Consider the following 57671-nt stretch of genomic DNA (forward strand, 5'->3'; position numbering starts at 1 on the left):
TTCGATGGCAATTATATGGCTGTGGACAGTGAACGGCATCAGGCCGACCACGTGGGATATATTGGGTTCTATCGTCGCGCTGCTAGGCATGGCAATTATTATGTTTGCGCCGCGCAGTACTTAGCATAAAAACAGTAGTTAGTATGAAAATAATAGCTACTATAAAAACAGTATCTAGCATAAAAAATGCCAATCAAACCGTGAGGTTCAATTGGCATAGCTTTAATTAGTATGGTTTAGATTAATATAGTTTCAGTTAGCATACTGATGCACTAAATATTAATGTTTACCTAAGATACTGCCGTTGTCATCTTTTTTAGATTGCTTAGCGGCTTTTTTCTCTTTTGCCGTTAATAGCGGTTTCTTTTTTACGTTCTTTTTACTGTCTTGACCTTTACTCATGGTATTTTCCTCTTGAGATAAGCCGTAATCCCTTTAAAACCAGTGTAAACAAGCTTAAAGGTTAGGTTATATGCTGATGACGCAAATTTTGCGTACTGCAATGAGTATAGGCTTAAGGTGTCGCAATAGATAGCGTCAGCACAATTCACCTACGATTGGATTTAGACATCTCTTTTTAATCCTGCTCCTCAAATTATTTTTGATAAATAGATTTGATAAAGGGGTGTTTAGTGTTATGGATTTATTTAGTCAATATGGCTATTAATAAGTGCTTACTTACGGAGTCATCGTGATTTGCTATAATGAGCCACAAGCCGATGAGTCGTCGCGGCAAGCTTTTGTAATACTCATATTTAGCACAACGATGCTTACTGTTTTGGTTGATTATTATGCGTATCCGTAAACTGTTCAAATTTGAAAATGCGCATATTGTGCGTAATTGTAGCTCAGAGCGCTGCAAGCATTCTATCCATGGTCATAGTTATCAAATCGAATTGATTCTTGAGGCTAAGCGCTTAGACCATGGGCAGATGGTCTATGATTTCGGTTTATTAAAATCGTCTATAAAAGATATTATCGACAGCTTCGATCATGCGATTTGCTTTTGGAACAAAGACGACCCTGAGTATATCGCCGCCTGCAAAAAATTCAGTGCACGCTGGATAAGCTTGCCGGTATCGCCATCAGCAGAGCAGTTCTCACGTGTGATATTCTTTTGGGCGCAAGAAATTCTAAAACAAACCCAAATGCAAAACGGTGAATCTGATGTCAGCGTTTACTCGGTGATTGCACACGAAACTGCAACCGGTTATGCGCAGTGTTTTGCTGACGATGTGGCCAATGAACAAATGGGCAAGCTTAATTTAGAAGCGTTTGAGTTTAGCGATCAGGTCAGCAGTGAATGGTATGACCCTGAGTTATATGCCAAGCTGATTCGCGGTGAGAATTTTGTTAACCCGTCAGTCACGATGCAAGTACAGACGCAAGTACAGGCAGGTAACTCTGATGTCTAATAGTATAAAAGAAGAAAAGAACGTTAAAGCGTTTACACTGTACTCTGAAGCCGATACCCAGAGTTTGGCAGCGCAATTGGCAACTTTACCAATATCCGGTAGCGTTTGGCTGGCGGGGGATTTGGGTGCAGGTAAAACCACGCTGACTCGTTATTGGTTGCAAGCGCTCGGACATACCGGTGCCGTTAAAAGCCCGACTTATACCTTAGTTGAACCTTATAGTATCGAGCAAAATGATGGGTCAATTAAGCCAGTTTATCATACTGACTTATATCGTTTGCAAGATCCAGAAGAGCTGTCTTTTATTGGCTTTGATGAGTATTTAGATGAGCCAAATGCCTTGGTTATTATCGAATGGGCCAGCCGTGCGGACAGCTATTTACCGCCGCCGACTTTATTTATTGATATGGTTCAAAGTGACAGCGTAGACAATAATAAAAAAGAAGCCCGTCAAGTTGAGCTACGACTATCAAAGTCAGGTCAAGCGCAAGGCTTAGATTTATCTTCTCTTAAGATTTAGTTTGCATCTAATATCTGTAGCCAATGTAAATCACCAATAGCCGACAGTATCATTTATCACCACGCAAAATAACGATACCTCTTAATGCCACAAATGCCAGACAACCATTCTCATACTCGCATCAAAAAACTATCGCCGCTGCTGATTAATCAATTGGCAGCAGGTGAGGTAGTAACGCGTCCAGCAGCCGTGGTTAAAGAGTTGCTTGAGAATGCGATTGATGCTGGTGCGACCAATATTGCGATTCATATTACCCAAGGTGGCATGGGGATGATTGAAGTGGTCGATAATGGCATGGGTATCCATCCTGATGATATGGTTATGGCGATTACCCGGCATGCGACCAGTAAAGTCGCGGATGTCGCTAATTTGCATGGTATTACGACCTTAGGCTTTCGCGGCGAAGCATTGGCAGCAACGGCAGCGGTTTCTCGTTTGACCTTAACCAGTAGTCATGATGACAGTGGTGTTGGTCGCCAGTTGCAAGTCGCCGGTGTATTGGATGATGTGCCAAAGTTGCTGCCAGTTGTGCATAGTCGTGGTACGACCATTACCGTTAAAGATTTATACTTTAACGTACCAGCCCGTCGCGGCAACTTAAAATCTATTGCCACCGAGTTTGGTCATATCGAAACGATAGTGCGAGAAGTGGCTTTAGCGCGCGCAGATGTGGCGCTGACGCTGTTTCATGATAATAAAAAGCGGCTGTCTCTTTCTTCAAGTGCAAGCTCTTCAAGAGTCATGTCTGCAAATGATAACAGCAACAATAATGCTGATCGTCTGCCCTTATCGCGTCTCGAGCAAGCGACTGGGCTACCATTAACGGATAACGCCTTAGAAATATCCATAGACCTCACCAGTTTAATGCAGTCGCCTAAAGCCTACATTAATAGTAGCTTTAGCGCTCAAGCAAGCATTAATGGGTGGTTATGGCCAATCACTGATTCGCAGGATGCTTTACCAAAGTTAATCTATGTGAATGGACGACTGGTTAAAGAAGCATTGATTAGCAATCAGCTACGCCAACTTGCTCAAAGCGCAAAGTTAGCAGGTATTGGCTATGCGCTTTATTTTGATCTGCCAACTGAGTGGCTTAATATTAATGTACACCCATCTAAACAGCGTATCAAAATCAGTCCATTGAACAACATCATGGCGCATCTCAGTCATGCGATTCGGACAAAGCTTAAAAATGTAATTAGCAAAAAGACCATTAATTCCGTTAATGATGATAGTCAGGTATTAAATAATAGTCTGTCTATAAATAATACCTTCGCTGCTCAAATGGAACAGACATCATCGACTACTCATTCAACCAAAAGCCAGCAAGTCCAAGCACCCAAACAGCCCTATCAGTTATCAGAAAATACGCCTACTTCTCAAACCGTAGACACATTATTTGTTTCTGAAAACATCAGTCAAAATACCCGTAATATCTCTAACGATGTAGCAATAAATTCGACATCTTTGCCTTATTGTCTGGACGTGATTGACGATTTAAATAGGGTGTTAACTGAATCTGCTAGTACGACATACATCGAAGATAAAGCGCTGCCGCTGTTATTGTTTTATTACCAAAGCCAACATTTACTGATTAGTGCAGCAGATTGGCAGGCAAAGCTCAGGTCATTATTTGAGTCACATGTATTTCGCGATAGGGCATTTAAAAATGAAAAGATGTTGAACAGCGCAGCGGCCATTAATCAGCAACTTGCTACCGTGAGCATGCAAATGTCACCGCAAGACTTAATGATTTTCATAGCAGATATGGAAAGCGTACTTGTTAAACATGCGATCAAATCTATGGATAGCCATCGATTGGTTTCATTGATGCTGTCATCTGCCCCTGAGTAAGTGTGTATCTAACGGCATAAAAAATATAATAAGCAAATTTTAGCAGTGACAAGTCGCAAATTTCCTTAGTGCTAATCATATAATTAATAAAGGCAATTCTATGCAAATTTCGTCTGACAGCTTATCTTATCGCCTCAATTCCAAGCTAACGGATAATAGCGTGGTGTGTTTGATGGCACCAACCGCGAGTGGCAAGACTGCACTGGCTTATGAGTTATTTGATACGGGGCGTTACGAGCTGATTTCGGTCGATTCAGCATTGATATATCGTGATATGAATATCGGTACGGCGAAACCAACGGCTGTTGAGCTGGCGCGCTATCCGCATCATTTAGTCGATATCATTGACCCGATGCAGAGCTATAGCGTCGCTGAGTTTGTGCATGATGTTGCCCGTTTGATTGATAGCTGTCATGAGAATGGCAAAATTCCCTTGCTCGTCGGTGGTACCATGATGTATTACATGGCGCTCATTGATGGGCTATCGCCAGTCCCAGACAGTGATGATAACGTGCGCGCACGCGTGGAGCAGTGGCGGCAAGAGGAGGGTATTAGTGCGCTGTATGACTATCTTGGTAAGATAGATCCAATAAGCCATGAGCGTCTTAATGCAACGGATACTCAGCGTATTACTCGAGCGCTTGAAGTCTATCTACAAACCAACATACCCATCAGTGATTGGCAAAAAAAGCCTAAAAAAGCCTTGGCTCATAATCCCAATCAAAATTGGCATGCGTTGGCAGTGATGCCTGATCGCCCATGGTTGCATAAGCGTATTGAGCAACGTTTGGATATCATGTGGAATGAAGGATTGGTCGCTGAAGTGATAGGATTGCTTGAGCAGTATCCACTGACGCCCAATTTGCCATCGATGCGCTGTGTTGGCTATCGGCAAGTATTGGAGTATCTCTTGCATATTAATCACCCAGTATTTGAGCAAGCACATTTAGATAAAGCACAGTTTTATGATGCTTTTGGTCAATTAGATGCTTCAATAAGTGGGCAGATAAGATCCGAGCGCACAGCTCAGCTAGCCATTCAAGCGCCCGAGCACACTAGCCGGACTGAGGCGCTTGCTTGTCAGCAAATGCAAAATAAGGCATTATATGCGACAAGACAGCTAGCAAAGCGCCAATACACTTGGCTGCGTAAACTTACTCAATTGTCTGATTTATCTGGTGATGTGTCTAACAATGATAAGCAAATAGACAATGCTATAACGATAAAAACGTTTGATACCATGGCACAGGTGCGAGATTATTTATATTGATGCCTATTTATATCGATGCCTGCTTACATTGCTGACGGATTAAACCGATAGCGGAATTAGCAAGACGTAAAAAATAATGACAATTAGTTTCAAAGTATAATGTAGATAGCTGCTATAATTTAAACCCAGTAGCACAGTGGGAATTATATTTATATAACCGCTTGTTTAATGGTCATTAATTAACGTTTGTTGATAAAATGGCTTTTGAAACAAGTGGTTACTTAATAATTTACAATAATAACGTATTCACGATAAAGTGGAATCACTTAACAACAATGAGCGCTTATTTAGATACGTTTTATAAATAAAACTTATTATTGTATCTGCCCTTAGCCATTATAATTAAAGCGACACTTAAAATAATTGGCATTAAAAATAATTATACAATATTTAGGAGAGATTTCATGTCAAAAGGACAAACCTTACAAGATCCGTTCTTGAATTCGCTGCGCAAAGATCGCATCCCCGTTTCTATCTTTTTGGTAAATGGTATTAAACTACAAGGTCAAATCGAGTCATTTGACCAATATGTGGTATTGCTAAAAAATACCGTTAGCCAAATGGTTTATAAACATGCCATCTCAACAGTAGTGCCAGCGCGCAATCCTAGAAGTAGCACAGCAACTGGCACCAGTACAGCCACGCCAAGTGCCGCACCCGTTGGTTATCAAGGTGGTGGTATGAGTAGTGGCTTTGAGCGCGGTAGTAACCTTGCGAGCACAGGTGGTTTTGAAGAGCGCGGTTTTGCCAATCGTAGTGGCTTTAATCGTGGCGGTTTTAGCCAAGGTCAAGAGCGCGGTTTTGAGCGTGGCAGCTTTGGTCAAAGTCAAGAACGCGGTTTTGAGCGCGGTGGTTTTGGTCAAGACCGTGGTTTTGAGGCGCCGTCAGATAATGCGGGCTTCGAAAATAAACCAAATGACGATACTGACGACAGTAATAACTAAAATCTACGTTGAAAGTACTGTGTTTAAGTTTTATGCCTAAAATATCGTACTCAAGAGGTTGTGCTTGCAATAATGGGCTAGAAACATATTGCTCAAATCTAAAGTAACGCTTAATTAAAAAGTATGTTATTAAGATGTTCTATATCTGATTAAGACCTACTATATTATAGTGGGTTTTTTTTGTATAAATAGACGTATAATTGCATCTATCAATGCCAATGTTAGTGCTAAAATGATGGCATATCATCATGCGCGATACTATTAAGCTAGAGCGTTATTAATCGAGAGCATAGTATAGTAAAATATTCTATTGATTCATCGCATATTCCAATTTGAAGAATTTAAAGTCATTAAATTTTAAGTTATATAATTAAAAATTACTAAATTGAAAGTCGCTGAATGTAAAGTCACTAAATATCGAGCTGCTGTATGAGTAATCCCCAACGCAATTTAACCCATCAACAATTTATTAGTACTGCTATCGAAGCGATTCATACTGAGATGGCGGCACTAGAATTGTTAACTGAGCAAATCGATGATAGATTTGCCCAAGCCTGCGATATTATCTTAGCTTGTCAAGGGCGAGTGGTGGTGACGGGAATGGGTAAGTCGGGACTCATTGGGCGCAAAATAGCAGCGACCTTTGCTTCTACGGGTACGCCAGCATTTTTTATGCACCCAGGTGAAGCAGGGCATGGTGATTTAGGGATGTTAGTACAGGGCGACGTCTTACTTGCCATCTCAAACTCGGGTGAATCGGACGAGATTAGAATGCTGCTACCCGTAGTTAAGCGCTTGAATATTCCGCTGATTAGTATCAGCCGAGACAAACGCGGCATGCTACCACGTGCAGCGGACATCGTTCTGACGCTTGGTAAATCACAGGAAGCTTGCCCGCTTAATCTTGCCCCGACTTCTAGTACCACGGCGACTTTGGCATTAGGCGATGCGTTGGCAGTAGCTTTGGTTCATGCCCGTAACTTTACTTCAGAAGATTTTGCATTATCGCATCCCGCTGGCGCGCTAGGACGACAGCTACTGACGCGCGTTGAAGATTTGATGCATACCAATTCAGAAAACTTACCGCTGATTAATCAACAAGCGCCACTACAAGACGCTTTATTTACTATGTCGGCTGGGCGTTTGGGTATGACAGTGGTCACTGATGACGAACAAAAAGTGGTCGGTGTATTTACCGATGGTGATTTGCGCCGCGGCTTAGAGAAAGGCATTGATTTGCAAACTCCGATGCGTGATTTGATGGTAAGCAATCCACGTCGCGTCAGTAAAAGCATGCGCGCATCAGATGCGCTAAGTGTGATGAATGAAAATGGGATTAGCCAGCTGCTGATTATTGATGAGGCAGAGCGCTTGGAAGCCGTCATTACGGTGCATGATTTATTACAAGCCGGTGTGAAGTAAGTACCGCATTAACAATGATGGCATTCATGACTATTGTATTAATAAGTACTATATTAATAACAACCATATTAAAAAAGCCTTTAACAAGAGAGCACTGATGCAAGACTTAATAAAAAAAGCCGGACAGGTAAAGTTATTGGTCATGGATGTTGACGGTATTTTGTCAAACGGTCAAATTATTTATGATGCCAATGGTATTGAAACCAAGGCCTTTTCAGTACAAGATGGCGTGGGCGTTAAGTCGTTGGCACGTTATGGTATTTTAACCGCTATTATTACCGGTCGTAGCAGCCCTATGGTAGACAAGCGCGCTGCTGAGATAGGTGTCAATCACATTGTCCAAGGTCGTGATGATAAGCTGATAGCTCTAAACGAGCTATTAGCCACGCTTGATCCTGCGCTCAATATCACCGCTGCCGATTGTGCCTATATGGGTGATGATTTACCCGATATTAAAGCCATGCAAACCGTTGGTTTTGCTGCAACTGTTCCAAATGCGCATGCAGAAGTCATAAAACGCAGCCATATGGTGACCACGCGCGCAGGCGGCACCGGCGCTGTACGTGAAATATGTGATCTGATTTTAAAGGGTCATGGCCACTATCAAGACTTTATTGCGTCTTATACGCTTGATGAAGCCAAAACTCAGGATAACTTGTCGTGAATACTCGTGTTTTAATCGTTCTTGCGTTGATTCTCGCTGTGATTGCTGGCTGGTTTTTTAAGCAGCAAGGAGAGATTACGCCACCGGTCAGTATCGAAGCGACGGATGTTGATTATGAAGCCACCGATATCAAGGCGGTGCAGACCAATGAGAAAGGTGAAACTGAGTACGAGCTGAGTGCTGAATCATTGACCCACAATCCTGTGACCAATAAGGATGAGATGAAAGGCATTACGATGAATTGGGAGCCTTCAGATGAGCAGCGCTATCGTATTGAAGCGGGCAGTGCCGCTATCAGTCAGCAGACGGGTGAAATGAGCTTATCAGGCGGTTTCTCCTTGGTCAGCGAAGGTAAAGCCGGTGCGTCCGATGTTGAACCTATTAAAGTGACGGGTACTACATTAAAAGGCAATACCAAGTCAGGTCAAGTTTATAGTGATGAGCCAGTCAAAGTCGAGCAAGGTATGAATCGCTTTGAGGCCTCTAGCATGACTGCCAATCTTGAAACTGGTGATTATGAATTTGGCAAGGTTGCGGTTGCCTTTACGCCAGCGAAACGCCAAGACAAAGCCTTGTTTTAATAGCGACTTAAGCTTCAAATTAATATCAGCTGCCGCTTTAATATTGTCCTAATCACCCAATTATTTTAGCCTCTATACTGATATTAGATGCATATTAACAGCAGCACCTAGCAGGAAGTTTGCAAACTCTACTACCCATAATGACACGAGTAACTTTTATGAAATCCACTTTTTTGCCTACTTTACGCTTGCTATCGACGCACTCTATTCAAGTATCAAACGGATTACGTGCGCTGCCGATGGTGATGCTGTTAGCCTTGCCGTTATATAGCCATGCCTTGCCATCAGATGCCAATCAAGAAATCAAATTATTGGCCGATAAAGCCACTTATAGCGAACGCACAGGAATTACCAGCTATTCGGGTACGGTAGTGATTACGCAAGGGACGTTCAAGATGACCGCTGATAATATTACGGTCAATTTATCACAGGGTCGCAGTATCAATTCGGCCGTCGCAACCGGTCGTCCAGCCACCATGCAGCAGGTGGTTACACAAGAAAAAGGCTTGGCAAAAGGTCAGGCCAATAAAATCGACTATAACGCGGTCACAGGTATCGTTACGCTTACGGGTAATGCAAAACTGGTACAAAATGGCGCAAGCTTTGCCGGTAATGTCATTCGTTATAGCTTAAAAGCGGGCGATGTAGAAGCAACCGCTGGTGGCAATCAACGCGTAGAGTTGGTTTTCCCGCCTAATAACAGCACCAATCAAAGCAGCATACGCTAAGTAATTAAACCGATTAACATGTTAAATGACAATTGATTAGATGGCTAATATTGCTCAATGAATTAAAATCTTTAAACCTATAAGCCGTCCATATTTAAGCTATCCATATTAGTGCTTGAGTGTTGCAACTTTACAAGTAAGTGATGAGTAAGTTATGAGTGATATTAAAAATAATGTTGTTAATAGCAATGAGCTTAATAGTGACTCTGTAGCGTCAGCTAATAGCTCTGAACCTGTCGCTCGTTTAACGATGCAAAATTTAGGTAAGCGCTATGGTAAACGCTGGGTGGTGAAAGATGTGTCATTCTCTGTTGAACAAGGGCAAGTCGTTGGACTACTAGGTCCAAACGGCGCGGGCAAAACCACCAGCTTTTATATGGTGGTAGGACTGGTCAACATGGACAAGGGCCGTGTGACCTTAGGAAAAATGGATTTATCCAAATATGCCATGCATGAGCGTGCGCGCGCCGGTATCGGCTATTTGCCGCAAGAAGCGTCTATTTTCCGTAAATTATCTATTGAAGACAATATCTTAGCTATTCTGCAAACTCGTAAAGAGTTGAGCGCCTCTGAGCAGCGCCAAGAGCTTGAAAAATTGATCGGTGAGTTCCATTTAGAACATGTACGCAAATCACTGGGCATGAGTGTCTCAGGTGGTGAGCGCCGTCGCTGTGAGATTGCGCGCGCTTTGGCTGCTGACCCCAAATTTATCTTATTAGATGAGCCTTTTGCAGGTGTTGACCCTATCTCTGTAGGGGATATTAAAGACGTTATTTTAACCCTAAAAAATCGTGGTATTGGAGTTTTAATTACTGACCATAATGTACGTGATACTTTAGCAATTTGTGAAAAAGCCTATATCGTTTCAGAAGGCGCTATTATTGCTGAAGGGACGTCGAGCGAAGTATTAGAAAATGAATTAGTAAAATCTGTTTACCTTGGTAAGGATTTTCAGGTATAAAAAATCTCATGTCTTAATTAATATAATTTTCTAAAACCTCATCTGTATTTTTAGCCAAATATTTCGTTATTAGGCAGACCTTCAACGGATATTTGGTGATTGCTTTTTTATAAGAGCAGTTTTTGTCAGTACATTCTTTGCAAGCACAGTCCTCTATAAATTACCGCCTGACTCTACAGGCTGATATATCATCTCCACTGCTCTTATATTAAAGCTCCTATAGAGCTTCATAAATTCTATTTATTATTCTTTATTTATTACTTTCGATTGACCAGCTGAATAAGGTTCATACGTTATGGCAAAAAATAAAAGTAGCTATGTCTGCCAAGGCTGCGGTGCACATTTTGGTAAATGGTCGGGACAGTGCTCTGATTGCGGCGAATGGAACAGCTTAGTTGAAGCCCCAAATGTCAGCATGCCTCATCATAACAAAAGCACTGCTAAACCAGCAGCAAATCGTGCAACACCTCGCTCGTCGGGTGGAGCACCAACCGGGAACTATTCCGGCACACATAGTGCAGTCATGCCACTCAATGCCGTAAGCGTAGGTTTAGATACGCGTTTACCAACCGGTATCAGTGAGTTTGATCGGGTATTAGGTGGCGGATTGGTGGCCGGTTCTGTCGTTTTGATAGGTGGTGACCCAGGTATCGGTAAATCGACGATTTTGCTGCAAACAGCGACCAATATGGCAAAGGCTGATTCATTGGCGGGTAGTGCTCTGTATGTGACGGGTGAGGAATCATTGGCGCAGGTGGCTATGCGTGCTAAACGTTTAGATTTGCCTGCTGATAGGTTGCGCGTGCTCGCTGAAACCAATGTAGAGACTATTTGTGCCGCATTAACCCAAGAGCAGCCTGCGATTGCTATTATTGACTCGATTCAGACCATTTATACCGATGCCATCAATTCGGCACCGGGCGGTGTCAGTCAGATTCGCGAGTCGGCGGCTATTTTGACCCGTTATGCCAAGCAAACCGGTACGGCATTATTTTTAGTGGGGCATGTGACCAAAGAAGGAACGCTGGCAGGGCCGCGTGTGCTTGAGCATATGGTTGATACGGTTTTATATTTTGAAGGTCAGTCTGACTCGCGTTTTCGTATGATACGCGCGGTGAAAAACCGTTTTGGCGCGGTCAATGAGTTAGGAATTTTTGGCATGACTGATATGGGGCTTAAAGAGGTCGCCAATCCGTCAGCGATATTTTTAAGCCGTTATGACAAACCCGTGGCAGGCTCTGTGGTCATGGTGAGCCGTGAAGGTACCAGACCGCTACTGGTGGAAGTACAAGCCTTGGTTGATGATTCACAAGGCTCACCGAGGCGCATGGCATTGGGACTAGATTTTCAGCGGTTATCAATGTTACTTGCGGTCATGCATCGCCATGGCGGTATCCATACCAGTGGACAAGACGTCTATGTCAACGTCGTCGGCGGCGTGAAAGTAATAGAAACAGGGTCTGATTTGGCAGTGCTCTTAGCTTGTGCCTCTAGTATCAAAGAAAAACCTTTACCGTCATCACTGGCTGTCTTTGGTGAAGTCGGTTTGTCCGGTGAAATTCGCCCTGTACCTAATGGTCAAGAACGCTTAAAAGAAGCAATGAAGCACGGCTTTAAAAATGCGATTATTCCTAAAGCCAATGCGCCTGCTAAAGACGCGCCGCAGTTCAAAGGTATCAATGTGATTGCAGTAGAACGCTTAGATGATGCGATTGAAAGGGCGTTTGAGCTATAAGGTTTTAATAGCAAACCCTTTTATATTCATAATTAAAATTTACACAACAAAAAAGCGCCTAACTTTGAATGAGTTAGGCGCTTTTTTATTTGAAGCTAAAAGTATGGTTTTTCTATAACACGAAACCGTTAAGGGCTTAAAACGCTATTGTTCTAAGACGTTAATGGTTTAAGAGGATGGGCCTGAAACACGTTCAATAGCCACGTTACCCACACCTTTACCAGTAATACCAAGTTGTTTGGCCGCACCATAAGACAAATCTAACACACGGTTACCATGGAACGGACCACGATCATTTACTTTTACCACAACGCTTTTACCATTGTTTTTATTGGTCACTTTAACGTAGCAGTTCAGTGGTAGTGAACGGTGCGCAGCGGTTAGGCCATTCATATCAAAAGTCTCACCGCTAGCGGTTTTGCGACCATGAAACTGACGACCATACCAAGAGGCTAAGCCGGTTTGTTTAAATTTGCTCACAGAGTTAGAGGCGACTGCTGTTAGACGTTCTAGCACGTCTTCGTCTTTAGATACTTGTGCGGTGTCACTGGCCAACAGTGAGCTGCTCAGTGCCAATGAAGTAGGTTGGCGGGCAGACTTAACTAAGCTTGATGCGCCGTCGTGCTGACGACTAAGTTCACCGAGTACACGGTCAATATGGGAGGCGTTATCTTGCGAGATCATTGCAAGGGAGGTTTTTGATTCTACCGCATTTGCATTAGAAGCGACTGCAGAGCCAGCAAATAAAACGGCTGACATTGTAAGTAAACCAGATAAACGCTTATTCATAAATACCTCTATAACTTATACATCAAAACTTAACACTAAAAACCTCTTAGATGGAGCGAGGCAGCGTTAGACCAATCTAACCCAGCCGCAAACCCTAAAACCGAGATCAATCACCTTTCTCATAATGACTGACGTTACTGCCCGGCTTCAATAAATTTTAATATATGGTAATTTTTATTTCATCATCATAAGTGAGTAGGCGTTTATGATTTAGGGACAAATCACCAAACTTAACTTATGACACGCTCAAATGATAGTTAACAATATGAATTAAATAACGCATCAACCACTAAAATGGGATACTGCTATTCGATAACCAAACTTTCACACAATGCTAAATTAATAAAGAGTTTAAAGTGTATTACGTATTACTTTGTTATTAAACCGTTAATTAAGTAGTAACTTTGAAAGTCTGAAATCTACAAGTTGCTAACTATACGGAGGAGCTACAACGACAATATAATTGAATGATAAGTTTGTTAGTAGCTATGTACGGGTTATGTATCATATCTACCATAAAACGAGGTTAACGCAATTATTTGTAAAAAACAAGGAATAAAACCTCTCAGTATGAGTGGACTAATAGTGGGTTTTTATAGGGTTGTAGTTGGTAGGTTATTGGTATAAATTGTAATAATAACAATGACTTATGATTATTAATAAGTGCGTGATGTTAGGGTTTTTATGACAATCTATGTAGAATTGATTACAAATAAAATTAGGTTAAACCAGCAAATATCCGCCTAATTTTGCAAATTCTGTGTTGATATGGAATAAAGGCTGAATGAATGCTGATGGCAAATTCTTCCTAAATTTGCCCACCGGTTTGCTGCCTAATGACTTTTTAAATGACTAAATTGGATGCTTAATAGCGTGTTTGTGTCGTTATTTTAACCAATGCTAAAACGGCCATTAAGCATAAAAATTGCTATACATAATTCACTTTGCAAGTTGCTTCATTTGCAAGTTGCTTAAAAAAGCATTAATCAGATTTATGAGTATGGATTGACATCAATAAGCCGAAACCTGCCATTAAGGTAACGATAGCTGTACCACCATAACTAATAAAAGGCAAAGGCACACCGACAACCGGCAAAATGCCGCCGACCATACCGACATTGACGAAAACATAGACAAAAAAGGACATAGCAATCGCGCCTGCCAATAATCGACTATAGGTATCAGGATGGGTGAACGCAATATATAAGGCACGAGTCAGCACACAGGCATAAATAGACATGAGTAATATCACGCCAAGCAGGCCAAATTCTTCAGAAAAGGCGGCAATGATAAAGTCAGTATGACCTTCTGGTAAAAAATGTAGATGAGACTGCGTGCCTTCTAGATAGCCTTTGCCAGTGAGGCCGCCTGCACCAATAGCGGTCTTGGATTGAATGATGTTCCAGCCAGCTCCTTGGACGTCAGCCTCAGGATTAAATAGGGTTAAGACGCGCGTACGTTGGTAATCATGTAATAAGAAATTCCAAGCGAAGGCGACCAAAGGCACTGCCAAAGCCGCTGCACTCGCAATCAATCGCCACGAAAGCCCTGCCAAAAACAACACAAAAATGCCACTGGCCGCGACCAGTAATGAAGTACCAAGGTCAGGTTCTTTAGCGATTAACAATACCGGCACTACGATTAACGCCAAAGTGATGGCAATGCTGGATAGTGAGGGCGGCAAGTCACGTTTGGATAAAAACCACGCACACATCATCGGCATGCCAAGTTTCATAAACTCTGAAGGCTGCACACTGCCAAATCCCGGTAAGTTAATCCAGCGCTGCGCACCCATGCGCACCTCGCCAATGATATCAACCAGTACCAATAATATCAGCCCTAACACATAAAATATGGGGGTAAAGGTGCGATAGAGGCTAGGCGGTATCTGCGCCATGATAAACATCACCGTAAAGGCAACGCCATAGCTGACCATTTGGCGTATGACCATGTCGCTATCTTGGCCGGATGCGCTGTATAAAATTGTCAAACCAATACAGCAAACCGTTAATAGCAGTAGGGTTAGCCACGGGTCAATATGAGTACGTTGCCATAGTGTCGGCGCATGACCTTGACCTAGATGATGGCTCTGACGTGAAAAACGGTATTGCGGGTTAGAAGACATAGGCAAAATGTGACTGGCAGTTGGTGTGAAAGAAAAGTCAGGTTTGACGGATAAAGATAATAGATCAGCAATTAAGCAACTAATCACTAAGCAAGCGGCGATTATAAGGCGTTCATTTAACCAGATAATAGCGAATAAAGTAACTTGCTGGTAATAAAGTAACGTCAATATGAACATTATAAGGATAAGTGTTAATAACGAATAGGTGACCGCTGATTCGCTGCGATAGTTTAGCCTGCTTGCTTAAAATTTGATAGTATCGATAAAACGTTTTTAGCGGTAGTTTCTAATAATGATAAAGACAAAAAAATCTGTTTATAGGCAAATATATAAGCCTGTTATTGCCCTATGTATTTGTGCCAGCAGTGTCTCGGCTTCTGCCGCTATTATAAGTGATAATAGTGAGCGCCGTATCCAAATCCGCCATGGCAGTAGCGCTACTGATAGCACTTCTAACGCCTATATCACGCCTGCTAGAAATTATGACAGTCAAAGCAATAGTTATAGTGGCGGCGCGACAATATTAAGCGAGGGCAGAAGTGGGTCAAATAGCTTAGGCGGCGATAGTATGCAAGGGCTCATTCAACAAAAACAGCGTGAATTTAATTTTGATAGTGGTTTGTCGATAGAAGAGAGCAAACGCGTCATTACCAATAAAGTTACGCCACGTTATAACACCACTTATAACACTGGTAATAATAACTTCGGAAATAGTAATTATAACGATTTTACCAGTATGGATTTTAATACGTGGTTAAATAGTAATAGCTACCGCGCCGGACAAGTGGCCAATTATCAGCGCTATTTAAGCTCAAGAGTGGGGGCACAAAACGTCCCGCCCTTATCACAGCTGCTAACGACTGCCCGTAGTTGGGATAAATGCGGCTATGAGCCTTATCAGCTACCGCCGCAGGAGCTATGGGCGAATATTGTGCCGACCTTGCAGCTTTATAGTCAGCTCAAAAACCAAGGTATCTTGCCTGCCAATACCGAGATACGTTCAGTCTATCGCAGTCCTGGGTTAAATGGCTGTGCAGGCGGGGCAAACGCCAGTAAGCACATGACCGCCGGCGCGATGGATATTTGGGTGCCAGAATATGAAAGTAGTCCATGGCAATTGAGTCGCATGCAAGACAGCTTATGTGAGTTTTGGCAATATCAGGGTCAATCGCACAACTTTGGCCTAGGATTATACTCTACCGGTGCGATTCATTTAGATACTGATGGTTATCGTAAATGGGGCTTTAATCATGCCAGTAGCAGCTCTGCTTGCCGCTATTAAATAGTATATTTTTAAAAACTATATCGTGAATTAAAGAAGCTCAGCCAGTAAATATTACTGGCTGAGCTTTTTTATCGAGTTTAATTTTTATAGATAATTGATTATCAATAAAGGTATATCAACGCTCAATCGATATTCTTAAATGCCTATAAAGAACACGCTATCAGGCTTATTATTTTTTCTTAGACGTCTTCTCATCCCAAGGGTTAACCTCACCAACGGTAACGATTAAAAAGTCGTCAGGTTTTAAGGTGTCGCGCAGGGTTTGGTTGACCTCTGACAGTTTAACCTGTTCGATACGACTGACATAATTGGTCAGATAACTGTTAGGTAGCTGATAAAAATTCATCATGCCAAGTAGACTATTGATTCCTGCGTTACTGGCGAAACCCATCGGGAAGCTGTTTTTTAAATTATCCGTGGTCAATCTCATCTCATCGCTGGTGATACCTTTATCTAACGTCTCATTAATCACCGCCAAGCTGGCATCAATCGCCGCGCGCGCTTTATCATTACGAGTCGAAAAACCAATCTGATAAGGTCCGCGCGCCAGCATCGGGTTCATAGAGCCTGAAATGCCATAGGTATAACCAAGGTTTTGCCTGACTTCGGTCATCAAGCGCGCGTTAAAATCGCCTCCTGCTAATACTTCATTACCGACGGCAAAGTTGGTTTGCTTTTGCTGCGCTTGGGGGTCAGTGGCGCGCTTATCGCCCAATTGCCCCATTAATACCGTGGTTTGACTACTAGGAAACGGAATATGAATGTGCTGAGATTGGGTTAATGGTTTTGGTTCGGGTAGGGTAGTCGCCGCTTGGCCCGCTGGCAAGTCAGCCGTTATTTCTTCAGCCAAATTTTTTGCTTGTGCCAAAGTCAAATTACCAGTCATGGCAAGCGACGCATTGGCGGCGACTAGATAGCGGTTTTTAAAGTCGATTAACTGTTGTCTTTTAATATTAGGAACCGTTTCAAGCGTGCCAACCGATGGATGGGCGTAAGGATGGTCGCCATAGAGTGCCTTGCTAAAGGCAATGCTAGCAAGACTGCCTGGGTCTTGTTTTTGCTGTTGTAAACCGACCAGTAAGCGTGCTTTATTACGGGCTAATATTTGCTCGTCAAAGCTGGGTTCAGTAAGCATTTGCGTCATTAAGTCAACGGCAGGCAGTAAATGCTTATCATCAGATAAGCTACGCAACGAGACAATAAACATGTCTTTATAAGCGCCACTGCTTAGATTGATACCCAAGGTTTCGACCGCCCGCGTGAACTCATTTTCATCTAAGCGTTTAGAGCCTTGTTCAAGCATCGTCGCGGTCATATTGGCGATACCAAAGCCTGATTTACTGATACTACCATCACGTGCGCTACCGGCGTTAAAGCGCAAATCAATATCGACAATGGGTAAGGTAGTCGTCGGTACAAAAAGCACAGGAATACCGGCTTTGGTCTTAAAGGTTTGAATCTTTGGAACAGTGACTTCTAAAGGTTTGGCATTATCAAGGCTACTAAGCTTAGCTAAAGCGGCAATAGGCGCGCTAGTATCGACTGCGGCAGCCGGCGTGCGAGCATCTTCGCCGCCCGCCATATCTGCCTGAGCGATAGTAGTCAAGGTCATCATCCCAAAGAATGCACAAGCACTCAAATAAGGAAGCTGCTTAACATTAGATGAGAATTTGGTTTTCTTAAGAAAAGGTATTTGAGTCATGTCTTTCTTCTTATTCATAAGGTCATAAGTATCGGGTTTTTGCCAAGGTAACTAGAGAGCATGTTGATGTTATTTAGCTTTACTTACCGCTTCTTTAGTAGCATCATTTTTATTAACGGTGTCTTCGCTCATCTTATCTTGGCTAGCTTTATCTTTATCGGCAGTCTCTTTAGGCGGGATGATATGCATCACCGTTAAATTGTCTTTGACCAAATACTTTTTACTTGCCGCTTGGATATCCGCAATCGTTACGCTATCAAGCTTGGTTGGCAATTTGGCCAGTAACCTATCATCAAGACCGATAGATTGCAGTGAGCCAATCATACGCGCCTGACCTTCCATGCTGTCCTGTGCATACACCAAACCGGTGACAGTATTGGTTTTGGCGCGCTCGATTTCATCGGCAGCAATCGGGTCGGTCGATAGTTTATTAATCTCATTAATGATGGCTTGTTGTGCTTGCGCTAAGCTGACGCCTTCGCGCGGGGTTGCTTGTATCAAAAACAGTCCATCGCCGCGATCAAGCAAATCGTAAGACGTACCAACTGTGGTGAGTAGACCTTGCTCGCGTACCAGTCTGCTCTCTAAACGTGCTGATAAACCGCCGTCTAGCACATCTTGCGCAAGTGATAGCGCATAGGCTTGTTTTTCATTATTAGCACCAGCGCTCACCAGACTGGGCACGTTATAACCCATTAATAAAACTGGCACTTGCACCGCTTGCTCAGATTCTACTTGCTGATAACCGCGAAAGCCCTTTTGAGTGACCGCAGGACGCTTGGGTAGCGCGCTTGGTTTTAGCGCCCCAAAGTAGCGTTTAACCTGCGCCAATACTTCGGTTGGTTCCACATCACCGACGATAACCAACGTCGCATTATTGGGCGCGTACCATATTTTATACCAGTCTTTTAAATCGTTAAGAGTAATCGATTCAAGCTCGCTCATGGGTCCAATGACCGATTCACCTTTCGGGCTGTTCGGCAATGCCAGCAAGCGAAAGGACTCATAAGCTTTGGCAAGGGGGTTGTCATCCGTACGCTGACGACGCTCTTCCATCACCACTTGATGCTCTTTGGCAAACGCTTTGTCATCAAATATTAAGTTTTTCATGCGATCCGCTTCTAGCTCTAAAGCTAACGGCAAACGATTGGCAGGGAATAGCTCGTAATAGCCAGTATAGTCGTAACTGGTAAAGGCATTATTAACGCCGCCAAATTTAGCAATCAAACGCTCATAATCGTCGCTTGACACATCAGTGGTGCCTTTAAACATCATATGCTCTAGCACATGGGAGATGCCACCTTTATCAAGTGGCTCATCTGCTGACCCGACGCGATACCAAATTTGAGTCATAACCACAGGCGCGCGGTGGTCTTCTTTGACCACTATCTTTAGACCGTTTGCGAGCTTGTATTCATGGCGACCAGACATATCCATGGTCAACGCTGAAGATTGCTCAGCATCTTTAAGCGTTTGGTTTTTATTTACCACATCTGTAGTCGTAGTATTTTGATTTGTAGTAACTTCACTTGCCGAAGAAATCGCGCTGGTTTGGCAAGCCGCAAGGGTAGTGGCCATAGCCAAAGCGCAGGCAAGGCGTAGAGAGTGAGCAGATGATGGTAAAGACAGTAATGAAGGCAGTGACAATGACATGATAGGTTCTACTTATATAAAAAGGCAGCTGATAAGTAACTGATTTATAGAATGAGAAGAGCGTATGTTAATGCGTCTAGTAATATACGTATTTATAATGAGCATAAAGCCGTTATAACGACTTATGCGCCCCAACCATGACGCTAGCGGTCGGCTTAAATTCTTGAGTGGTGCTACAGCCTGTTGACGATAATGCAATGGTAGCGAGAAGCACGGCGGCGCCCATTTGGGTCATTTTTTTATAGTTATTCGATAGTGATAACATAGGTCATTTCCAATATAAGTGGTTGAGTAAATTAAAAAATACAACGGTTTAGCGCTCGCTAAGAGTAGGCGAAGTTTGGCCTATCAAAGGTCAGATTTTTGTGTCCAAACCTTAAGCGAAACTTGCTTAGACCAGCGTATGGTTTACAGTATGATTGCTAGCATAATTTTTAGTCTTGTTTAAAGCAGTCTGTTTGGCACGGTTTTTGGCATGGCTGTTTGTTATGGATTGCCACGTTTTTACAATTTGACAGCGCTCTACAATGCTAAAGGCTAAGCACCACTTGAATTATGCTAAACTAGACTAAAAATAATCGCCCGTTAAGTAATAAAAAGCGGGCGGCATAGTCATTTTAAAACAGCCATTTTAAAAACAATCACTTTAAAGACAGTTACTTTAAAAAAATCACTTTAAAACAAATTACTGATAATGATAACTTTTAGGGCAAGCTTATGAATAATCCCAATAATAGCAATCGTGTGGTCATCAACCTTGACGGCGGTCTTGATGATTTGGATGACGATGATATTACCTTACCCAGTCTGCCAGCGCAAACGGTGCCCATCGTCGATGCGTCTGACAGCGTTGCAAGCAGTAATACAGAAAAGAGTGATGCAGAAAAGAGTGATGCAGAAAAGAGTGATGCAGCGGATATGGCATTAGGTACGCCCATCGTTGAGATAGAAAAACAAAGTCCATCTGAAAACACTTTAGAAGCTACTGCGAATACCAATACAAATGCTGTTCCATCGCAGTCTACAACTACCATTCCTACCATGCCTTTGCAGGATCATCTGGGCGATAGACCAAGCGCTACATCTGCCACTAGTGATACTAGTGCTATAAATAAAGCACAAACCGAAATACAGCAGCTATCAGCCGCGCCAGAAGAGTCACAAGAGTCAAAACAGACTGAGGAAAATAAGAAAAAAGGCAGCTGGTTTAATCGTATGAAAACGGGGCTGAGTAAGTCGCGTAAAAACCTTGCCGAAGGTATGGTCAGTATCCTTATCGGTGGTAAAGAGATTGATGATGAGCTATTAGAAGAGGTTGAAGACCAGCTGTTGGTGGCTGATATCGGTGTCAATGCAACCAATCGTATTATCAAAAGTCTCACTGAGCAAACCGCTCGTGGTGATTTGATTTATGCCCATTCATTATATAAAGCCTTGCAAACTGAGCTGGTCGATATCTTAACGCCAAAAGTTGCGCCACTCGTTATCGATACCAGTAAAAAGCCTTTTGTTATCTTGGTAGTGGGCGTGAATGGTGTTGGTAAAACGACGACTATTGGTAAACTTGCTAAGCGTCTACAAGGTGAAGGTAAATCAGTGATGTTGGCAGCGGGCGATACGTTCCGTGCTGCGGCAACTGAACAGCTGCAAATTTGGGGTGAACGCAATAACATTCCAGTCGTCGCCCAAGGTCATGGCTCTGACAGCGCCTCTGTTATCTTTGATGCTATGCAGTCTGCCAAAGCAAAAAATATCGACGTATTAATTGCTGATACGGCAGGGCGCTTGCAAAATAAAACCCACCTGATGGCGGAGCTTGAAAAAGTCGTGCGCGTCATGCGTAAAGCCGATCTAAGTGCACCGCACGAAGGTATGATTGTCCTCGACGCTGGCACGGGTCAAAATGCGATTAACCAAGTGGAATTGTTTAATAAAGTCGTACCATTAACCGGCATTACTATTACTAAATTAGACGGTACTGCAAAAGGGGGTGTGGTCTTTAATATCGCTGAAACCTCCGATGTGCCGATTCGTTATATTGGGGTCGGTGAGTCGATTGATGATTTGCGTGCCTTTAGTCCAAAACAGTTTGTCGCCGCGCTATTTGAGACTGACGATAAAGAGTAGTACTTGGTAGTTTTTTCAATGAATAACTAAGCGTTAAAAATATGAGTGTTTAGAGGGAAAAATCATGATAGTCACCATCGCAGCTGTTGAGTCGCACCAGTTAGCACTGATTGCTAGTGCGCATAGCAGCAGCCCTAAGCTGGTCGAAGTCAATTGGCTGCAGGTGGGCGATTCTTGGCACAGCTCAAAATCCATTCCTAAACTTAAAAAGCATTATGGGCTTGTCGATCAAGATTTTACCTTTATCGCTCAAAATAGCCTAAGCAAAGACGTGCCTGCTCAAGCGCTACTTATAGAAGCGATAGCGCAATTAATCACGTATTTTGAGGGTAAGCGTCAAGTATTTGATTTGCCATTAGATATAAGCTTAGGAACTGAGTTTCAACAACAGGTATGGCGGGCGTTACAAGGCATCAAGCATGGTGAAACGATTAGCTATGCCACACTGGCGCAGCGCGTAGGTAATCCTAAAGGCTTTCGTGCGGTTGCTAATGCCAATGGTAAAAACCCCTTTAGTATCATCATTCCTTGTCACCGAGTAATTGCCAGCGATGGTAAGCTGGGTGGTTATACAGGCGGCTTAGACAAGAAAGCGTATTTGTTAGCGCTGGAAGGAGTGAGCTACAAAACTTAGCATGGAAAAAGTGCTCATCACCCGCGCTTAAACACTAAAAAAGGCGAAACATTAAATATGTTTCGCCTTTTTATTAATAATCAATAAGGTGTTGATAAATGGTTATATTGCTTAGAAACTATTGCTCGAACTACTGCTCAAGCTGCGCCATAACCTCATCTGAAAAAGTCACATTACTATAGACTTCTTGCACATCGTCGATATCTTCTAACATATCAATCATCTTGATGACTTTTTCGGCATCTTCAACGTTGTCTATCTCAGCGCTGGTAGATGGCGACATAGTCACTTCAGCATTGTCAGAGACCAGACCTGCCGCATTGAGCGCATCTTTGACTTGACCGAAACTTTCCCATTCAGTGATGACCAGTAGTGACTCGCCGTCGTTTTCGATATCAAGTGCCCCAGCGTCTAAGGCCGTCAGCATAACTTCTTCTTCTAAGCTGATATCGTTAAAGGTGATTTCGCCGCGCTTGGTAAATAGATAAGCCACTGAGCCTGAGGTGCCAAGGTTGCCTTCGTTTTTGGTAAAAGCATGACGCACTTCACTGACCGTACGGTTCAGGTTATCAGTCAAGGTTTCGACCAATACTGCGACGCCGCCGACACCATAGCCTTCGTAGCTGACCTCATCCATATTATCATTGTCATCGCCGCCTGTACCACGAGCAACCGCGCGATTAATGGTATCTCGTGTCATATTGACTGACAGTGCTTTTTCGATAACGGCACGCAAGCGCGGGTTTTTATCAGGGTCGGGGTCACCTTGCTTGGCAGCAGAAACAATTTCACGAATAATTTTGGTAAAGACTTTACCTTTTACCGCATCCTGACGGGCTTTACGGTGTTTGATATTTGCCCATTTTGAATGGCCTGCCATATGACATCCTTAAGTTTTACGTGTTATTTATAGTGCGGATAAAAAAGTTGTTAGGACTATACATCAGTAACAACTTTTTATACCTGATGAGGTATTCTTATTATATGATTGTGCTGTTAATGCAGTGTAATAGACCTATCAGCCAGTTAACGATTTGTATGTCGTTTGGTGCGCTTTTTTGCTACACTGCTATTTTCTATATTTTGACCCATCATCAATTCTGACGATGACGGTCGAGAGCAACAATATTTGCAATATTATAAACCACTTTAGCGCATTTTGACCAACCTTAGCTTGTCCATGCCAGCCTAAAACGTTCGGTTCTATATAACCATTGATCTTGTGACTTTATTGACTCTATGAAGCAACCAACTGCCGAAGCCATTACTCATTTGCGTAACCGCATTCATATTATTATCGAAGGCACGGATACCCGTTTGGGTAAGCTGTTTGATATCGTATTGCTGATTGCGATTTTGGCCAGTGTCGGCGTAGTGATGCTAGATAGTGTGCTGTACATGCGTTTGCAATATGGCACCATATTTCGCTATGCAGAATGGTTTTTTACCATTTTGTTTACCATTGAATATATCTTAAGGCTATTTTCAGCGCCCAATCGCTTTCGTTATACCTTTAGCTTCTTTGGGATAGTGGATTTATTGTCGGTATTGCCAAGCTATTTAAGCTTAATATTTGGTGGTGTACAGTATTTACTCGTGATTCGCATACTACGCATCTTGCGTATATTTCGCGTGCTCAAGCTCAACACTTATATGCAGCAAGCGGGTTTTCTTGCCTCAGCACTTAAAACCAGCCAGCAGAAAATCACGGTATTTTTCTTATCCTTGGTATTGCTGGTGACTATTTTTGGCTCGGTCGTCTATGTGGTAGAAGGGCCAGAAAATGGTTTTACCAGTATCCCAATCTCTATTTATTGGGCGGTGGTAACGGTTACTACCACTGGCTATGGTGATATGTCACCAAAAACGCCCATCGGGCAAGCAATTGCATCTATGGTCATGATTACCGGTTATGCGATTATTGCCGTACCGACGGGTATCTTTACCGCTGAGCTGGCACGTAATATGCGTCCACAGCTCAATCCTATTGCCTGTCCAAACTGTGGAAAATTCGGCCACGCCGTAGGAGCGGATTTCTGCGATCGCTGCGGTCATGCTCTGCATGTTTAGTGTTTATTAACGCGAATTATATGGTTTTTTAAAATTATCGGGCTTCTAAGTTTTAATAGTCTATATATTCAGCAACCAGTGGTGACAAATCTATCACCACACCCAGATTGACCAAATTCCAATACTGACCCGAAATCGTACGGTCAAGCATCATCGTCGTCGCTGATGGCTGAAACTGACCAAAATACTTTAAAGAAGTACGCATTTGGGCGATGGCTTCGTGATGGGTCTGGCTGCTACCGAAATCAAATGCACCTTCTTGATAAGGCTTTACGGATAAAGGCTTAAGGCCAATCTCTAGCCATTTCTGATAAAACTCACCCGGCACAACTTTCTCGTCATCACGGCGAATGTCTAGGGCGATTAAATCTTGCTCAAGCGCGGTCACGTCACCCTTTAAAGCATGCTTGGCAAAACGGCGAAATAATTGTACTTCGCTATGGCTATAACTGCGAATTCCGCCAAAATCATAAGCGACCACACTGCCATCGGTGCGAAAAGCAAAGTTGCCAGGATGTGGGTCACAGTGCATGCGGTATAAACCAAATAGTTGCCCTGCGCTAAAATGGAACAGGCGCTCAGCAATTTTTTGCTTAATAGCATTATCCCACGTCGCGGCGACCGTGAGCGTTTCACCCATCTCTTCGGTTAAGGTCAAAATCCGTCTAGATGAATGACTACCAATCACTTTAGGAATAATAAGACCGTCGTCTTCTGCATGAAACGCACCAAATACTTGGAGGTTGTGCGCCTCTTTAATATAGTCGAGCTCATCATGCAAGCTTTGGCGAATCTCGTTAAATAACTGCTCTTGTAATTGTTTACTCATATTGAGCACGCCGGCGATTTTTAGCGCCATGCGTACTTGCTTCAGGTCGCTATCACAGTTCTCATCGACATCAGGGTATTGAACCTTTACCACCACCCTTTGTCCAGATGGCAAAACGGCTCTATGCACTTGCCCGATTGAGGCGGCGGCAAAGGGTGCTTCTTCAAATTCAGTAAATAACTCAGCAACTGGTGCGTTAAGCTCACGTTCAACTTGGGCACGTATCTGCGCATACGGCATCGGCGGTGCATCTTTTTGCAGCTTCTCTAAAGCGGTGGCAACTTCCGGCGGAAACACGTCTTTATATTGCGAGGCGATTTGACCCACTTTCATGACTGCGCCTTTCATTTCGCCAAGCGTTTCAGCTATCTGAACACCGACATCTTGCATCAGCTCTGAGCGCGCTTGTAGACGTTTTTCTTCGTCACTTGAGAGATGCTTTAATGAGTTTTTTGCAGCTTTTCCGGCAATACTGGCGGTCATGCCAGCGAGTTTCATAAAGCGTTTTCCGGACGATTTTGCCATTCATGTCACCATATAGTGGGTTTATTTACTAAGCCCCAATGTTATTATTTTAAGCAAAGGATTGCTGTTTAACTAGTGTGCCAAAAAATGTGCCAAAAGCAACAGTATGCGTATCTTAATGCTGCTTATAAGTTATAGATTGTCGCTTATAACTTAACAGTATGACGGTTTTTTATTGGCTGATAAATAGGGTTTCAATAACAAGCATCAAGTGATAAATCATTAGCTGTCTAACTTCAAATCATAAGTATGAGTCAGCCAATAATCTAATGCCATCTGATAGCCTAAATGCCCTAAGCCGCAGATAACGCCGACCGCTATATCACTAAAATAAGAATGCTGCCGGAACGATTCACGGGCGTGAACATTGGACAAATGCACTTCTATAAAGGGTTTTTGTGTCGCCGATAATGCATCCCGTATCGCAACCGAAGTATGAGTAAAGGCAGCAGGATTGATAATAATCGCATCTACTTGCGCTGCTGACTCTGCTAACAGACCATAATGTTGAATCTCATCGACAAGCTTGCCTTCATGGTTTGATTGAATGCAAATCAGCTCAATGCCATATTTGGCTGCACGTGCGACCAAATTTTTTTCAATATCAGCAAGGGTTGTATGACCGTAAATTTCAGGTTCACGTTTACCCAATAAATTTAAATTAACGCCATTGATAAGTAACAGCTTATGCGTTTTAGCGTTTGCACTTATATTGTTTGAACTTATGTCATTTGAACTTATAAGAGTTTCTTGATTAGAGGTTTTGTCGGTTACTGTTGACTGAGAAGGTGTGGTCATAATAGTCTCTATCTTTATAAAGTGGTATTTTATTTATAAGTATTGTTATCGTTATCGCTATGGGTCAATAGTAGGGCCGTATAAGATAACTTTGCTGTAAGGTTTTAAGAGTAAAGTTATCCGAAGAGTAAAACTAGCCGAATAGTAAGACTAGTCGAATAGATAAGCGCTTATCCTTTTATCATAACAGCTTGGCAGCCATGTAATAAAAAATAACATGAAAAATTATCCTAGGGGCTAAAAATCGTGTTAAAAGTCTTTATGTTGCTAAAAACCCGTGCTATGATATTTTTTACGCAACAAATATTACCTATTTGTTGCTAATGTCAGTTAGGTTAATTATTAAAGTGCATAAAGCAATTTTGATATGAACCTATACCGACCATAGTAATTTTACTATAGGCTGCATCATAAAGAGGGTAATAACACGCTTTATGTGCAGATGATGGTATGTAGAGTAGTACTCTTACATTTTGATTTCATAATCTTAAACCCCGTTTATATGCAATCTCGCAAAGGAATTTGGGGTTAAGTGACTTTTTAGGAAGTAATATTATGTCAGCTCGTGAGCAAGGTATCGTTAAGTGGTTTAATGACTCAAAAGGCTTTGGTTTCATTCAACGTGATAGCGGCGAAGATATTTTTGTCCATTTCCGCGCAATCCAAGGTGATGGTTATCGCTCTCTAAAAGATGGCGAAAAGGTTGAGTTCAGTGTGGTAGAAGGCGATAAAGGCCTGCAAGCTGAAGAAGTCAGAAAAGTAGAAGAGTAATCGCTACAGTCATTAGCGCCGTTCAGCTATAATGTCTGACCAAACTACTGATATACTACTGAGTCAAGCCCGTCTTGTCTTACCTATGTTGAGTTGAACGCAGCATATTTGGTAAGTTTAGGCGTTGGGCTTGGCTTTTTTATGCTTATGAGTTTTATAGATTGCCTGATTAGAGATTACGGACTGGGCTTTTTTAAGTAGTAGCTTCTAATCACAATGTTTCCTATTCACAACAGACAGTCGTATTATAAAACCAACGCTTATCATGAGCTTTTCTTCATTTAAGCTTTTATTTATTAATAATAGACAAGCGATTCACACACAAGGATATTTTTTTGAGTACTTTTAAGACGTTTACGGATTTGCCGTTATCAAACCCTACCTTACGTGCCGTAAGTGATTTAGGTTTTACTGAATTGACGCCCATTCAAGCACAGATATTACCGCATACATTGGCAAATCAAGACGCCATCGGACAGGCGCAAACGGGTACTGGCAAGACGGCAACGTTTTTACTGACCATTATGGAGGCGTTACTGAAACGTCCTTTTGCTGCCGATGAAGAACGTTATTTAGGTGAGCCACGTGCCGTTGTTATGGCGCCAACCCGTGAGCTTGCCCAGCAGATATTTGACGACTGTATTGCTTTGACCAAATATACCTCGCTACACAGCGTGTGTATCATGGGTGGCACCAATTATGAAACCCAGCAGCATGAGCTTGAGCGCCAATATGTGGATATCTTAATTGCCACTCCAGGTCGTTTGATTGACCTAATGCACAAAGGCATGGTCTATCTAGATCGCGTCGAAGTGTTGGTGTTAGATGAAGCCGATCGTATGCTCGATATGGGTTTTATCCCAGATATCAAGCGCTTGGTTGGTCGTATGCCGCCAAATACTGATCGTCAAAGCTTGTTATTTTCTGCCACCTTTAACCAAGATGTGATGAATCTCGCTTACCGCTGGTTGCATGAGCCAGAGTTTGTAGAGATTGAGCCTGAGCATAAGACCAGTGAATTGGTCGATCAGCATTTTTACTTATTAACCGAAGATCAAAAACTAGCAGCGGTCGAACGTATCATCACTGATAGCACAGTCGAGAAGGTGATTATTTTTGCCAACCGTAAAGATCAGGTTAAGCGCTTGTATCATAAGCTGCGTCAGGGACATAGAATCGTCATGTTATCAGGCGATGTGATTCAGCAAAAGCGCGAAAAATATCTGCAACGCTTTAAAGATGGTCATGCTTCTGTGTTGGTCGCAACCGATGTGGCAGGACGCGGTATTCATGTTGATGATGTCAGCCATGTGATTAATTATACCTTGCCAGATCAGCCGGATGATTACGTACACCGTATCGGACGTACTGGACGCGCGGGACAAACCGGTATCAGTATTAGCTTCGTCAGTGAAGATGATGCCTTTAATATCCCAGCATTAGAGAAGCATTTAGATACCAAGTTTAGCCTTGAGCAGTGGCAGGAATAATAGTACAACCAATCTTGCTTTGATAATTATTATTGAGCAAACAGTTTTACTAACCTTGCTGCATAAAAAAGCCCTTAACGTCATGGTGATGTTAAGGGCTTTTCTTATAAGTCAATAATGACTTTTATGCTGTTATTGAGAAGATTCTATTATAGCTTCACGATGATGGCTATTCATGTCTTGCTCATCTGGCATATTGTCCATGTTGTGATTCATGCTGTTATCTGCACTATGTTCCATATTTTGCATACTATGATCCATCGTGCTATCCGTAGCGGGTGCCATCTCGTGCTGCATGTTGCTCATATCATGATGGACAGTTGTAGTTGCCGTTACCGTAGAATCATTGCTATCAGTCATCATAGCAGAGTGGTTGCCATGACTCATTTGTGCATTTCCATGCCCCGCGCCGCCGTGTCCACCATGCATGCTAGCCATTATCATAGGGATAAATACCACCGCTAACCCCGATAAAACCATGATAGCGCCATTAATTTGCCTTAAACGTAGGCGTCCAATTTTCTCACGTAGCCAACCAACCGTTTCATGGGTGGCAACCAACATCGGCACTGTCCCCAAACCGAAGACAAACATCAATGCCGCACCGCCCAATGGGTTATGAGCAACGACGGCAATCAGTAGCGCACCGTAAACCAAACCACAAGGTAAGAACCCCCATAATAACCCTGCCGCTAAAGCACGCGGGAAGGTATTAAGTGGAAATACTTTTTGGCGTAGCGGACTCAGATACTGCCAAAAACGCATGCCGACACGTTCAAGCTTGGTTAAAAATGGCGCGCCAAGCATCGTGACACCAACAAATACCAATACCAAGCCCAATAAGATACGAGGCGTACTATTGCCTTTCATTAATGGCTCTAAAACAGTGGTACCCACAAGTCCGGCGACCAAGCCTAAAAATGCGTAACTGCTTAAACGCCCGAAGTGGTAGGTGGCTATCAAAGCGCGGCGCTTAGCAGGGCTCACGTCTTTCATCGATAGACTAAATGCTGCTACTAGCCCGCCACACATGCCTAAGCAATGCGGTGAACCAAAAAATCCCATTAGTAATGCCGCAACAAGTAAAGCTGTGGTCATGGGGAGTCTCTCCTAAAAATAGTAAAGCGTGAGCCTATTTTTATCATTTATCTAAAAAAATGATAAAAGCAGTCACGTATAAATGAGATATGGAAGGCTATATGTTTGAATTTTATTGATAGCTATTTGCTTTATTAAGACGATATCGGTAAAAGGTGAATCGGTAGCACTCAATCGTCGGCTTTGTTGGAGTCTGCCGTGTCATCAGCTTGCGGTATATCGTCACTAGGCGTATGAGCTTGAATCGTTTGCCGACGTTCTTGACGGTCATCCAAGATAATACGCTGTGACGCATTATCTAAGTCCTCAAACTGGTTTGATTTGACCGCATAGCGTATTGCCCAGATGGCGACCACGAACAGCATTAAACTTAAAGGAATTAATAAAAATATACTGAGCATGGCAAACCTCTTCAATAGCAGTTTCTTATATTATACACTTATTGCAAGTGTTATAAATGTTCTATAAATACTAAAAGTGAGACAGTGGATAATGGGGCAATAATAGTCGTCTGATGATACTAATCTAATGATGCTAATTTAATAATACTAGGTCAGAAAATGCCAGCTAAGCGTTATTCAGTAGGCGTTTTTACGGCATTGCCTCTAGGGGTTAAGAGTTGCTGCGAGGTCACATCCTTAGCATGCCGACAGTTTGCTTGCGGGCGTATCACATCACGTAAGTAGGCGGCGACTTCATAAACTGCCCGCCGCGAATGACTCAAGTTCTGTGCTGGTTCCATCCAATCGCGTTTGACCGGTAAAGGCGCATTGATTGGGGTACTATTGATGCCGTTTAGGGCAAACTGTCTCCTTGCCCGCGCCATATGATAGCTATCGGTAATCAGGTACACATGATATAGAGGAATACGCTTAGCAGTAAAACGCGCATTTTCACAGGTATTCATACTGGCATTTTCGCTGATGAGCCCATCAATACCGTGTTCAATAAGCCACTGACCAAGCCAAGGCGCCTCAGCGCCACTCAGTACAATAGGTAGTGGCAAATCATGATAGGCGGTTGCCGCCGTACGGGCGCGGTTGAGGCTATAACTGTTTAGGATGGTTTGATTGTTATTATCATTGGTCAGACCGCCGCCCAATACCACATAGGCGGTCGGTGGAGAGCTCATGGCGGCAGGCGGCATCTTTGGTAAAGGTAAATGGGCTAAGAGATAAATCACTGCTTGTGAAAATAGCGGGGTAAATAAACTGATGATAACGAGAATAACCGCCGTTGAACCCAGTAAAAAGGTGGCATTAATAATACGAAACAGCTTTATCATACGCTCAGCTGAACGTAAGTAAGAGCGCCATAAGCGCTTAGACCATGATCGTTTAGACCACATGCTCATCAAATCCAATAGAGCCGTCAGCATTTACCCAAACTGGCTCGCGTGATAATTCAATCGCAAATATCTCAGAGACAATATTGGCAATATGATTTTGAGCCTTTGCCACATCTGCTTGCGTCGCTTGATAAGGGCTGTGATTGGTCAACACCAAGGCTTGCTGCTGATGGGTCATAATCGGCGCTAAACCGCCACCTTTTAAACCAGATTGTTCAATCAACCAGCCAGCCGCAACCTTAACCATGGCATCCGGCATTGGATAGCCAACGATGGTAGGGTGAGCGGATTGTAGCGCTATAAATTGCGCTTGAGGAATAATAGGATTCTGAAAAAAACTGCCGCAATTAGGGAGCTGTTTAGGATCGGGCAGTTTTTGTTGGCGAATATCTATAATCGCCTGCATGACATCAGCAGGTACGGGCTGCACGCGCCCTTGCTGCTCTGCATAGCGCTGCGCGACCGTCTGCACATCGCCATAGCTAGCAAGGATTGTATTGGCATCGGTATGTAAGCGAAAACCCACGCGAGTGATAAGCCAAGTATTAGGCGCACGCTTAAAGAGGCTGTCACGGTAGCCAAACTGGCAGTCTGCTGCTGTGAGATGATGCCAAGTTTGGGTTGGCAGATGATAAGCACGCACGTACTCTAAGCAATCTTCTAATTGCACACCGTAAGCACCGATGTTTTGTACAGGCGCCGCTCCCGTCAGACCCGGTATCAATGCCAAGTTTTCAAGTCCATACCAACCTTGAGCCACGGTATACATCACCAAGTCATGCCAGTTTTCACCGGCCATCACTTCGATATCGACATGACTGTCTGTTTGCGCCGTCATAGTGATACCGTGCATTTGGGGACGTAAGACAATCGCATCTAGATGCGCTGGCAATAAAACATTGCTACCGCCAGAAAGTACGAATAAGGGCTTAGTAAGCTCTGCATCTTTTCCGTAATTTGCCATAAAGGCATCAAGTTGCGCCTCATCGGTGAGCGTCACGACCACATCCGCCACACATGCCAATGCCATGGTATTGCTATGGGACAAATCGACCGACTTAGCCTGTGGTACATTTACCGCAAGATTAGTCGATGTCGTAGGTTGAGCATTCGAATCATGGCGTAAAGCTGAGGTCATAACATAGCCTATCTGGCAAATAAACAAGAAATCATGCGGAGTTTATTATAAAGGATGCACGGCATAAAAGTAGCAGAAATATGGCGCTTTATTGCTAAGCAGTTTTCCAACTTTCAATCCACGCTTGGGCACTTGATTCGATACGTTCGATGACTTCTTCAAAAGCGTCGCCATCACCTTGATAAGGGTCTGGTACATCGTCGCCGCCGTAGGTTGGATCTTCTTCACTAAATAGCGCCAGTTTGGCAAGTTTGCCATCTGTGTCGCTGATGCTATCTTTAATGGCTTGCAGGTCGGCTAAGTTTTGCGCATCCATTGCCAAAATCAAATCAAATTTGCGAAAGTCGTCAGCGCTTACTTGACGCGCGACCAGCTTATTAATGTTATAACCATGAGCTTTAGCATGGCGCTGTGCCCGTACATCAGGCGCATGACCAATATGCCAGTCGCCAGTCCCTGCCGAATCCACTTTCATCGCCAGCCCTGCAATGGCTGCTTGCTGACGAAAAATCTCTTCGGCGGTCGGTGAACGGCAAATGTTTCCCAAACAAACCAATAGAACAGAGGAGGGAGTAGACGCTTTAATTGGCATATAATGACCTTTTATCACAACAAAAAAACATGCTATCAAGACCAGCATGGTTAATGCGGTTTATTAGCATGTTATCGAGTAAATTAATTGGCTATCAGCGTAACGGTTAATACGTTGAATGGCAAGGGTAGAGGTAAAACAATAGGGTCACATTAGGCTATGAATAATAGCAAGCTGCCGACCCCAATAGCCTATATAAATGTTAAGAATCGATTTAGTCTTGATTGTGTTTGAAGCGTTGTAAATCACGCCGCTCTTTTTTATTGGGTTTATTATCTGGACGGGCAAGATTGGCAAGTTTGCGCTGCTCGGCATAAAAAGCGCGGCGCTCCTCGCTTTCCTCAGTTTCAGAATATAACGCTTGGGCAGCAATCGCATTACCACGTTGTGCGCTTAGTGCTTCAACCAACACAGTTTTCTCAGTCATGGCGGTTGCTGAGCCTTGGCGAATACTGAGCTCATCCCCGACGGCAATCTCTTTGCTGGTTTTGACGCGGCTCCCTGCATAGTGGACGCGTCCGCTTTCGATGGCTTCTTTGGCAAGGGTGCGGGTGCGATAGAATCTAGCGGCCCATAACCATTTATCAAGACGCATGCGCACGGCATCTGGTTGGCTATGTGCGGGCTGATTATGGTTCTTATTGTGTTTACTCATCAAAACCTCATAGATATCAATAACGTAAGATAATAATGGTGCTGTTTTTACTGATTAAAAGAGCGTTAAGCGATTAAAGTATTTCAAAATAGGTTTTTATGGTGAATAAGGACAACTGAAATTAGCCATTGTTCTGATTGGTAGCTTTAGCAGCCATTGCTACAGCACTGTTAGTATTTAACTGCTCTAAACCGTTTATCACACCATTCATGTTTTTGACGTTTTTATTTTGGCTCAATTTAAACTGAGCTTGTATCGAATCGATAGACAGTCTAAAGCTAATAATACCGCGACACATGATGTTCTCAATTTATGCTTGATATAAAACTATTTACACCACTGCTGCTCACAAGGGATGCCGTCATAGTTACCATCCATTTTTGTATTAGGACAGTGTTGTAGGAAGTAGGTTGCTTCTGCGCATGAGGTCATCTGAGAGCAATGTTGCCTGCCATCACAAGAAAAGCTTGGTGCTGTTGGTTTAGGCGTTAATACTGGTTGTGACGTTAATACGGGGTTTACTGCCTGAATTGATGTTGCATCTGAAGCTGTGCCTAAATCGACGTACGTTGGCGGTATGTCATCCAAGTCAGTCGAGGTGAAAGCAGCGGCAGCTGAAGTATCAGCTGCAACATCAGTGGTAGGATTGCTAGTCATGGTTTTAGGTTGCAACATCTTATAACCTACTAGTGCTAAAACCAGTAATAATACAAATATCACTATCTTTTGAATCACGGCTTACCACCTAGTAATAATCACTACAAATGAATCAATGCTATAAGTGAATAGTCATTATTGATGCACCAGAGGCGGTTTTCTAATTGCTAAAAAACCGCATTGATAAATGAAAGTTTACTTCTGCTTTGATTATTTTAAAAACAACTGATAGCCAATATTGTCATTGAGCATAGTGCAGTCGTAGCCGATATCAAGAAGCGCATCTTGTAGTTGGCGAGAGTTGCCCTCAGAGGCTTGCACACCGACCAGCACGCGACCTTCAGCAGCGCCATGATTGCGATAATGAAATAAGGTGATATTAAAGTCGTCGCCAAGTTTCTCTAAGAAAGTCAGCAATGCGCCCGGACGTTCAGGGAAAACTACGTTGAATAATTGCTCGTTTTCGACATGCGCATGACCACCGATCAGATAACGGATATGTGATTTGGCGATATCATCATCGGTTAAGTCGTGTGCTTCATAGCCATCGGCTGCCAATTGACTGCTAATCGTTTGACGCTCTTTGTCGCCTTCTTTTAGGGCGATACCGACAAAGATTGCTGCAGGTTCCATCGAATCTGGTGATTTTTTGCTATCGGCACGGTAGTTAAACTCGGTGATATTACGGCCATGTAAGCTACGGCAGAAGTTTAAGAAAGCGCCGGTTTGCTCAGGAATCGTCACGCCAAAGATGGCTTCTTTTTTCTCACCAATCTCAGTACGCTCGGCGATATAACGCAAGCGGTCAAAGTTCATATTGGCACCGCAAATGATACCGACGCAGTTTTTACCTTGTAAGTTATGGGCTTCGATATATTTTTTCATGCCTGCAACGGACAAAGCGCCAGCAGGTTCAACGATACTGCGGTTTTCTTCAAAAACATCTTTCACCGCCGCGCAGACTTCGTCGTTGGTACAAGTGACCACTTCAGGCTCGACGACAGGACCTGATTTATCACTTTTTTGCATACGCACAATATCAAAAGGTAGCTCGCCAATTTGAGCGACTGCAACACCATCGACAAACAGACCGACTTGCTTAAGCGTGACTCGCTCATTTGCTTCAAGTGCCGCTTTTAATGAAGCTGATTGGTCTGCTTCTACAGCGATGACTTTGACGTGCGGCGCGACCTCACCCAAGAATGCTGCGACGCCAGAAATCAAACCGCCACCACCCACAGCAACGAATACATAATCCATGTTGCGCCATTGCTGGGTTAATTCCAGACCAATGGTGCCTTGTCCTGCAATGACCAATTCATCATCATAAGGCGGAATAAAGGTTAAACCCTCAGTCTCAGCGCGATTGATTGCATAACGGTTGGCTTCATCAAAGCTATCGCCATACAAATCAACATTACCGCCGAGTGCTCTAACGGCATCTACTTTAATATCAGGGGTGGTGGTTGGCATGACGATGATGTTATTTAGGGCAAGCTTACGCGCTGAATAAGCAACGCCTTGGGCGTGGTTGCCCGCTGAGGCGCAAATGACGCCGCGCGCTTTTTGCTCATCGCTCAATTGGCTAATACGGTTATAAGCACCGCGTAATTTAAAAGATTTTACTGGTTGCAGGTCTTCGCGCTTAAATCGAATATCATTAGCAAAACGTTGGGTCAGCTTGGGTGCAGCTTCAAGTGGTGTTTGAATGGCAACGTCATAGACGGTGGCTTGCAAGATGGCTCGTACCCAATGTGACAGCATAATAATTCCTAAACAGAGTGAAGATGAATAAAAGAAGTGCAAATGGCTATAAAGTCAGTGTTTATAAATTAGCCGCTATAAATAACTATAAACCAGTATAGATCAGCACAAAAACGAAATAGATTAGCCTATGCTGATTTTCACTATCTTGCAAGACACAATTGCAAATTTTATAGGGAGTTTTTTTGAAGGTTAAAGGTCAAGCCATCAATACATTAAAGTAAGTATGGGCTCTGAGAAGGGGCAATGAGTATTTAGAATGGGTTTTACGCTAACATCGCCTAAAGCCATCGGTTATAATAAGCGCGCATTTTACCTCTTTTATCATTTTAGCTCTTTTAGAGTGAGACGTTTATTTTTCCAAGGATTTATGATGAGTGATCAGCAAGCACAAAAGCAAGCTGCAGCCAAAGCTGCCCTAAGCTATATTGAAGATGACATGATACTTGGAGTGGGGACGGGCAGTACGGTTAACTGTTTGATTGAGTTGTTGCCGACATTAAGGCTTGCTGGCGCGGTTGCAAGCTCACAGGTCACCGAAGATAAACTTCGTGCCCTTGGTATCGAAATTGTCGATTTAAACTTTGCCGGTCAGCTTGATGTCTATATCGATGGTGCTGATGAGGTAAATGAGCATTTGCAATTGATTAAAGGTGGCGGCGGCGCGCTCACACGTGAAAAAATTGTCGCTGCAGCATCCAATAAGTTTATCTGTATGGTTGATGAAAGCAAAAGCGTTGAATGGTTGGGACGCGAATTTCCAGTACCGATAGAGGTGCTGCCACAAGCGCGCTCGTATGTGGCAAGGCAATTAGCCCGTTTGGGCGCTGAGCCAGTATATCGTGAAGATTTCGTTACCGATTATGGCAATGTGATTTTAGATACTTATGACTTAGATGTCAGTAACCCACTAGAGCTTGAGCAGCAATTAAACAATATCGTTGGGGTAGTCTGTAATGGTATCTTTGCTGCCAATCAAGCCGATGTCTTATTAAAAGCGGGCAGTAATGGAGTGATGACTTTAACGCGCTAATGTATTATTGACAGAATTTAATGCTATAACTTATCGCTAAATAAAGCCGTAAACAATAAAAAGGCAGAGCACTATAAATATGCTCTGCCTTTTTTTGTACGTGTTATTTTTAGACGTGCTGGTTTATCAATATTTCACGTTATGCTCTTTACCAGCCTGTTTTTAGGCAGGCAGCTTAATTTTGTCTTTTAATAAAAATTCCATCAAAGCTTTTTGCGCATGTAAGCGGTTTTCGGCTTCATGCCATACCACAGAGCGCGGATCATCTAGCATATCATGAGATATTTCCTCGCCGCGATGGGCTGGCAAGCAATGCATAAACACCACTTCAGGGTCGGCTTTATCGAGTAGTGATGGCGTCACTTGATAAGAAGCAAAGCGGCGCGCACGGGTATTTTGTTCAGACTCTTGCCCCATACTGGCCCAGACGTCGGTGACAATTAAGTTTGAATCTTTCGCCGCTTCTTGGACGTTTTCAACGATACTGACACAATGCGAGAAGCGTTTCATCAGCTCAGGGTCAGGCTCAAAACCATAAGGGGCTGCTACACGTAGCTCAAAGCCAAACTGATTGGCCGCTTGCATGTAGGAGGCACACATATTGTTGCCATCACCAACCCAAGTGACGATTTTATTTTCGATACTACCGCGATGCTCATAATACGTCTGCATATCAGCAAGCAGCTGGCAGGGATGGAATTCGTCAGTGAGCGCGTTGATAATCGGTACACTGGAATATTTCGCAAAGGTCTCAACTTTTTCGTGCCCAAAGGTGCGAATCATGATGATATCGACCATGCTCGAGATGACGCGAGCGGAATCTTCTAGAGGCTCACCACGGCCAAGTTGGGTGTCATTTGGCGATAAAAAGATAGCATTACCGCCAAACTGACCCATGCCAGTCTCGAAGGAGATACGCGTACGGGTGGATGATTTCTCAAATATCATACCAAGCGTCCGACCAACAAAGGGCTGATATATCTCGCCGGCGTGTTGCATCTTACGCAGTTCGCTCGCGCGTTTGATTAAGTTTTCTAGTTCTTGTTTGGTTAAATCAGATAGGGTCAAAAAATGGCGCAAACTCATAGTAATCCTAGCAGTCGATCGCAGTCGATGAAAAATGATACGTTGTCATTTTTTAATAGCATCGCGTCAGTGCGTATACTGGTGTGACAACAAACTTTTAGTATAGCGCAATTGGGCTTAATGTAAATGTCCAATTTGCCGTGATTCAGCAGTGCTGCAGTGTTGCATTGCTTCATTCTTCTCTCAAACCATCATTACATTAAACTCTATTAATTATGATTTTGCTATGGTCCGATTTGGACGAGCGCTTAGGCGGCATAGCAACTCATAGCTAATGGTCTCAGCATGGGCGGCGACTTCATCGACGTGCGGCGCATCACCCCAAAGTATCACTTTACTATCTAAAGCCACGCTTTCTGGAACAGTGCTGACATCAATGACGATCATATCCATCGCCACTCGTCCGACTACCGCGCATGGATAGCTTTGACGATTTATAGCATCAATAACAGAAACATAAGCGTTGTCACTCACCACCCGTGGATAGCCATCACCATAACCGATACTAACCAAAGCCGTTTTGGTATCTTGCATCGCAGTCCAGCGGCTGCCATAACCAATACTATCACCGGCGTTGACCGTTTGTAGAGCGATAATCTGCGCGCTAAATTCCATCGCTGGCTGTAAGTCCAAATCACGCGCACTTTTATCAATAACAGGCGTACTCCCGTAGAGCATGATGCCCGGACGTACCCAATCGTGATGATGCTCGGGGAAATTGACGATACCCGCTGAGTTGCACAATGAGCCTTTTACATCGCTACTCACCGTTTCTTTTAGGGTCTGCAGCATGTCGTTAAAGCGCTGGATTTGAATGGCGTTTAGAGGATGAGCGCGGTCATCGGCATTGGCAAAGTGAGTGGTCAAAACCAACTGATAACCGGCTTCATGCAGACGTTTGGCTGCTGGAATAAGGGTTTGGTCATTAAACCCTAAGCGGTTCATGCCAGTATTGTATTTAAGCCAAACCACACGGGTGGCACTGGTAGCAGGTGGGGTGTTTTCTAATGCCCATATTAATTGCGGCTCATGATGAATCACGCAGCTAATATCATGCTCTATCGCCAGCTGCCATTCATCTTTAGTAAATGCGCCTTCGATTAGACCAATGGTTTTATCCCAACCCAATTGACGAGCTTCCAAGGCTTCTATCAAGGTGGCGACGCCGATACCATCTGCCTGTGGTTTAGCTTGCTGTAATGCTGGCAGGATAGCGGCTACGCCATGACCATAGGCATTGGCTTTAACCATAGCAAGGACTTTAGCCGTCGGTGCCAGTTTTTTAACTTGAGCCAAATTATGGGTAATGGCAGCTGGTTTGATTGTGATGGTGCGCATAATTGCCTTCTTTATTAGCAAAGTTATTTTTATTAGTAAAACGGTTTCATTAAACAAATGGTGTTATTAGTCATGTGGTAAAGCAATAAAGCCAGTACGTCATCAACTGAGCTGATGACGCACTGGCTATTTTTTATTGATAATCGCTTATTAAGCGTATCGTTCGTTTTGTTTATTACTTATCAAGCTCATTACTCATCATTTTCAAAGCTGACGTTTTGATAATATTCTGGCGTCAGGTTGATAAAGCGGGTAAATTGCCCTTCAAAACCCAAGCGTATGGTGCCGATAGGGCCATTACGCTGTTTACCAATAATGATTTCAGCCACGCCTTTGTGGTCTGAGTTTTCATTATAAACCTCATCGCGATAAATAAACATAATCAAATCGGCATCCTGCTCAATCGCACCCGATTCACGCAAATCCGACATGATAGGGCGCTTATTAGGACGGTTCTCTAGACTACGGTTAAGCTGCGATAAGGCAATAACCGGACATTCAAGCTCACGAGCCAAAGCTTTTAAGCTACGAGAAATCTCGGAGATTTCTCCAACACGGTTGCCATCAAGATTAGGCACTTTCATCAGCTGTAGATAATCGACAATGATAGCGCCAAGTTTGCCATCATGATTTTTAGCGATACGGCGGCAGCGCGAACGTAGCTCAGAGGGCGGCAGGGCAGTACTGTCATCAATGTATAAATGCTTAGACTGCAAATGCTGAATGGCGTTCATCATTTTTGCCCATTCATCTTCATTCATTTGCCCAGAACGCAGGTGCGTCTGATTAATCGCGCCCCATGAAGATAGCAAACGCATGACGATAGATTCTGCTGGCATCTCCATCGAAAACACTACCACGGGTAAATCTTCGTTAAATAAAATCCCTTCTGCTAAGTTCATCGCAAAAGTGGTTTTACCCATAGAAGGACGTGCGGCGACGATAATTAAATCGCCTGCCTGCAAGCCCTGGGTTTTGTTGTTTAGCTCGACGAATGGGGTTTGCAAACCTATCATGCCGTCAGGATTGGATTTTAATTCTTGGATTTTATCAATAACATTGGTCAATACCGAGGTAATGCCAACAGGGCCACGCTGTTCTGCGCGTTTGTTATGTTGCTCATTAATACTAAATATTTTTGCCTCAACATTGTCCAAGATATCGCTTACCGTTTGGTCTTTGGGATTATAGGCAAGGGTCAGCATGTCATTGCCAGTAGTAATCAGCTGGCGTAAGGTCGATAGCTCGCGCACGCGCTGCGCATAAGCGGTGAGGTTAAACAAGGTGGCGGGACTTTGACTTAAAATATCGGCTAAGTAGCTGTCACCACCGGCACCTTTGAGTAGTTTTTGTGCTTCTAACCAGTCATGTACCATGACCGTATCATAAGGCTCGTTGACCGCCGCCAAATGCGCAATAGCATCAAAAATATACTGATGTCGCCCTGCATAAAAGTCGTCTTTGGTGACGATATCTGCAATCTTATCGTATGCCTCTTCGATACTCATCAAAGACGCTAGCAAGGCCTTTTCAATATCGATATTGTGCGGCGGTGTTTGATTGAGTAAGTCGTCGGTTTTTTCGTTGTCTGCCATGGATGCCTAATGTGTCAAAAGTCGGTATAAAATTAAGTATATAAGAGATTATAAATAGCGGTGTGCTATCAGTATTTATTTTAATAGTGATACAGCCAAGCAAGCGCGACATACCTCTACGAGAGAAGTACCAAAAGGTGGTCTCAGCGCTTGCTGGTAAATGCTACAATGAAAGGCGAAAGTTTAACACATTCTACCGTTTTTTCGGCTGCTATAAGTAACTATCTATAAAAATGCCATCTGCTATGACATAAAGTTTGCGATGTCTTAGACCATCTTAAACGCTCGTTTTTATAATAATAAATACAATAAAATCATATTCTTAATATCAAACTAGGATATTTTACTATGCAAAAAAGACTACCATTATTAATCACAACCGGTGAGCCTACTGGTATTGGGATGGATGTTGTGCTGCTATTAGCAGCTGAGGGTAAATTGCAAGATTTTAAACGCCCAATCTGGGTTACTGCCGATAGCACAGCGATGCAAAAGCGCGCTGATATGCTGGTAACAGCAGGCGTGCTCGAGAGCTGTCCATTTTGGCAAGCTGTCGATTTAGACATCGCAGCCGATGACTTTTTAGAGCAGATGTCACAGCAAACTATTGATGACAATAATAATGACAATCATGTTTTTATCCTGCTGAATACCCCTTGTGCTGAACCAGTTGTCTGCGGAAAAATTAATACTCGTAATTCGGCCATGGTTGCCAAGCAATTGGACATCGCCCATCAGTTAGCAACCAACAAAACAGTTGCTGCTATCGTCACAGGGCCATTGCAAAAATCTGCACTGATAGATGCTGATATTAAACTGCTCGATGGCACCATGTTTAGTGGTCATACTGAGTTTTTTATGCAGCAAAGTGGCTGTGAGAAAGTCGTGATGATGCTCGCCAATCAAGCCATGAAAGTGGCGCTTGTTACCACACATTTAGCATTGAAAGACATACCTACTGCTATCACCGCTGATAATGTACGCCAAACGGTGCAAATTGTCATTGACGATATGCGCGAGAAATTTGGTTTAACGCAGCCGCGTATACTAGTCTGCGGTCTTAATCCACATGCAGGCGAGGGCGGACATTTAGGCGTCGAGGAGATTGAAATTATCAATCCCGTATTGCGTGAGTTTGTTGATGCGGGCGTCGATATATCAGAGGCGATGCCAGCAGATACGTTATTTACACCCAGACATTTGGCGAATTGCGATGCGGTGATTGCTATGTATCATGATCAGGGTTTGCCAGTGCTTAAATCGCATGGTTTTGGTGATACGGTGAATCTTACCTTGGGGTTGCCGTATATTCGAACATCCGTCGATCACGGTACGGCGCTTGATTTAGCAGGGCGCGACGGCGCAAGTGCGACCAGCTTATACCAAGCACTATTGATGGCCAATGAGATGGCGGATAAATCGCTTATTAATAGATCTCTTATATAAAACTGCTACACTCGAAGTGTGTCACGCAGTATTGGGTAACTTTGTTGTGAATGATGGCTATTTATGAATCATCAAACACGGTCTAATATAAGTGGTTCCACTATAGCAGTCTGTTTTAAGTGGTCTATTAATAGGTTTGAAGGGTGAAATAGCTGGTTCCGCTAGGGTATACGCTATATAAATAGGAGAATAAATTGTTAAAGTTCAAAAGTATTAGCAATGATAATAAAATAGTTTCCATCGAATTTGATGACTATATTCCCTTTGATATAAATATCGGCAAGCCAAACTTTCAAAAATCATATTTTAGATACGGTGATGGAAAAAGGTCATTGCTCGAAATTGGAGTTAATGCGGAAGAGGGTGTAATGAGCAGTTGTACCTTGACAGTGATTAAAAGAGAAAATATTAAGAGACTTAATAGTTCTTTTAAAATTCCTGACTATTCACTGACTAAAGGTATTGTAATTTTTGATATTACAAAATCAAATAAGTGCTTAGATAGCTCTTTTATAGATACTCTTGATTCAGATCTTTATCTCGATTTAGGAAATAACTATATATCTGTAAGGTTTTCAATTAGTTATTGCAAAGTGGAGTCGTATATTATAAATGATAGATTAGTAGTAGGTTTTAATAATAGTAAAGAGTTATGTATCATAGCTATGACTCAATTATCTTTATCTGAAATAGAGAAAATTAAAGCCAGCACTGGATTAATATGACATTTAGGGCAAAGCTATGATTTACACCAATCTACTGATGAAAGAGTTTTTAGATATTAATGAAAGTGAAATACGAGAAGGCACATTAGATAAGGAGTTAGACCTTATCTTAAAAGAAGGGTTTTTACCGATAGGTGACTGCGTTTTTCTAGAAAAAACATTCCCTTCAAGCTATGCTCGCTGTTCAATTAAAAAACATGAGATTGAAAGAGAGTTTACTGATTTTTCGGGTTATGAAGTTTCGACCAATAGGTTTCATATTGAAGATTTTACAGACCAAGATCCGTTTATCCAGTCCATCATATTTTCTAATAAATTCAAGAAAAAGTGGCTTATGTATTTCCCTTTAGAGAGCGTTAATATAACAATAGGTTTTCAAAATGATGAGATTGGGAGTTTTGCAACTTTCACTTTTCACAAGAATAGGAACGGTGAGGTAGTGCATGATCTCAATAGCCTTGAATTATATGATCAGCCTATATACGTTGAAGTTCTATCTTGAAGTTCGACTCCTGTATAGCGCATCGATCTATAGGCTAACTCTTTATCAGCCCATTATTATCATCAGTTTTTAATGCTGGCACACGTTCTTGTATTGCATGATAGAACCTAATTTTGTCTTTTGGTGATATCACTATGCTACCACCTTCATATTTTATCTCAATCCTATCTAAGGACAGTGCTGGAGCAGATAAAGTACTACTGGTAGGAGTGATACGGGTGATGTCTTTCAATGAAATGCTCTGAGTAGAAAAACCATTTTTCACTAACAATGTGTCAGCTGTCAAAGTGTACTTTATGTTAAAAAACAGTACCAATAGCAGTAACGCAGTTGGTATGGTAAAAAGGCTAATAAATATTATTCTTTTGATAGAACTATTGTTGTACATCCATTCCCATACAGGCACCAAAACGAGTAGTAAGCTAGAACCTAATATTAAAAACGCCAACCAAAAATCAATCTTTGATGTAAATATAGTATTTATCATAATTTGTTAGCAGAAAGCCTTTAGTTAATATTTATATTCGAATAGCTCAGTTCATGTACACCACGAAGTACACTGTCATTATTTTAATAGATGTATTTACTAGCACATATAGTCTACAGGCAAAGGTTCAAGTCCTCACTAGGGTACCATATTCATTCTCATAATCGTTGTTATAATAAATGATTTTAGAACAAAAATAAGGCACTGTGTCGGTTGTACTAAGGTATGGGTAGTTTGCTAATAAAATATCTCAAAAAGACAGTGCATTTATGAGCTGTGTTATAATTCATTGATATATAATCAGCATATTGCTGCCATAGCGCTATAGCCCATTTATCTTTTATCGATTAAGACCTTTTTATGTCCAAAACTACGTTTGATGCTCAATCTATTTCTAACAGCCTACGCGCTGCCAAACACCAACCGCGTAAGCGTTTTGGTCAAAACTTCTTGCACGATGACAGTGTCATCCGCCAAATCGTTGACAGCATTCGCCTAGAGCGTGATGATAATTTAATCGAAATTGGACCGGGCATGGGCGCACTGACTGAGCCGCTATTGGCAGAAGTCGATGCGATGACCGTGGTAGAGCTGGATCGCGATTTGGCAGATAGTTTACGTATTCGTATCGGTGCCAATAGCCATCCGAACTTTACGATTATCAAAGACAATGCCATGCATGTCGATTATCGTGAACTGTATAGCCCTGAGCGCGGTAAGCTCCGCGTAGTCGGCAATCTACCTTATAATATTTCTACGCCGATACTCTTTCATTTGCTCAGTTATGCCGATGTGATTCAAGACATGCATTTTATGCTGCAAAAAGAAGTGGTCGAGCGTATCACTGCCGATGTCGGCAGCAAAACCTATGGTCGTCTATCGGTCATCATGCAATATCATTGTGATACCGATTATCTACTGACCGTACCGCGCGGCGCCTTTAATCCGCCGCCAAAAGTCACCAGTGCCGTTTTTCGCCTGACGCCACATATCAACAAACCAATCGTGGCAGAAGACGAAGCGTACTTTGCGATTGTGGTGCGCGAAACCTTTAACCATCGCCGTAAGACGCTACGGGCTATTTTTAAAAAATCAACTTTGCTACCGACATTGAGCGAAGAAGACTTTGCGGCTTGCGCCATCGACCCGCAAGCGCGCCCTGAAGTCTTAAGTGTGAAGGATTTTGTCAATCTGAGCAATCAGGCACGCAAAATAGAGGTTTAAATGAATCTACTGCCGCTTTATCGTCAAAAATTTTCGCATGATAAACATCACATAAAAGTATAGAGGGTTTATGATTTTTCGCCATCAGTATGTTATCGGTGACTTGCAAGGTTGCTATGCGGCATACCTGCAATTACTGGAAACCTTGGATTTTGACCCTGCGCAAGACAAGCTATGGTTTGCAGGTGACTTGGTGGCACGCGGTGAAGACTCGTTAAGTACCTTACGTCATGTGAAAGCGCTATGTGAACAAGGGGCTGCGGCAACGGTATTGGGCAATCACGATATCAATTTAATTGCGGTTTGGCGCGGGGCGACGTCCATTAAGAAAAAAGACAAGACGGCAGCTATTCTTGCGGCCGATGATTGTGATGAATTGCTTGAATGGCTACGTCATCAGCCAATATTGGTTTTTCCTGATGAACAGACGGTATTGGTACATGCTGGCATTCCACCGCATTGGACGATTGAAACGGCAGCAAACTATGCGCAGCAGTTAGAGGCGCAGCTACAAGGCAGTTTAAAACAGCTGGATCGTTTATTGCCAAATCTATATAGCAAAACAGCCGATGAGTGGCATGCGGGTATTAATGGTTTTACCAAAATGCGCGCAATTACCAATTATTTCACGCGTATGCGTCTATGCAAACAAGATGGCACGCTTGAATTTAGTTTTGCAGCAGGGTTAGAAGAGCCGATGCCAAAAGGATTTTTACCTTGGTTTGAATGGCAAGTACCGCGCACGCGCAAGATTTTGTTTGGTCATTGGGCAGCGCTTAAAGCTGAGGTTGATTTGCCGTATGCGCGTGCACTTGATGGTGGCTGTGTTTGGGGCAATCATCTATTGGCTTATCGTCTCAGTGACGGTCATGTAATAACCTCAAGCGAGCAGTGCTCGAGTTTATAACTAAGGCTATGAATACCTTGATATACCAGGCTAGATAAGCAGTCTGTTTTGAGTGGTCTATTAACTGGATTAATAGGAGGTATTAGGTGGTTCCACTGGGGTATATCCTAGAATTATTCCTCTCGAAATTTATTATATTTTGAAGAAAATTTACGCAAATCATTCTTCAATTCTTCGTTTAAAGTATCATATAAGTCATTTTTTAAGACGTCATAAGCGTTTATAAAAGCACTTTTGTTTTTTTGAGTATAGTCTTGCATCATATCTATACAAGAAAATGAACTAAGTATGTTGAATAGGATATAGATATTGTGAGGATCGTATCTTAAAGCCTTTTGGAAATAAATTAATGCAGAGTAGTTTTGTTGATCTTCTGAAAGATATGGAGCAAGATCTACCGTTATTCCTTTTAAATTTAAAGCCTCCGCTATTTCAATATCTGTTGAATTAATATCAGAAATTACTTCATTTAAGATACTTATAGCAAGTTCTGGCTCATAATTTTGGCAAAAAATCTCTGCTTGGGTCAGTTTTTTTTCTATACTAGGCATTAGTTTTTCTCCATTCATCTTTGGTTATACGGTCAGCAGTTCGATGCCTGTATAGCGCACCGAACCATATTTGAAAAAACTATAATGTTAACGCATGAAATTTCTACTTCCCTTAAGGACAATATAATGAAGACCATATTTTTATTATTGGGAAGTTTATTGATATTAGTAAGTTGTGCTAAGCCAAATGTACATGACCCTAATGCTCAAATTAAAGTAGATATAGATGGCGACAACTACACTATTCCATTAAACCATATTGTTAGGCCTGACACAGGGAGTTACGCAAGTTTCGAGACGGATATGGGTCATAGTTATTTCTTTTGGCCAAGTGGTCGAGGCCTTAATAATAATGATAAAGACCCAAATGTCTTTGACTATGATAATAATATTATAGGGTTCTATTGGGCAGCTAAAAATTCAAAAATCGAAGGTGCTGATATATCTACTAGGATAGATACTATCAAGCAAGAGGAAAATAGAGATTTTGATAAAGATGCTTATGGATTAGAAGCATACATCGGGTCAGGCGATACCTATGATATATACTACATAGGAAATATCGATCTAAAATCACCTGTTATGATTCGCTGTATGCCTACAGTTAATGAAGACCAAGATAGAATATGCCAAATGGAGTATATGAATCCTGAGTATAATAACTATGTAAGAGTTCAGTTTTCAAAAAAACATTTAGCTGACTGGCAGGCTATAAATACGGTGGCTATTAATTATATGAAAGATTGGTATCAAGATTGAATAGGGCATAGTGGCTATGTTATATATTTATAAGTCTTATTAAGCAAGACAATCAGCCGATATTTTAAAGCTTGTATAGCGCACTCAGCATATTCCCATAACGGGCGTTATGGTAAATGAAAATTGCCATACTCAGTTAACCAAGTATAAAACCACCAAAACCCTCCCATTAACTGGGCAGGTTTGGTGGTTTTTTTGGTTTAGGCAGTGGCGTTTTGGCATCGCCCGCAGCTTTACTTTCAGGATTGCTATCATCGTTGGTATGCTGAGTGCTTGCCTGATGCTCTTCATTCAAGGCATTGTGCGCTTTATCGTATTGAATATCATTGCTATAAGGAACGCTATTAAGCTCCGCATCTAGCAGTCCATCATCGAGGTCAATGGTTTTTTTAGTGCTGATATGATTGGTGGTGCTGTGAGCTTCACGACTTGTGATCGCTGCGTCAAGGTCACCATTTGATATATTATTATCATAATCTATGTCGGTGACAGCCTGCTCATTTTGCATGCTTTTTTGCTTAGATTTAGGCAGGATTTTAACATCAGACAAACGGCGCACAACATAATTGTTATGGATGGGCTGCCCGCCTTTATGGGCGCTGGTATCATCAAAAATCATATGTCCTTGACTGTCAATTCGAGCGTACTTCATAGGCTTATCACGCGGCCAGATAAAGTCAGAAGGATGGGTGAGCAGGTGACTAAAGAGTTGCTTGGTTAAACGGCTCCACTCCATAAATTTGACTTCTTTAGAGCGTAGTGCCACAAATAAGGCCAGTGAAAAGCTTACCATTAAGTTGACCATACCGATAAGGGCAACGCCCAAGATGGAAATAAATACAATCTGCCAATCCCATTGGTTGGCAGAAATATTAAACAGTCCATGCGCCAGATTTGCTGAGGCAAAGGCAATATGGCGAATATCAATCGGTAAGCCAAATAAGAAGCCGATGGTTGCCGTACTGCCTAAGAATACCCCAAATAAGAAGTTCCCCATAATAGCGCCGAGGTTGGCTTCGATAAAGCCGCCCAAACGCTGTAACCAAGCTTTCGGTAATAAGTATTGCAGTAGCCGATGGCGCTGAATACGGGCGCCGATTTGATTGTAGACCGCCAGATTATCATAGTAGCCAGCTATTAGACCGGATAAGAATAAATACACACCAGCGATAGCAGCATGGGGTAGTGCCAGTGAATGAAACGGGTCAAGATCATGCAATAAGTGCGCAGCCTTATCGGTATTGATCATTGGTGCGCCGGTATAATGTAACCACGCAAAAGAGATAATCAGGGCAACGGGTATTGCTACCATGACGTTACCCATAATCGCGACAAACTGGGTACGTAAAATATCGACCACCAATTCTGATAACTTATTTAACTGGTGCGATTTTTTGCCAGAACCATCCGATATGGTAGAGGCGATTGCTGCTGCCGTCATAGCGGGCTGCTTGGTCGCGACCGTACCATGGACGATATGAATAAAAACAAAACCCAAACCATAAATCATGCTATTGATAAAGGCGCGTCCCATCGGTGCAAGCGCCAGATGGTACGCCAATATCTTAGTGGTCGCCATAAAAGCAATGATAAAGCCACCGATAGAGGCCTTTTTAAACATCTTCTGATAACCGGATTTATCGGTACTAATATAATGCTCACCAACGCGACTCGCGTTTTCGGTGACTTTACGCGACAGCAGCTTGGTATTATTATCAATCAGATAGCCAATACTATAGCGGCGGCTAGCGGTGGTAATCAGCGCTTGAATCAGCTCAATGATGGCCTGATCGCGCTTATCATAATTGTCTGCTACCAGCTCAGTTAAGATGCGCATGCGCTGCAAGCTTTGATCCAAACGGAGCATCATATTGGTCAAGCGGATAGAGATACCGGTTTTATAAATGCGCTTACGTATGGTGGCAACGATATCTTCGCATTGCTCAATCATGACCAATAATGGCGCTGGATCCACGGCTTTTTCAGGAATGATATCGGTTAGGGTGTCAAGCTCATGCGCTTCGCGGTACTGATTGACATACAAGACCGCTTCTTGATTTTGTGCCACAAATGACGCTGAATAATTCAGCATTTGCGGATAAAATTCCATCAAATCTGGATGCAAACCAATGCCGCTGATACGATACGATAAAATGATAATCGCGTTTAAGATGCTGTTTTTTGCCGTCGCGACTAAGTTTAAATGCTGCTCATTGACTTTGAGTAGCCCGACCAGCTCATCCCATTTGTCCTTGTCGATATGGGCAAGCCAGCGCTCATCAGAGCGTCTATCGAATAAATAACCAACCAATTCTACGACGGAGTCTTCTTGTGGCAACAGTGGTAAGAAACGATGACCGACAAGGCGGCGCAGACTATTAAAAAATCCCTGATCTGACATGATGCCAGTATCGGTATATAAAGCAATTTGACGATATTCAATAATAAGCTTTAAGACAAAACTTGATAGCCCGTCGCCATATTCTGGATGTTGACGTATGACCTCAATCAACTCTTGAATATTCTGATTGGCCAAAGCCGGCTCTTTATCACTCACTCGTAGCTCATCGATTAAGCGCTTGAGTACCGCAGGATCTGGCACATCACTTAAGGCAGTAATCTGTTGTAAAATGTGTTTTATCTCTGACACATCGCATCCCTTATGGTGGTTATTTCAATCATTGTTATTATTCAGTCTGTGCAACGATATATTTTATTTGAAACCTTTTCTTCTCATGCTTGTCGGAATTATCACTGTTGCGATATAGGCCTCTATGAATTGACTGCTTGTTAATTTGCAGGGTATAAAATTAGAGTGTATCGATTTTCAGATGTTGCTTTATAGGCATTGCTTTATAGGTATCAGGAATATTCTTATTAAGCGCAATACGTTTGGCGTTGCGTTATTTTAATCGTAACGACACGTGGGCGGTTAATTATTTTGTTAGCAGTTATTGTGCTGCAGATTGTGCCGCTCATGCTGTCGATTGTTGTGTAAGTGGCAGCTTCGATTATTACTTTGATTATTGCTTCGATGCTTTTGCTTACTGCGACGATATTTTTGGCAAAAAAAGGGACAGTAGCGTGACTGTCCCTTTTATCATAGTGCGGTAGGCTTACTTTATTATAAAAGTAAAAAATTAGCTAGCAGGTACATCAAAGTAATTTAGATCAAAGTTCATCATTGGATCACTACCGGCTTTAACCATCTGTGCATGAGCATCGATACGTGGCAAGATACGACCAACGAAATAATCGGCAAGCTTGGCTTTATTGGTGTAGAAATCACCTTCTTTACCGTTAGCGGCTTCGACCATCAAGGCAAACATATACGAGTAGGCAAGATAACCAAAGGCATGCATATAGTCAACCGCACAGCCGTTGATTTCGCTCTTGCGCTCACCGATGTTGTTTAACACAGTGGTGGTCAGCTCTTCGATGGTATCAGCAGCATTTAGCGTCGCTTGCTTAATACCATGATCCGCTTGCATATTATTGACAAAATCACGAATCTCACCTAAGAAATGAGTGACGTATTTGCCATTATTTTTCGCCACTTTACGACCTAATAGGTCAAGCGCTTGAATACCATTGGTGCCTTCATAAATCTGGGCGATACGCGTATCACGAACGATTTGCTCCATACCCCATTCGCGGATATAGCCGTGACCGCCAAATACTTGCTGGCAATCAATGGTCGCTTCTAGTGCTTTGTCGGTCAAGAACGCTTTAGCAACTGGCGTCAGTAGGGCAACGCGTGCTGCTGCTGCTTGAGCGGCTTCAGGATCGGTACTAAATTTCTCTTGATCAAGGTTTTTGGCCACGTACATTGCAAAACAACGTGACGCTTCAGTATTGGCTTTAGCATTTAACAGCATGCGACGTACATCGGCATGATGGATGATGGCATCGGCTGGTTTTTCTGGGCTTTGAATTTGCGTGTCGCTACGACCTTGACCACGGTCATTAGCATATAAAGCAGCATTTTGATAAGCAAGCTCAGAACCACCTAGACCCTGTAGACCCATGGTGACACGCTCATAGTTCATCATAATGAACATTGAAGACAGACCGGTGTTTTCTGCACCAACCATCCAACCTTTGGCGTTGTCAAAGTTCATCACACAAGTGGCTGAGGCTTTGATGCCCATTTTGTGCTCAATAGAGCCAACTGCTAAAGTGTTGCGCTCACCTAAGCTACCATCTTCATTAACCAAGAATTTTGGCACAACAAATAACGAGATGCCTTTTGAGCCTTCTGGCGCATTCGGGGTTTTTGCCAATACCAAATGAATGATATTGTCAGTAAGGTCATGCTCGCCGCCGGTGATAAAGATTTTGGTACCAGAGATATCATAGCTACCATCGTCGTTAGGAACGGCTTTGGTTTTGATAATACCCAAGTCAGTACCAGCATGCGGCTCGGTCAAGCACATAGTGCCAGCCCATTCACCATTGTACATTTTCTCTAAGTAAGTTTGCTTTTGCTCTTCAGACGCTGCCGCATTTAGGCAAAGTGTCGCGCCAACAGTTAGGTTTGGATAGAGGGCAAATGACTGGTTGGCCGTGAAGACCATCTCTTCAGTCAGCATGGTGACCATTTTTGGAAAACCTTGACCACCGTATTCAGAGTTACCGCTTAAGCCAACCCAGCCTGATTCTGCATACTGCTTATACGCCTCTTTAAAACCAGTCGGGGTGGTTACCACGCCATTACCTTCAAAGGTTGCGCCTTCTTCATCACCGCTACGGTTGATAGGCAATAACACGTTTTTTGACAGTTTTGCCATTTCTTCCAAAATCATATCGACGGTTTCCATGTCAACATGAGCAAGGTTTTCGTTATTTTGCCAAAATTCATGGGCTTTAAAAACGTCAGTTAAAATAAAGCGCATGTCGTTAAGAGGGGCATTATAAACAGCCATAAACATTCCTTTGGTTCAAATGAATAAAAGTAAGTGGGTCGAAAATATCGCGTTGTTCTTTTGGGTGGCACATAAGCATAGATAGCTAAAGTTTAGCAAATTAGCGTATCGAGAGGGGGTTTTCTTCGTGAATTGTGCGTACACCAAAAATAGTTTAATGGGCAGAGTCGCTGTTTTGTCTACGTCAATTTTTAGTCAAAAAATCAGTTTGGTAGATTAGCTAAGAAAATCGGCAACACACCTAAGTATGTTGCCGATAGGACCTACATATTAACATCTACATCAACGACGCTTTATTGTATAACACCTAAGCAATAAAAATAGCTTTAATCTATTTATTACTCATACAAGCATTATTAATTACAGCGTCGTCAATTTCCGCAAAAACTAGCCGTGTTGATTACTAGCCGTTTTTATTAAAAGGCAAATTGATCAACGTCCATCGTCATGTACGGCTCAACACCAGTGCTGATGCGCTGTACGTGTGTGGTGGTACGTGGCAATAACTTCGCAAAGTAGAATTGTGCGGTTTTTACTTTGGCATCGTAGAATGCTTGCTCGCTGCTACCATTAGCGATTTCAGTTTGTGCAACTAATGCCATACGAGCCCATAAGTAAGCTAGGGTCACATAACCGCTGAAGTATAAGTAATCAACAGCCGCGCCGCCAACCGCATCAGGGTTTTCAGTCGCTTGCATGCCGATACGGGCAGTCAAATCGCTCCATTCTTTAAGATGCTTGGCAAGTGGGCGGATGAACTGACCCATCGCGTCATTTTCTTTATTTTCTTCGCAGAATGTTTGGATGATTTTGATAAAGTTGGCAAGCAGTTTACCTTGTGAACCCAATACTTTACGACCTAATAGATCGAGCGCTTGGATTTCAGTGGTACCTTCGTATAAACATGCGATACGCGTATCACGGACGTTTTGCTCCATGCCCCATTCGCTGATAAAGCCATGACCACCATAAACTTGCACGCCATGGTTGGCGGCTTCTAGACCAGTTTCAGTCAAGAACGCTTTAGCAATCGGCGTCAATAGTGACAGCATTTGGTCAGCAAACTTCAGGTTATCGCCTTCGCCTTTTGCCACGGTATCGGCAAAATGTGAGAGGTAATAAACCAAGGCGCGACCGCCTTCTGCAAAGGCTTTTTCGGTCAATAGCATGTTACGAACGGCTGGATGCACGATGATAGGGTCAGCGACTTTTTCTGGCGCTTTAGCACCTGATAGTGAGCGCATCGCTAAACGGTCTTTAGCATAAGTTAATGAGCCTTGGAACGCGTACTCTGCAGCCGTTAAGCCTTGAACTGCTGTACCAATACGGGCCACGTTCATAAAGGTAAACATGCACTGTAGACCACGGTTTTCTGGGCCAATTAGGTAACCTTTGGCGCCATCGAAGTTCATTACACAAGTCGCTGAGGCTTTGATACCCATTTTGTGCTCGATAGAACCACAAACGACGCTATTCTTTTCGCCTAGGCTGTTGTCTTCGTTGACCAATATCTTAGGAACGATAAACAACGAGATGCCTTTGGTGCCAGCTGGTGCGCCTGGTAAGCGAGCCAAACAGATATGAATAATGTTGTCAGTTAAATCATGCTCACCGGCTGAGATAAAGATTTTCTGACCGGTAATGCTATAACTGCCATCATCGTTAGGTACAGCTTTGGTGCGGATAATACCCAAATCAGAACCTGCATGTGCTTCAGTCAAGCACATGGTACCTGACCATTCACCGGTGACCATTTTTTCTAGGTAGGTTTGTTTTTGCTCATCCGTACCATGGTGTTCGATAGTTTGGATAGCGCCATGCGATAGGCCGGGGTACATAGAGAATGACCAGTTCGCGGTACCAACCATCTCATTGATGACCGTTGATAATGAGAACGGCATGTTTTGACCACCGAATTCTTCTTCAGCAGATAAAGCTGGGAAGCCAAGCTCACAATAGGCTTTATACGCTTCTTTAAAACCTTTTGGCGTGGTGACAGTGCCGTTGTCAAATTTACAGCCTTCAGCATCGCCGCTTTGGTTCAATGGTGACAGCTCATTTTCAGCAAAGCTTGCCGCCATCTCAAACAGGCTGTCCATCAACTCACGATCCGCTTCTTGGAACGCAGGCAAGGTTTTATAGTGACTTTCGCTGTCAAGTAACTCATGCATCACGAATTGGATATCACGTAGGGGCGCTTTGTATTGCATAACTTCCTGTCCTTTTTTAAGGTGCGACCGGCAGTAAGGCGACGACTATCATTGACTGTGATTAGTTAAGTCTGAGTCACTCGCATATTACTGGTATGAAATCTGTCTGCATAAATAACAAACAATGACACCGATCATATGAAATAGATTGAGAAGAGTAAAAAGAATTATGACTGTATTCGTAAATTCTTGGTAAAAGATAGGCGTTCAGTGGCAAATATACAAGTTTGGTGACAATACTGATAAGTCATCAACCTGTCTTGCATCCTATATATCATCGACCTTACAGAATAAAACGACTCGCAATAACTCTATGAAAATGCTATCAATCTACTTTTATTAGACAGTATTAAGAAGGATTGTTTTTGGACAAATGTTGCTGCGTTAATAGCACGGTTGCTTGCTCAGCCGTCATAGGTTTACCAAACCAATAGCCTTGCCCGTACTGGCAACCCATGTCTAAGAGTAAATCACGCTGCTGCTCGGTTTCGATGCCTTCGGCGATAACCTGCATATCAAGCGCCTCCGCTAAATCCAAAATCGCTTTGACAATCGCGCGCTGTGTACGGTCATCTGTGATTTTGGAGATAAAGCTTTTATCAATTTTAATAAAGTCAAAAGGGTACTCTTGCAAGTAACTCAATGAGGCATAACCGGTGCCAAAGTCATCAAGCGCCAGACAGATGCCGAGCTCCTTGAGTAAGTTAAGCTGCTTTTTGACATTGGCATGGCGCTGTATTAAAGAAGATTCTGTCACTTCAATATGCAGTTGGTGGGCGGCAATATCATGCTCTACTAGTAAGTTACTGACCATATCAAAAAAATCAGGATGGCTAAATTCAGCGGCATCAGCATTGATACAGATGTGTTGATCAAAGCCCAAACCTTGCCAAATTGTTAGCTGCTCGGCGATTTGAACCGCCATTTGCGAAAATAACTCAAGCGACAGTTTATGAGAAATGATGGCATCGATAAAATCAATGGGTTTTAGCAAACCGCGGCTAGGGTGTTGCCAGCGTACTAACGCCTCAAAACCGGTAATCATGCCTGTGTCTAGGGCAAATTTAGGTTGATAATAGGGCACAAATTGCCCTGCATTGGTGGCAGCTCTCAGCTCAGATTCTAACTGTATATTGTGCGCATTGACCTCATTAATGGCTTTATGATACCAACAGACATCATCGCCACCCTGCTGTTTGACGTAATTCAAGGCTTTTTCGGCTTTGGTCAACAGGCCTATAAATTCATTGCCGTTTTCAGGGAAATAGCTTACCCCGACAGAAATATGGCAATAGACCTCGGTACCTTTTGCCGTGTTACCATTTAAAAAGAAAGGGCGCTCGCACATTTGCATTAAGCTGTCTAACTGATGGCGCACCATATTGGCATCATTACATTCAAATAGTAAGGCAAAATCATCACCGCCGAAATGGGAAAAACAGCGTAGATTATCAAGCTCCAGCTCGGTAATACGTAGGACGAAATTTTCTACCAAAATATTAATAGCATCCGGACCCAATAGACTGGCAAGGTTGCGATAACGGTCAATGTTAAAACGCACGACCACCACTTCTTGATAGCTGTCTAACAACAATTCACTGGTTTGACTTAAAAACACTTTACGATTCGGTAGTCCGGTCAGCTGGTCATAATTCAGCAGGTGTACCACCTTTTTTCTGTTTTTAGCCAGCGTCGCCATATCACGAATGGTGCCGACGTAATAAGGGGTTTCTTCTAGATAAATTTTGCGGTAGGTGATATGGCAGTCGATGACTTGCCCGTAGCGGTTTGCCATTGAAAAGTCAATTTCACAAAATCCTGTACTGTCCAAGCTGTTAATCAGGTTTTTGAGCACTGCCTGTTCATCTTCTGACAAAAATTCAGCAGCATATATCCCAAGTGGACGCCCAAGCAAAAATTTTTCTGTATAGCCAAGCATCAGCTCATAGTTAGCATTGACGGATAAATAGCGTAATTTTTCGTCCAATATGAATATGGCGTCTTCAAATTGCTCGCACAATTTGACCAATAGTTGCTGTTTATCTGATATTGGCATAGGGGTGAATGCGCTCATAATGGACTCATAACATCGAAATTAAATAATAAATGGGCTTGGTAATGGTGAACAGTTTGGCCACTATTGATTTAAAGCATGCATAGTTGCCAATATAGACAATGTCGCCAGTGCAACCACGGGCGCGGTTTCGGTACGCAGAACCCTTGGGCCAATTTGCCAAGGTGCAAAACCCACATCCGCAGCTTTGGCGCATTCATCAGCGCTAAGCCCGCCTTCAGGTCCGATTAATAATTCGATATAAGGCGCATGTTGCTTTAAGACGACAGGCAGCGCCTCAGGCATTAGAGGTTGTCCTGCTGCTGGGACACTCAGTTGCAGGCGCAAATCTGCTGGCTGCTGTAATACTTTATAATAAGTATCTTTACTCAGCTCAGCCACCATAGGGCTGACCACCATTTCTTTTTCGTTTGCTTTTTCGCTAGCTGCTACATTTAATAGCCAGTCATCAATCGATAATGGCGCGATAATAAGGGGCGGGCGATTCAGGCCGCATTGCTCACAGGCGGCGATGGCGACTTGCTGCCACTGTGCCAGTTTTTTCTCTACTTGGGCAGGTTTTAGATTGACCTCGCCATGATGGCTGCTCAGCAATTGAATGGCAGTCACACCAAGCTCAGTGGATTTTTGAATGGCATAATCCATTCGCTCACCGCGACTCATGA

At 42.9% G+C, this 57671-nt stretch carries 51 protein-coding genes and 2 pseudogenes (2 of these 53 only partly in view); 25 read left to right on the top strand and 28 right to left on the bottom strand.

The window, feature by feature from the left end; translation table 11 throughout:
• A protein-coding gene (locus tag JMX50_RS07490) for a YnfA family protein (protein ID WP_183618447.1) crosses the window boundary here: on the top strand, positions 1–124 show its 3' end. 209 nt of this gene lie to the left of the window's left edge; the window shows 124 of its 333 coding nt (coding positions 210–333); the start codon falls outside the window, past its left edge; the stop codon is at positions 122–124.
• Between the two features lie 155 nt (positions 125–279).
• Here JMX50_RS07490 and JMX50_RS13275 read toward each other — a convergent pair whose 3' ends face one another.
• Positions 280–402 (bottom strand): hypothetical protein, encoded by a 123-nt coding sequence (locus tag JMX50_RS13275; RefSeq protein ID WP_020443648.1) that lies wholly within the window; start codon positions 400–402, stop codon positions 280–282.
• 389 nt (positions 403–791) lie between these two features.
• Here JMX50_RS13275 and JMX50_RS07495 point away from each other — a divergent pair, with 389 nt between their 5' ends.
• The 11 genes from JMX50_RS07495 (at position 792) to radA (ending at position 12094) form a co-directional block, all read left to right on the top strand.
• Positions 792–1415, top strand: coding sequence for a 6-pyruvoyl trahydropterin synthase family protein (locus JMX50_RS07495; protein ID WP_201629064.1), 624 nt, complete (start codon positions 792–794; stop codon positions 1413–1415).
• Positions 1408–1935, top strand: a complete 528-nt coding sequence (gene tsaE, locus JMX50_RS07500; protein WP_201629065.1) for a tRNA (adenosine(37)-N6)-threonylcarbamoyltransferase complex ATPase subunit type 1 TsaE — start codon at positions 1408–1410, stop codon at positions 1933–1935. Before JMX50_RS07495 ends, tsaE begins: the two co-directional genes overlap by 8 nt.
• Before the next feature lie 84 nt (positions 1936–2019).
• A complete protein-coding gene (mutL, locus tag JMX50_RS07505) occupies positions 2020–3789 on the top strand; it encodes a DNA mismatch repair endonuclease MutL (protein WP_320157652.1) in 1770 nt (589 codons plus the stop codon).
• Positions 3790–3889: 100 nt separating this feature from the next.
• Entirely contained in the window at positions 3890–5059 is a 1170-nt protein-coding gene (gene miaA, locus JMX50_RS07510; protein WP_201629066.1) for a tRNA (adenosine(37)-N6)-dimethylallyltransferase MiaA, read from the top strand.
• Between the two features lie 404 nt (positions 5060–5463).
• Positions 5464–6003 carry an RNA chaperone Hfq gene (gene hfq / locus JMX50_RS07515; protein ID WP_201565261.1) on the top strand — a complete coding sequence of 180 codons (540 nt, stop codon included), beginning with the start codon at positions 5464–5466 and terminating at the stop codon, positions 6001–6003.
• 429 nt (positions 6004–6432) lie between these two features.
• Entirely contained in the window at positions 6433–7425 is a 993-nt protein-coding gene (locus tag JMX50_RS07520; protein WP_201625159.1) for a KpsF/GutQ family sugar-phosphate isomerase, read from the top strand.
• Positions 7426–7522: 97 nt separating this feature from the next.
• Positions 7523–8089 carry a KdsC family phosphatase gene (locus JMX50_RS07525; RefSeq protein WP_201629067.1) on the top strand — a complete coding sequence of 189 codons (567 nt, stop codon included), beginning with the start codon at positions 7523–7525 and terminating at the stop codon, positions 8087–8089.
• Positions 8086–8670, top strand: a complete 585-nt coding sequence (lptC, locus tag JMX50_RS07530; RefSeq protein ID WP_201565264.1) for an LPS export ABC transporter periplasmic protein LptC — start codon at positions 8086–8088, stop codon at positions 8668–8670. Before JMX50_RS07525 ends, lptC begins: the two co-directional genes overlap by 4 nt.
• A 239-nt stretch (positions 8671–8909) precedes the next feature.
• On the top strand, positions 8910–9398 hold the full coding sequence (gene lptA, locus JMX50_RS07535) for a lipopolysaccharide transport periplasmic protein LptA (protein WP_183619124.1): 489 nt from the start codon (positions 8910–8912) through the stop codon (positions 9396–9398).
• Positions 9399–9648: 250 nt separating this feature from the next.
• Entirely contained in the window at positions 9649–10359 is a 711-nt protein-coding gene (lptB, locus tag JMX50_RS07540) for an LPS export ABC transporter ATP-binding protein (protein WP_201565290.1), read from the top strand.
• Between the two features lie 295 nt (positions 10360–10654).
• Positions 10655–12094, top strand: coding sequence for a DNA repair protein RadA (gene radA, locus JMX50_RS07545; protein ID WP_201629068.1), 1440 nt, complete (start codon positions 10655–10657; stop codon positions 12092–12094).
• A gap of 168 nt (positions 12095–12262) precedes the next feature.
• On the opposite strand, the pseudogene JMX50_RS13320 reads toward radA, so the two are convergent.
• Both JMX50_RS13320 and rodA read right to left on the bottom strand, forming a co-directional pair.
• Positions 12263–12610 (bottom strand): annotated as a pseudogene (locus tag JMX50_RS13320) (septal ring lytic transglycosylase RlpA family protein); the annotation flags it as partial.
• A 1255-nt stretch (positions 12611–13865) separates the two neighbouring features.
• Positions 13866–15008, bottom strand: coding sequence for a rod shape-determining protein RodA (gene rodA, locus JMX50_RS07555; RefSeq protein WP_201629069.1), 1143 nt, complete (start codon positions 15006–15008; stop codon positions 13866–13868).
• A gap of 292 nt (positions 15009–15300) precedes the next feature.
• Between rodA and JMX50_RS07560 the strand changes: the two genes are divergently transcribed.
• Positions 15301–16290, top strand: coding sequence for a D-Ala-D-Ala carboxypeptidase family metallohydrolase (locus tag JMX50_RS07560; RefSeq protein ID WP_201629070.1), 990 nt, complete (start codon positions 15301–15303; stop codon positions 16288–16290).
• A 172-nt stretch (positions 16291–16462) separates the two neighbouring features.
• On the opposite strand, the gene JMX50_RS07565 is transcribed toward JMX50_RS07560, so the two are convergent.
• From JMX50_RS07565 to JMX50_RS07575, 3 genes are all read right to left on the bottom strand, one after another.
• Positions 16463–17995, bottom strand: a complete 1533-nt coding sequence (locus JMX50_RS07565) for a M16 family metallopeptidase (protein ID WP_201629071.1) — start codon at positions 17993–17995, stop codon at positions 16463–16465.
• 69 nt (positions 17996–18064) lie between these two features.
• Entirely contained in the window at positions 18065–19648 is a 1584-nt protein-coding gene (locus JMX50_RS07570) for a M16 family metallopeptidase (RefSeq protein ID WP_227670964.1), read from the bottom strand.
• A 112-nt stretch (positions 19649–19760) separates the two neighbouring features.
• Positions 19761–19913 carry a hypothetical protein gene (locus JMX50_RS07575; protein ID WP_201565270.1) on the bottom strand — a complete coding sequence of 51 codons (153 nt, stop codon included), beginning with the start codon at positions 19911–19913 and terminating at the stop codon, positions 19761–19763.
• 950 nt (positions 19914–20863) lie between these two features.
• Between JMX50_RS07575 and ftsY the strand changes: the two genes are divergently transcribed.
• The gene (ftsY, locus tag JMX50_RS07580; protein WP_227670974.1) at positions 20864–21775 is read left to right on the top strand and encodes a signal recognition particle-docking protein FtsY; all 912 of its coding nucleotides are present in this window, start codon (positions 20864–20866) and stop codon (positions 21773–21775) included.
• Between the two features lie 64 nt (positions 21776–21839).
• The gene (locus tag JMX50_RS07585) at positions 21840–22409 is read left to right on the top strand and encodes a methylated-DNA--[protein]-cysteine S-methyltransferase (RefSeq protein ID WP_201565271.1); all 570 of its coding nucleotides are present in this window, start codon (positions 21840–21842) and stop codon (positions 22407–22409) included.
• Between the two features lie 130 nt (positions 22410–22539).
• Here JMX50_RS07585 and JMX50_RS07590 read toward each other — a convergent pair whose 3' ends face one another.
• A complete protein-coding gene (locus tag JMX50_RS07590) occupies positions 22540–23289 on the bottom strand; it encodes a YebC/PmpR family DNA-binding transcriptional regulator (protein WP_201565272.1) in 750 nt (249 codons plus the stop codon).
• Positions 23290–23648: 359 nt separating this feature from the next.
• On the opposite strand from JMX50_RS07590, the gene JMX50_RS07595 reads away from it, so the two are divergent.
• Positions 23649–24479 (top strand): ion transporter, encoded by an 831-nt coding sequence (locus tag JMX50_RS07595; RefSeq protein ID WP_201565273.1) that lies wholly within the window; start codon positions 23649–23651, stop codon positions 24477–24479.
• 52 nt (positions 24480–24531) lie between these two features.
• Here the strand turns inward: JMX50_RS07595 and JMX50_RS07600 are convergent, their stop codons facing one another.
• The gene (locus JMX50_RS07600; protein ID WP_201629072.1) at positions 24532–25833 is read right to left on the bottom strand and encodes an ABC1 kinase family protein; all 1302 of its coding nucleotides are present in this window, start codon (positions 25831–25833) and stop codon (positions 24532–24534) included.
• Positions 25834–26055: 222 nt separating this feature from the next.
• On the bottom strand, positions 26056–26631 hold the full coding sequence (aroQ, locus tag JMX50_RS07605) for a type II 3-dehydroquinate dehydratase (protein WP_201629073.1): 576 nt from the start codon (positions 26629–26631) through the stop codon (positions 26056–26058).
• A gap of 555 nt (positions 26632–27186) precedes the next feature.
• Between aroQ and JMX50_RS07610 the strand changes: the two genes are divergently transcribed.
• Together JMX50_RS07610 and JMX50_RS07615 are read left to right on the top strand one after the other, a co-directional pair.
• Complete coding sequence (locus JMX50_RS07610; RefSeq protein WP_011513806.1) at positions 27187–27402, top strand: cold-shock protein; 216 nt, start codon at positions 27187–27189, stop codon at positions 27400–27402.
• A gap of 335 nt (positions 27403–27737) precedes the next feature.
• Positions 27738–28892, top strand: coding sequence for a DEAD/DEAH box helicase (locus JMX50_RS07615; RefSeq protein WP_413786825.1), 1155 nt, complete (start codon positions 27738–27740; stop codon positions 28890–28892).
• A 132-nt stretch (positions 28893–29024) separates the two neighbouring features.
• Here JMX50_RS07615 and JMX50_RS07620 read toward each other — a convergent pair whose 3' ends face one another.
• The 9 genes and pseudogenes from JMX50_RS07620 to ilvA form a co-directional block, all read right to left on the bottom strand.
• Complete coding sequence (locus tag JMX50_RS07620; protein ID WP_201629074.1) at positions 29025–29990, bottom strand: sulfite exporter TauE/SafE family protein; 966 nt, start codon at positions 29988–29990, stop codon at positions 29025–29027.
• Between the two features lie 170 nt (positions 29991–30160).
• Entirely contained in the window at positions 30161–30391 is a 231-nt protein-coding gene (ccoS, locus tag JMX50_RS07625; protein WP_201565277.1) for a cbb3-type cytochrome oxidase assembly protein CcoS, read from the bottom strand.
• 173 nt (positions 30392–30564) lie between these two features.
• Positions 30565–31338: a YdcF family protein gene (locus JMX50_RS07630; protein WP_201565294.1), complete on the bottom strand. Its 774-nt coding sequence runs from the start codon at positions 31336–31338 to the stop codon at positions 30565–30567.
• On the bottom strand, positions 31328–32476 hold the full coding sequence (gene murB, locus JMX50_RS07635; protein WP_201629075.1) for a UDP-N-acetylmuramate dehydrogenase: 1149 nt from the start codon (positions 32474–32476) through the stop codon (positions 31328–31330). Before murB ends, JMX50_RS07630 begins: the two co-directional genes overlap by 11 nt.
• Positions 32477–32570: 94 nt before the next feature.
• The gene (locus JMX50_RS07640) at positions 32571–33068 is read right to left on the bottom strand and encodes a low molecular weight protein-tyrosine-phosphatase (RefSeq protein WP_201619322.1); all 498 of its coding nucleotides are present in this window, start codon (positions 33066–33068) and stop codon (positions 32571–32573) included.
• Between the two features lie 214 nt (positions 33069–33282).
• Positions 33283–33723, bottom strand: coding sequence for an RNA-binding S4 domain-containing protein (locus JMX50_RS07645; RefSeq protein ID WP_201564959.1), 441 nt, complete (start codon positions 33721–33723; stop codon positions 33283–33285).
• Between the two features lie 121 nt (positions 33724–33844).
• Positions 33845–34021, bottom strand: coding sequence for a hypothetical protein (locus tag JMX50_RS07650; protein WP_201629076.1), 177 nt, complete (start codon positions 34019–34021; stop codon positions 33845–33847).
• Between the two features lie 29 nt (positions 34022–34050).
• Positions 34051–34188 (bottom strand): annotated as a pseudogene (locus JMX50_RS13280) (excalibur calcium-binding domain-containing protein); the annotation flags it as partial.
• A gap of 402 nt (positions 34189–34590) precedes the next feature.
• A complete protein-coding gene (gene ilvA, locus JMX50_RS07660; protein ID WP_201629077.1) occupies positions 34591–36144 on the bottom strand; it encodes a threonine ammonia-lyase, biosynthetic in 1554 nt (517 codons plus the stop codon).
• A gap of 373 nt (positions 36145–36517) precedes the next feature.
• Between ilvA and rpiA the strand changes: the two genes are divergently transcribed.
• The gene (gene rpiA, locus JMX50_RS07665) at positions 36518–37177 is read left to right on the top strand and encodes a ribose-5-phosphate isomerase RpiA (RefSeq protein WP_201629078.1); all 660 of its coding nucleotides are present in this window, start codon (positions 36518–36520) and stop codon (positions 37175–37177) included.
• 162 nt (positions 37178–37339) lie between these two features.
• Here rpiA and argF read toward each other — a convergent pair whose 3' ends face one another.
• From argF to dnaB, 3 genes are all read right to left on the bottom strand, one after another.
• Positions 37340–38263, bottom strand: a complete 924-nt coding sequence (gene argF / locus JMX50_RS07670) for an ornithine carbamoyltransferase (protein ID WP_201629079.1) — start codon at positions 38261–38263, stop codon at positions 37340–37342.
• A 213-nt stretch (positions 38264–38476) separates the two neighbouring features.
• Positions 38477–39601 carry an alanine racemase gene (gene alr / locus JMX50_RS07675; protein ID WP_201629080.1) on the bottom strand — a complete coding sequence of 375 codons (1125 nt, stop codon included), beginning with the start codon at positions 39599–39601 and terminating at the stop codon, positions 38477–38479.
• Positions 39602–39792: 191 nt separating this feature from the next.
• Entirely contained in the window at positions 39793–41196 is a 1404-nt protein-coding gene (dnaB, locus tag JMX50_RS07680; RefSeq protein WP_201625142.1) for a replicative DNA helicase, read from the bottom strand.
• A gap of 348 nt (positions 41197–41544) precedes the next feature.
• On the opposite strand from dnaB, the gene pdxA reads away from it, so the two are divergent.
• The 3 genes from pdxA (at position 41545) to JMX50_RS07695 (ending at position 43869) form a co-directional block, all read left to right on the top strand.
• A complete protein-coding gene (gene pdxA, locus JMX50_RS07685; protein ID WP_201629081.1) occupies positions 41545–42642 on the top strand; it encodes a 4-hydroxythreonine-4-phosphate dehydrogenase PdxA in 1098 nt (365 codons plus the stop codon).
• Positions 42643–42836: 194 nt separating this feature from the next.
• On the top strand, positions 42837–43367 hold the full coding sequence (locus JMX50_RS07690) for a hypothetical protein (protein ID WP_201629082.1): 531 nt from the start codon (positions 42837–42839) through the stop codon (positions 43365–43367).
• Between the two features lie 16 nt (positions 43368–43383).
• The gene (locus JMX50_RS07695) at positions 43384–43869 is read left to right on the top strand and encodes a hypothetical protein (RefSeq protein WP_201629083.1); all 486 of its coding nucleotides are present in this window, start codon (positions 43384–43386) and stop codon (positions 43867–43869) included.
• Between the two features lie 34 nt (positions 43870–43903).
• Here JMX50_RS07695 and JMX50_RS07700 read toward each other — a convergent pair whose 3' ends face one another.
• On the bottom strand, positions 43904–44356 hold the full coding sequence (locus JMX50_RS07700; protein ID WP_201541384.1) for a PH domain-containing protein: 453 nt from the start codon (positions 44354–44356) through the stop codon (positions 43904–43906).
• A 360-nt stretch (positions 44357–44716) separates the two neighbouring features.
• Between JMX50_RS07700 and rsmA the strand changes: the two genes are divergently transcribed.
• Complete coding sequence (gene rsmA / locus JMX50_RS07705; protein ID WP_201629084.1) at positions 44717–45580, top strand: 16S rRNA (adenine(1518)-N(6)/adenine(1519)-N(6))-dimethyltransferase RsmA; 864 nt, start codon at positions 44717–44719, stop codon at positions 45578–45580.
• Between the two features lie 70 nt (positions 45581–45650).
• Positions 45651–46487, top strand: coding sequence for a symmetrical bis(5'-nucleosyl)-tetraphosphatase (locus JMX50_RS07710; protein ID WP_201629085.1), 837 nt, complete (start codon positions 45651–45653; stop codon positions 46485–46487).
• Between the two features lie 113 nt (positions 46488–46600).
• Here JMX50_RS07710 and JMX50_RS07715 read toward each other — a convergent pair whose 3' ends face one another.
• Positions 46601–47038, bottom strand: coding sequence for a hypothetical protein (locus JMX50_RS07715; protein WP_201629086.1), 438 nt, complete (start codon positions 47036–47038; stop codon positions 46601–46603).
• Positions 47039–47164: 126 nt separating this feature from the next.
• Here JMX50_RS07715 and JMX50_RS07720 point away from each other — a divergent pair, with 126 nt between their 5' ends.
• Positions 47165–47797: a hypothetical protein gene (locus tag JMX50_RS07720; protein WP_201629087.1), complete on the top strand. Its 633-nt coding sequence runs from the start codon at positions 47165–47167 to the stop codon at positions 47795–47797.
• A 169-nt stretch (positions 47798–47966) separates the two neighbouring features.
• Here JMX50_RS07720 and JMX50_RS07725 read toward each other — a convergent pair whose 3' ends face one another.
• The 5 genes from JMX50_RS07725 to JMX50_RS07745 all read right to left on the bottom strand — a co-directional run.
• On the bottom strand, positions 47967–50447 hold the full coding sequence (locus tag JMX50_RS07725; RefSeq protein ID WP_201629088.1) for a site-specific recombinase: 2481 nt from the start codon (positions 50445–50447) through the stop codon (positions 47967–47969).
• Between the two features lie 490 nt (positions 50448–50937).
• Positions 50938–52722 carry an acyl-CoA dehydrogenase C-terminal domain-containing protein gene (locus JMX50_RS07730; RefSeq protein WP_201629089.1) on the bottom strand — a complete coding sequence of 595 codons (1785 nt, stop codon included), beginning with the start codon at positions 52720–52722 and terminating at the stop codon, positions 50938–50940.
• Between the two features lie 416 nt (positions 52723–53138).
• Complete coding sequence (locus tag JMX50_RS07735) at positions 53139–54932, bottom strand: acyl-CoA dehydrogenase C-terminal domain-containing protein (RefSeq protein ID WP_201564969.1); 1794 nt, start codon at positions 54930–54932, stop codon at positions 53139–53141.
• Positions 54933–55281: 349 nt separating this feature from the next.
• Positions 55282–57006, bottom strand: a complete 1725-nt coding sequence (locus tag JMX50_RS07740; RefSeq protein WP_201629090.1) for a sensor domain-containing phosphodiesterase — start codon at positions 57004–57006, stop codon at positions 55282–55284.
• Between the two features lie 63 nt (positions 57007–57069).
• Positions 57070–57671 carry the 3' portion of a 16S rRNA (uracil(1498)-N(3))-methyltransferase gene (locus tag JMX50_RS07745; protein ID WP_201629091.1) on the bottom strand. It continues 283 nt past the right edge of the window, so only the last 602 of its 885 coding nucleotides appear in the window; its start codon lies off the right edge, out of view; the stop codon is at positions 57070–57072.

The organism is Psychrobacter maritimus (assembly GCF_904846345.1).
Lineage (GTDB): Bacteria > Pseudomonadota > Gammaproteobacteria > Pseudomonadales > Moraxellaceae > Psychrobacter > Psychrobacter maritimus.

What these genes read in the sequence shown, in the direction of transcription:
- pdxA (WP_201629081.1), top strand. Translation starts at nt 41,545, where the DNA reads ATGCAAAAAAGACTACCATTATTAATCACAACCGGTGAGCCTACTGGT.
- JMX50_RS07735 (WP_201564969.1), bottom strand. Translation starts at nt 54,932, where the DNA reads ATGCAATACAAAGCGCCCCTACGTGATATCCAATTCGTGATGCATGAG.
- JMX50_RS07620 (WP_201629074.1), bottom strand. Translation starts at nt 29,990, where the DNA reads ATGACCACAGCTTTACTTGTTGCGGCATTACTAATGGGATTTTTTGGT.
- JMX50_RS07600 (WP_201629072.1), bottom strand. Translation starts at nt 25,833, where the DNA reads ATGGCAAAATCGTCCGGAAAACGCTTTATGAAACTCGCTGGCATGACC.
- tsaE (WP_201629065.1), top strand. Translation starts at nt 1,408, where the DNA reads ATGTCTAATAGTATAAAAGAAGAAAAGAACGTTAAAGCGTTTACACTG.
- JMX50_RS07715 (WP_201629086.1), bottom strand. Translation starts at nt 47,038, where the DNA reads ATGCCTAGTATAGAAAAAAAACTGACCCAAGCAGAGATTTTTTGCCAA.
- JMX50_RS07570 (WP_227670964.1), bottom strand. Translation starts at nt 19,648, where the DNA reads ATGTCATTGTCACTGCCTTCATTACTGTCTTTACCATCATCTGCTCAC.
- JMX50_RS07575 (WP_201565270.1), bottom strand. Translation starts at nt 19,913, where the DNA reads ATGTTATCACTATCGAATAACTATAAAAAAATGACCCAAATGGGCGCC.
- mutL (WP_320157652.1), top strand. Translation starts at nt 2,020, where the DNA reads ATGCCACAAATGCCAGACAACCATTCTCATACTCGCATCAAAAAACTA.
- JMX50_RS07520 (WP_201625159.1), top strand. Translation starts at nt 6,433, where the DNA reads ATGAGTAATCCCCAACGCAATTTAACCCATCAACAATTTATTAGTACT.
- JMX50_RS07710 (WP_201629085.1), top strand. Translation starts at nt 45,651, where the DNA reads ATGATTTTTCGCCATCAGTATGTTATCGGTGACTTGCAAGGTTGCTAT.
- JMX50_RS07560 (WP_201629070.1), top strand. Translation starts at nt 15,301, where the DNA reads ATGATAAAGACAAAAAAATCTGTTTATAGGCAAATATATAAGCCTGTT.
- ilvA (WP_201629077.1), bottom strand. Translation starts at nt 36,144, where the DNA reads ATGCTGTCACATTGGGTACGAGCCATCTTGCAAGCCACCGTCTATGAC.
- JMX50_RS07695 (WP_201629083.1), top strand. Translation starts at nt 43,384, where the DNA reads ATGATTTACACCAATCTACTGATGAAAGAGTTTTTAGATATTAATGAA.
- lptB (WP_201565290.1), top strand. Translation starts at nt 9,649, where the DNA reads ATGCAAAATTTAGGTAAGCGCTATGGTAAACGCTGGGTGGTGAAAGAT.
- JMX50_RS07610 (WP_011513806.1), top strand. Translation starts at nt 27,187, where the DNA reads ATGTCAGCTCGTGAGCAAGGTATCGTTAAGTGGTTTAATGACTCAAAA.
- JMX50_RS07730 (WP_201629089.1), bottom strand. Translation starts at nt 52,722, where the DNA reads ATGGCTGTTTATAATGCCCCTCTTAACGACATGCGCTTTATTTTAACT.
- rodA (WP_201629069.1), bottom strand. Translation starts at nt 15,008, where the DNA reads ATGTCTTCTAACCCGCAATACCGTTTTTCACGTCAGAGCCATCATCTA.
- argF (WP_201629079.1), bottom strand. Translation starts at nt 38,263, where the DNA reads ATGAGTTTGCGCCATTTTTTGACCCTATCTGATTTAACCAAACAAGAA.
- JMX50_RS07700 (WP_201541384.1), bottom strand. Translation starts at nt 44,356, where the DNA reads ATGATAAATACTATATTTACATCAAAGATTGATTTTTGGTTGGCGTTT.
- murB (WP_201629075.1), bottom strand. Translation starts at nt 32,476, where the DNA reads ATGACCTCAGCTTTACGCCATGATTCGAATGCTCAACCTACGACATCG.
- JMX50_RS07565 (WP_201629071.1), bottom strand. Translation starts at nt 17,995, where the DNA reads ATGACTCAAATACCTTTTCTTAAGAAAACCAAATTCTCATCTAATGTT.
- radA (WP_201629068.1), top strand. Translation starts at nt 10,655, where the DNA reads ATGGCAAAAAATAAAAGTAGCTATGTCTGCCAAGGCTGCGGTGCACAT.
- ftsY (WP_227670974.1), top strand. Translation starts at nt 20,864, where the DNA reads ATGAAAACGGGGCTGAGTAAGTCGCGTAAAAACCTTGCCGAAGGTATG.
- JMX50_RS07590 (WP_201565272.1), bottom strand. Translation starts at nt 23,289, where the DNA reads ATGGCAGGCCATTCAAAATGGGCAAATATCAAACACCGTAAAGCCCGT.
- aroQ (WP_201629073.1), bottom strand. Translation starts at nt 26,631, where the DNA reads ATGACCACACCTTCTCAGTCAACAGTAACCGACAAAACCTCTAATCAA.
- lptA (WP_183619124.1), top strand. Translation starts at nt 8,910, where the DNA reads ATGGTGATGCTGTTAGCCTTGCCGTTATATAGCCATGCCTTGCCATCA.
- miaA (WP_201629066.1), top strand. Translation starts at nt 3,890, where the DNA reads ATGCAAATTTCGTCTGACAGCTTATCTTATCGCCTCAATTCCAAGCTA.
- ccoS (WP_201565277.1), bottom strand. Translation starts at nt 30,391, where the DNA reads ATGCTCAGTATATTTTTATTAATTCCTTTAAGTTTAATGCTGTTCGTG.
- JMX50_RS07740 (WP_201629090.1), bottom strand. Translation starts at nt 57,006, where the DNA reads ATGAGCGCATTCACCCCTATGCCAATATCAGATAAACAGCAACTATTG.
- JMX50_RS07525 (WP_201629067.1), top strand. Translation starts at nt 7,523, where the DNA reads ATGCAAGACTTAATAAAAAAAGCCGGACAGGTAAAGTTATTGGTCATG.
- dnaB (WP_201625142.1), bottom strand. Translation starts at nt 41,196, where the DNA reads ATGGCAGACAACGAAAAAACCGACGACTTACTCAATCAAACACCGCCG.
- JMX50_RS13275 (WP_020443648.1), bottom strand. Translation starts at nt 402, where the DNA reads ATGAGTAAAGGTCAAGACAGTAAAAAGAACGTAAAAAAGAAACCGCTA.
- alr (WP_201629080.1), bottom strand. Translation starts at nt 39,601, where the DNA reads ATGCGCACCATCACAATCAAACCAGCTGCCATTACCCATAATTTGGCT.
- JMX50_RS07595 (WP_201565273.1), top strand. Translation starts at nt 23,649, where the DNA reads ATGAAGCAACCAACTGCCGAAGCCATTACTCATTTGCGTAACCGCATT.
- JMX50_RS07645 (WP_201564959.1), bottom strand. Translation starts at nt 33,723, where the DNA reads ATGAGTAAACACAATAAGAACCATAATCAGCCCGCACATAGCCAACCA.
- rpiA (WP_201629078.1), top strand. Translation starts at nt 36,518, where the DNA reads ATGAGTGATCAGCAAGCACAAAAGCAAGCTGCAGCCAAAGCTGCCCTA.
- JMX50_RS07640 (WP_201619322.1), bottom strand. Translation starts at nt 33,068, where the DNA reads ATGCCAATTAAAGCGTCTACTCCCTCCTCTGTTCTATTGGTTTGTTTG.
- JMX50_RS07720 (WP_201629087.1), top strand. Translation starts at nt 47,165, where the DNA reads ATGAAGACCATATTTTTATTATTGGGAAGTTTATTGATATTAGTAAGT.
- JMX50_RS07585 (WP_201565271.1), top strand. Translation starts at nt 21,840, where the DNA reads ATGATAGTCACCATCGCAGCTGTTGAGTCGCACCAGTTAGCACTGATT.
- rsmA (WP_201629084.1), top strand. Translation starts at nt 44,717, where the DNA reads ATGTCCAAAACTACGTTTGATGCTCAATCTATTTCTAACAGCCTACGC.
- JMX50_RS07650 (WP_201629076.1), bottom strand. Translation starts at nt 34,021, where the DNA reads ATGTGTCGCGGTATTATTAGCTTTAGACTGTCTATCGATTCGATACAA.
- JMX50_RS07630 (WP_201565294.1), bottom strand. Translation starts at nt 31,338, where the DNA reads ATGTGGTCTAAACGATCATGGTCTAAGCGCTTATGGCGCTCTTACTTA.
- hfq (WP_201565261.1), top strand. Translation starts at nt 5,464, where the DNA reads ATGTCAAAAGGACAAACCTTACAAGATCCGTTCTTGAATTCGCTGCGC.
- JMX50_RS07495 (WP_201629064.1), top strand. Translation starts at nt 792, where the DNA reads ATGCGTATCCGTAAACTGTTCAAATTTGAAAATGCGCATATTGTGCGT.